The sequence below is a fragment of the Frankia sp. CgMI4 genome (assembly GCF_001756285.1).
Lineage (GTDB): Bacteria > Actinomycetota > Actinomycetes > Frankiales > Frankiaceae > Frankia > Frankia casuarinae.
Genome location: NZ_MAQZ01000048.1, coordinates 57,672 through 102,214, shown reverse-complemented (window position 1 = coordinate 102,214; position 44,543 = coordinate 57,672). Strand labels below are relative to the sequence as shown.

Annotated in this window: 42 protein-coding genes, 1 tRNA gene and 1 pseudogene (1 of these 44 only partly in view); 30 read left to right on the top strand and 14 right to left on the bottom strand. The window is 69.3% G+C overall.

The features are described from left to right. Positions 1 to 110: 110 nt before the first annotated feature. From Manayef4_RS06165 to ilvD, 9 genes are all read left to right on the top strand, one after another. Entirely contained in the window at positions 111 to 449 is a 339-nt protein-coding gene (locus Manayef4_RS06165; RefSeq protein ID WP_070130933.1) for a hypothetical protein, read from the top strand. A gap of 250 nt (positions 450 to 699) precedes the next feature. Further along, entirely contained in the window at positions 700 to 1,026 is a 327-nt protein-coding gene (gene rpsF / locus Manayef4_RS06160) for a 30S ribosomal protein S6 (protein ID WP_256388609.1), read from the top strand. A 63-nt stretch (positions 1,027 to 1,089) separates the two neighbouring features. After that, positions 1,090 to 1,647, top strand: a complete 558-nt coding sequence (locus Manayef4_RS06155; protein WP_023839971.1) for a single-stranded DNA-binding protein — start codon at positions 1,090 to 1,092, stop codon at positions 1,645 to 1,647. A gap of 50 nt (positions 1,648 to 1,697) precedes the next feature. Beyond that, positions 1,698 to 1,934, top strand: a complete 237-nt coding sequence (gene rpsR, locus Manayef4_RS06150; RefSeq protein WP_011438874.1) for a 30S ribosomal protein S18 — start codon at positions 1,698 to 1,700, stop codon at positions 1,932 to 1,934. A gap of 9 nt (positions 1,935 to 1,943) precedes the next feature. After that, the gene (gene rplI, locus Manayef4_RS06145; RefSeq protein WP_011438873.1) at positions 1,944 to 2,390 is read left to right on the top strand and encodes a 50S ribosomal protein L9; all 447 of its coding nucleotides are present in this window, start codon (positions 1,944 to 1,946) and stop codon (positions 2,388 to 2,390) included. A 610-nt stretch (positions 2,391 to 3,000) separates the two neighbouring features. Further along, positions 3,001 to 4,359: a replicative DNA helicase gene (gene dnaB, locus Manayef4_RS06140; RefSeq protein ID WP_011438872.1), complete on the top strand. Its 1,359-nt coding sequence runs from the start codon at positions 3,001 to 3,003 to the stop codon at positions 4,357 to 4,359. Positions 4,360 to 4,525: 166 nt separating this feature from the next. Further along, positions 4,526 to 4,873 (top strand): antibiotic biosynthesis monooxygenase family protein, encoded by a 348-nt coding sequence (locus Manayef4_RS06135; protein WP_070130932.1) that lies wholly within the window; start codon positions 4,526 to 4,528, stop codon positions 4,871 to 4,873. A 27-nt stretch (positions 4,874 to 4,900) separates the two neighbouring features. Beyond that, a complete protein-coding gene (locus Manayef4_RS06130; protein WP_070130931.1) occupies positions 4,901 to 5,740 on the top strand; it encodes a hypothetical protein in 840 nt (279 codons plus the stop codon). A 197-nt stretch (positions 5,741 to 5,937) separates the two neighbouring features. Next, positions 5,938 to 7,791 (top strand): dihydroxy-acid dehydratase, encoded by a 1,854-nt coding sequence (ilvD, locus tag Manayef4_RS06125; RefSeq protein WP_070130944.1) that lies wholly within the window; start codon positions 5,938 to 5,940, stop codon positions 7,789 to 7,791. Positions 7,792 to 7,849: 58 nt separating this feature from the next. Here ilvD and egtD read toward each other — a convergent pair whose 3' ends face one another. The 4 genes from egtD to egtA are packed head-to-tail and all read right to left on the bottom strand — an operon-like array spanning position 7,850 to position 12,694. After that, on the bottom strand, positions 7,850 to 8,929 hold the full coding sequence (egtD, locus tag Manayef4_RS06120; protein ID WP_139140019.1) for an L-histidine N(alpha)-methyltransferase: 1,080 nt from the start codon (positions 8,927 to 8,929) through the stop codon (positions 7,850 to 7,852). A gap of 43 nt (positions 8,930 to 8,972) precedes the next feature. Continuing rightward, a complete protein-coding gene (gene egtC / locus Manayef4_RS06115; RefSeq protein WP_011438867.1) occupies positions 8,973 to 9,710 on the bottom strand; it encodes an ergothioneine biosynthesis protein EgtC in 738 nt (245 codons plus the stop codon). A 30-nt stretch (positions 9,711 to 9,740) separates the two neighbouring features. Then, positions 9,741 to 11,204 (bottom strand): ergothioneine biosynthesis protein EgtB, encoded by a 1,464-nt coding sequence (gene egtB, locus Manayef4_RS06110; RefSeq protein ID WP_083282298.1) that lies wholly within the window; start codon positions 11,202 to 11,204, stop codon positions 9,741 to 9,743. Then, positions 11,186 to 12,694, bottom strand: coding sequence for an ergothioneine biosynthesis glutamate--cysteine ligase EgtA (gene egtA, locus Manayef4_RS06105; RefSeq protein ID WP_023839974.1), 1,509 nt, complete (start codon positions 12,692 to 12,694; stop codon positions 11,186 to 11,188). Before egtA ends, egtB begins: the two co-directional genes overlap by 19 nt. A gap of 386 nt (positions 12,695 to 13,080) precedes the next feature. On the opposite strand from egtA, the gene Manayef4_RS06100 reads away from it, so the two are divergent. Together Manayef4_RS06100 and Manayef4_RS06095 are read left to right on the top strand one after the other, a co-directional pair. Then, on the top strand, positions 13,081 to 13,872 hold the full coding sequence (locus tag Manayef4_RS06100) for a nuclease-related domain-containing protein (protein WP_070130930.1): 792 nt from the start codon (positions 13,081 to 13,083) through the stop codon (positions 13,870 to 13,872). Between the two features lie 101 nt (positions 13,873 to 13,973). Next, on the top strand, positions 13,974 to 14,120 hold the full coding sequence (locus Manayef4_RS06095) for a DLW-39 family protein (protein ID WP_035729042.1): 147 nt from the start codon (positions 13,974 to 13,976) through the stop codon (positions 14,118 to 14,120). A 79-nt stretch (positions 14,121 to 14,199) separates the two neighbouring features. On the opposite strand, the gene Manayef4_RS06090 is transcribed toward Manayef4_RS06095, so the two are convergent. Continuing rightward, positions 14,200 to 14,547, bottom strand: coding sequence for a hypothetical protein (locus Manayef4_RS06090; protein ID WP_011438863.1), 348 nt, complete (start codon positions 14,545 to 14,547; stop codon positions 14,200 to 14,202). A 224-nt stretch (positions 14,548 to 14,771) separates the two neighbouring features. On the opposite strand from Manayef4_RS06090, the gene Manayef4_RS06085 reads away from it, so the two are divergent. The 3 genes from Manayef4_RS06085 (at position 14,772) to Manayef4_RS06075 (ending at position 17,268) form a co-directional block, all read left to right on the top strand. Next, positions 14,772 to 15,626 carry a maleylpyruvate isomerase family mycothiol-dependent enzyme gene (locus tag Manayef4_RS06085; protein WP_070130929.1) on the top strand — a complete coding sequence of 285 codons (855 nt, stop codon included), beginning with the start codon at positions 14,772 to 14,774 and terminating at the stop codon, positions 15,624 to 15,626. Positions 15,627 to 15,813: 187 nt separating this feature from the next. Continuing rightward, the gene (locus tag Manayef4_RS06080) at positions 15,814 to 16,878 is read left to right on the top strand and encodes a ParA family protein (RefSeq protein WP_070130928.1); all 1,065 of its coding nucleotides are present in this window, start codon (positions 15,814 to 15,816) and stop codon (positions 16,876 to 16,878) included. Positions 16,879 to 17,195: 317 nt separating this feature from the next. Beyond that, a tRNA-Ala gene (locus tag Manayef4_RS06075) sits at positions 17,196 to 17,268 on the top strand. Between the two features lie 473 nt (positions 17,269 to 17,741). Here Manayef4_RS06075 and Manayef4_RS22495 read toward each other — a convergent pair. The 5 genes and pseudogenes from Manayef4_RS22495 to Manayef4_RS06055 all read right to left on the bottom strand — a co-directional run bounded on the left by Manayef4_RS22495 (position 17,742) and on the right by Manayef4_RS06055 (position 22,165). Further along, the gene (locus Manayef4_RS22495) at positions 17,742 to 18,002 is read right to left on the bottom strand and encodes a zinc ribbon domain-containing protein (RefSeq protein ID WP_349257427.1); all 261 of its coding nucleotides are present in this window, start codon (positions 18,000 to 18,002) and stop codon (positions 17,742 to 17,744) included. Beyond that, a pseudogene (locus tag Manayef4_RS23955) lies at positions 17,991 to 18,113 on the bottom strand (IS607 family transposase); the annotation flags it as partial. The pseudogene Manayef4_RS23955 and the gene Manayef4_RS22495, both read right to left, overlap by 12 nt. Positions 18,114 to 18,154: 41 nt before the next feature. After that, positions 18,155 to 18,457: a DUF6342 family protein gene (locus Manayef4_RS06065; protein ID WP_011438859.1), complete on the bottom strand. Its 303-nt coding sequence runs from the start codon at positions 18,455 to 18,457 to the stop codon at positions 18,155 to 18,157. 465 nt (positions 18,458 to 18,922) lie between these two features. Further along, the gene (locus tag Manayef4_RS06060) at positions 18,923 to 21,184 is read right to left on the bottom strand and encodes a UvrD-helicase domain-containing protein (protein WP_254665484.1); all 2,262 of its coding nucleotides are present in this window, start codon (positions 21,182 to 21,184) and stop codon (positions 18,923 to 18,925) included. Positions 21,185 to 21,571: 387 nt separating this feature from the next. Next, positions 21,572 to 22,165: a DoxX family protein gene (locus tag Manayef4_RS06055; RefSeq protein WP_070130926.1), complete on the bottom strand. Its 594-nt coding sequence runs from the start codon at positions 22,163 to 22,165 to the stop codon at positions 21,572 to 21,574. A gap of 632 nt (positions 22,166 to 22,797) precedes the next feature. On the opposite strand from Manayef4_RS06055, the gene Manayef4_RS06050 reads away from it, so the two are divergent. Next, entirely contained in the window at positions 22,798 to 23,508 is a 711-nt protein-coding gene (locus Manayef4_RS06050; RefSeq protein WP_070130925.1) for a DUF1918 domain-containing protein, read from the top strand. Positions 23,509 to 23,562: 54 nt separating this feature from the next. Here Manayef4_RS06050 and Manayef4_RS06045 read toward each other — a convergent pair whose 3' ends face one another. Beyond that, a complete protein-coding gene (locus Manayef4_RS06045) occupies positions 23,563 to 24,480 on the bottom strand; it encodes an NUDIX hydrolase (protein WP_035957976.1) in 918 nt (305 codons plus the stop codon). A 243-nt stretch (positions 24,481 to 24,723) separates the two neighbouring features. On the opposite strand from Manayef4_RS06045, the gene Manayef4_RS06040 reads away from it, so the two are divergent. The 6 genes from Manayef4_RS06040 to Manayef4_RS06015 are packed head-to-tail and all read left to right on the top strand — an operon-like array spanning position 24,724 to position 29,830. After that, positions 24,724 to 25,911: a 4Fe-4S dicluster domain-containing protein gene (locus tag Manayef4_RS06040; RefSeq protein WP_023839997.1), complete on the top strand. Its 1,188-nt coding sequence runs from the start codon at positions 24,724 to 24,726 to the stop codon at positions 25,909 to 25,911. After that, positions 25,898 to 26,365, top strand: coding sequence for a cyclic nucleotide-binding domain-containing protein (locus Manayef4_RS06035; RefSeq protein WP_011438853.1), 468 nt, complete (start codon positions 25,898 to 25,900; stop codon positions 26,363 to 26,365). The genes Manayef4_RS06040 and Manayef4_RS06035 overlap by 14 nt, the downstream gene beginning before the upstream one ends. After that, on the top strand, positions 26,337 to 27,224 hold the full coding sequence (locus Manayef4_RS06030; RefSeq protein WP_254665483.1) for an FAD/NAD(P)-binding protein: 888 nt from the start codon (positions 26,337 to 26,339) through the stop codon (positions 27,222 to 27,224). Before Manayef4_RS06035 ends, Manayef4_RS06030 begins: the two co-directional genes overlap by 29 nt. Positions 27,225 to 27,235: 11 nt before the next feature. Then, positions 27,236 to 28,060 carry an oxidoreductase gene (locus tag Manayef4_RS06025; RefSeq protein ID WP_070130941.1) on the top strand — a complete coding sequence of 275 codons (825 nt, stop codon included), beginning with the start codon at positions 27,236 to 27,238 and terminating at the stop codon, positions 28,058 to 28,060. Then, positions 28,047 to 29,339 carry a Ni/Fe hydrogenase subunit alpha gene (locus tag Manayef4_RS06020; protein ID WP_070130923.1) on the top strand — a complete coding sequence of 431 codons (1,293 nt, stop codon included), beginning with the start codon at positions 28,047 to 28,049 and terminating at the stop codon, positions 29,337 to 29,339. Before Manayef4_RS06025 ends, Manayef4_RS06020 begins: the two co-directional genes overlap by 14 nt. Continuing rightward, on the top strand, positions 29,297 to 29,830 hold the full coding sequence (locus Manayef4_RS06015; RefSeq protein WP_070130922.1) for a hydrogenase maturation protease: 534 nt from the start codon (positions 29,297 to 29,299) through the stop codon (positions 29,828 to 29,830). The genes Manayef4_RS06020 and Manayef4_RS06015 overlap by 43 nt, the downstream gene beginning before the upstream one ends. Before the next feature lie 49 nt (positions 29,831 to 29,879). Here Manayef4_RS06015 and Manayef4_RS06010 read toward each other — a convergent pair whose 3' ends face one another. Together Manayef4_RS06010 and Manayef4_RS06005 are read right to left on the bottom strand one after the other, a co-directional pair. Next, on the bottom strand, positions 29,880 to 31,025 hold the full coding sequence (locus Manayef4_RS06010; protein ID WP_023840000.1) for a site-2 protease family protein: 1,146 nt from the start codon (positions 31,023 to 31,025) through the stop codon (positions 29,880 to 29,882). Between the two features lie 78 nt (positions 31,026 to 31,103). After that, positions 31,104 to 31,526: a TOBE domain-containing protein gene (locus Manayef4_RS06005; protein WP_011438847.1), complete on the bottom strand. Its 423-nt coding sequence runs from the start codon at positions 31,524 to 31,526 to the stop codon at positions 31,104 to 31,106. A 2,273-nt stretch (positions 31,527 to 33,799) separates the two neighbouring features. Here Manayef4_RS06005 and Manayef4_RS23950 point away from each other — a divergent pair. Further along, complete coding sequence (locus tag Manayef4_RS23950; protein ID WP_041258067.1) at positions 33,800 to 34,027, top strand: hypothetical protein; 228 nt, start codon at positions 33,800 to 33,802, stop codon at positions 34,025 to 34,027. 128 nt (positions 34,028 to 34,155) lie between these two features. Here Manayef4_RS23950 and Manayef4_RS06000 read toward each other — a convergent pair whose 3' ends face one another. Then, a complete protein-coding gene (locus tag Manayef4_RS06000) occupies positions 34,156 to 34,593 on the bottom strand; it encodes a hypothetical protein (RefSeq protein WP_070130921.1) in 438 nt (145 codons plus the stop codon). Positions 34,594 to 35,335: 742 nt separating this feature from the next. On the opposite strand from Manayef4_RS06000, the gene nifV reads away from it, so the two are divergent. The 8 genes from nifV to Manayef4_RS05960 form a co-directional block, all read left to right on the top strand. Further along, positions 35,336 to 36,541 (top strand): homocitrate synthase, encoded by a 1,206-nt coding sequence (nifV, locus tag Manayef4_RS05995; protein ID WP_070130920.1) that lies wholly within the window; start codon positions 35,336 to 35,338, stop codon positions 36,539 to 36,541. Positions 36,542 to 36,742: 201 nt separating this feature from the next. Continuing rightward, positions 36,743 to 37,606: a nitrogenase iron protein gene (gene nifH, locus Manayef4_RS05990; protein ID WP_070130940.1), complete on the top strand. Its 864-nt coding sequence runs from the start codon at positions 36,743 to 36,745 to the stop codon at positions 37,604 to 37,606. Between the two features lie 43 nt (positions 37,607 to 37,649). Next, positions 37,650 to 39,110 carry a nitrogenase molybdenum-iron protein alpha chain gene (gene nifD / locus Manayef4_RS05985; protein WP_070130919.1) on the top strand — a complete coding sequence of 487 codons (1,461 nt, stop codon included), beginning with the start codon at positions 37,650 to 37,652 and terminating at the stop codon, positions 39,108 to 39,110. Between the two features lie 67 nt (positions 39,111 to 39,177). After that, on the top strand, positions 39,178 to 40,734 hold the full coding sequence (gene nifK / locus Manayef4_RS05980; RefSeq protein WP_070130918.1) for a nitrogenase molybdenum-iron protein subunit beta: 1,557 nt from the start codon (positions 39,178 to 39,180) through the stop codon (positions 40,732 to 40,734). Between the two features lie 208 nt (positions 40,735 to 40,942). Then, the gene (gene nifE / locus Manayef4_RS05975; RefSeq protein WP_070130917.1) at positions 40,943 to 42,313 is read left to right on the top strand and encodes a nitrogenase iron-molybdenum cofactor biosynthesis protein NifE; all 1,371 of its coding nucleotides are present in this window, start codon (positions 40,943 to 40,945) and stop codon (positions 42,311 to 42,313) included. Continuing rightward, positions 42,313 to 43,986, top strand: a complete 1,674-nt coding sequence (locus Manayef4_RS05970) for a nitrogenase component 1 (protein WP_070130916.1) — start codon at positions 42,313 to 42,315, stop codon at positions 43,984 to 43,986. Before nifE ends, Manayef4_RS05970 begins: the two co-directional genes overlap by 1 nt. Beyond that, positions 43,980 to 44,414: a nitrogen fixation protein NifX gene (nifX, locus tag Manayef4_RS05965; RefSeq protein ID WP_070130915.1), complete on the top strand. Its 435-nt coding sequence runs from the start codon at positions 43,980 to 43,982 to the stop codon at positions 44,412 to 44,414. The genes Manayef4_RS05970 and nifX overlap by 7 nt, the downstream gene beginning before the upstream one ends. Next, on the top strand, positions 44,411 to 44,543 hold the 5' portion of the coding sequence (locus tag Manayef4_RS05960; protein ID WP_011438836.1) for a NifX-associated nitrogen fixation protein. It continues 311 nt past the right edge of the window; only the first 133 of its 444 coding nucleotides appear in the window; the start codon lies at positions 44,411 to 44,413; its stop codon lies off the right edge, out of view. Before nifX ends, Manayef4_RS05960 begins: the two co-directional genes overlap by 4 nt.

Below are 44,543 nucleotides of genomic sequence, written 5' to 3'. Positions count from 1 at the left end.
TCGGGAGCCTTCGGGCGCCTTCGGCGCAATGCGGGGGCCCCTGGCATCGGGGGCCGTGCGGGGTTTCCGTCGCCTCGCCTTCGGCGTTTGGAACTACGGGAGGCAATGCTGTGGACAGGCAGGATACCCAGCCGGGTCAGCCCGAGCCCGGCACCGGGGACGTCGGCGGCGACCCGTCCGGGAGCGACCACGACTCTTCCCCGGGCAGCCACGGCGGTTCCGGGTCCGGGCGCGTCGGTCCGCAGCTGGCTGCCCGCATGCTCGCGGTGGTCGCGGTCGCCGCGGCGCTCGCGGTGCTCGTGTTCGCCCTCGCGGATCCCTCCCCCTCCCGGCACATGCGTGGCCTCCTGATCACGGTGAACCTCGTCTGCCTCGCCGGGGTGTTCACGGCATGGCTTCGCGTGGCTCTCGTGGTCGGGGCCGCCAGGGCCCCCGGGGGAATCGAGTAAGCTCGGCCGGACATGCCGTGCGCCGGCGTACGTGTGTCCATCCGCTGGTCCAGGCCGACCACTCGTCATGATTGGTCGGCGCGCCTCCGGGTGGCCCGCGTGCCCTGATGATCGTCCGGATGTGCTGACGGGCGGTTCCCTCTCAGATCCATCGCGTCGAGCACGTTCGAGACGGYACAGGTTCCGGTCGCGGTCCCTCCTGCCACGGAAGATCCGTGGCCGCCAGAGTCCACAGGAGGTGGGTTCAGCCTTGGCACGTCATTATGAGCTCATGGTGATCCTCGATGCTGACCTCGAGGAACGCACTGTCGCGCCCTCTCTCGACCAGTACCTCGGTGTCGTCCGTCAGGGCGGCGGCGTGGTGGAGAAGGTCGATGTCTGGGGGCGGCGCCGGCTCGCCTACGAGATCGCCAAGAGTCACGAAGGCATCTACGCCGTHATCGACCTTCATGCGGAGCCCGACGTCGTCGCCGAGCTCGACCGTCAGCTCGTCCTCAACGAGTCGGTCATGCGCACCAAGGTCATCCGGCTTCCAGAGCCGAAGAAGCCACGTCAGAGCCGCCGGGCGGYGGCATGATCCGGTCCGCGGCGACGGCAGTCCCCGTGCCGTCGTGGGCCGCCGATCTCCGGGAGAGTGCCCATGGCCGGTGAAACCGTCATCACCGTCGTCGGCAACCTAGCCAACGACCCCGAACTGAGGTTTACCCCGAACGGTGCCGCGGTCGCCAGCTTCACCGTCGCATCCACGCCGCGCACCCTCGACCGCCAGACCAACGAGTGGAAGGACGGCGAGGCGCTGTTCCTGCGCTGCTCCATCTGGCGCCAGGCGGCGGAGCACGTCGCCGAGTCGCTGCAGAAGGGCGCTCGGGTCATCGTCACCGGCCGCCTCAAGCAGCGGTCGTTCGAGACCCGCGAGGGTGAGAAGCGCACCGTGATCGAGCTCGACGTCGACGAGATCGGTCCGAGCCTGCGCTACGCCACCGCCAAGGTCGTCAAGGCCGCGCGTGGCGGTGGTGGCGGCGGTTACGGGGGCGGAGGCGGCTACGGCGCGCCTGCCGGCGCGCCCCCCGGCGCACCTGCCGGTGTTCCCGCGGGCGTTCCGGCCGGCGGCGGCTACGGCGGCGGTAGTGGTGGAGCACCCATCGATGACCCCTGGTCGCAACCGGCCGGCGGCTACTCCGACGAGCCACCGTTTTGAGCGGCCGGTCGTCGTCCTCGCGAACGACACAACGAGGTAGGAGCACACCCATGGCCAAGGCGGCCGTGCGCAAGCCCAAGAAGAAGGTTTGCGTTTTCTGCAAGGACAAGGTCGACTACATCGACTTCAAGGACACTTCGCTGCTGCGCAAGTACATCTCCGACCGGGGTAAGATCCGGGCCCGTCGGGTGAGCGGTAACTGCAGCCAGCACCAGCGCGACGTGGCGACGGCGGTGAAGAACAGCCGCGAGATGGCGCTGCTGCCCTACACCGCCTCGGCCCGGTAGGGGGTGGCAATGAAGCTCATCCTGACCCAGGAGGTCCCCGGTCTCGGCAGTCCGGGTGACATCGTGGAGGTCGCGAACGGGTACGGGCGTAACTACCTCGTGCCCCGCCGGTACGCGATCCTCGCGACCAAGGGCGCGGAGCGTCAGGTCGAGCAGATCAAGCGGGCCCGGTCGGCCCGCGCGGTTCGCGATCTCGGGCACGCTCAGGAGATCGCCGGTCAGCTCGGTGGCCTCAAGGTCGAGCTGACCAGCCGGGCGGGCAAGGAAGGCCGCCTGTTCGGTTCCGTGACGGCGGCCGATGTGGTGGAGGCGGTGACCGCCGCGGGTGGCCCCGAGCTCGACCGGCGCCGCGTCGAGCTCACCACGCCGATCAAGTCCCTGGGCGCCTACACCGTCGCCGTGCATCTGCATCCCGAGGTGACCGCGACCGTGAAGCTCCAGGTCACGCAGGCCTGATCAGGTCTGACCAGGGCAGGGCGGGCCTGATCGCGGCCGGATGGGCCCGAGGTCAGGCGGGTCTGACGGGGTGGCATCCGCCGTTTCTCCCGCTGTACCGCCGCGCTCGCTGTACGGGCTCCCCTGGCCGACCGTCTCAGGTGGTCGGCCAGGGGAGTTCGTTGTGTGTGGGGCAAGGGGCGACGACCAGATCCGAAACTTTTTCTCATCCACAGGGCACTCGGGATGCAGGCGCCTGCCAGCTAGGTTTCGTCGAGGTTGTGGTCTCGGGTGTCCACAGGTTTCCGATTTCCGTCCCGATGTCCTCCCCAGGTTTCGGCCGGTTGCCCACAGCTTTTCCACAAGGGCCTGTGGATAACTTTTTGGTGGGTGTGCCCGCCGGTCCGTAAGGTCGGACCCTCCAGGCCGAGGAAGGTACTTCTAGCCTGATCGGGCCAGGCCTCCTTCGGTGACGCGGGCGGCGCCCGGCGAGAGGCTCACCGGGCGCCGCCCGTTCGGTCCCTGCTGGAAGCCCCGGCCGGTCGGGGGCGGAGCGGTCGTTGACAGCGGTTCCGATCTGTACGAACATACGTTCGAATACGGGTCTACGGGAGTCCCGGGAGGGTGCGTCGTGAGCGTCACCGAGATCTCGCGTGGTTCCGGTGGGAGTGCAGAGTTCGACCGGACTCCCCCGCACGACCTGCCCGCTGAGCAGAGTGTGCTCGGCGGCATGCTGCTGTCGAAAGACGCCATCGCCGACGTCGTCGAGGTCCTGCGGACGGGTGACTTTTACCGTCCCGCGCACGGCCTCGTGTACGAGGTCATCGGCGATCTCTACGGCCGGGGGGAGCCTGCGGACGTCATCAGCGTCGCCGCCGAGCTCAGCCGCCGAGATCTGCTCGAACGGGTGGGCGGTCCGGCCTACATGCACACCCTCATCTCGAGCGTGCCCACTGCGGCCAACGCCGGGTACTACGCCCGTATCGTCGCGGAGAAGGCGGTCCTGCGCCGCCTCGCGGAGGCCGGCACCCGCATCGTGCAGCTCGCCTACGGCGCGGCTCCGGACGTCAGCGACGTCGTCGACCGCGCCCAGGCGGCCGTGTACGAGGTGACCGAGCGCCGGACGAACGAGGACTACCTGCCGCTGGGGGAGCTGCTCAACCCGGCGTTGGAGGAGATCGAGTCCATCCAGGGGCACGACGGTTCGCTGACCGGGGTGCCCACCGGTTTCGTCGACCTCGACGAGCTGACCAACGGCCTGCACGGCGGCCAGCTGTGGATCGTCGCGGCCAGGCCGGCCGTGGGCAAGTCGACCCTCGGCCTGGACTTCGCCCGGGCGGCGTCGATCAAGAACGGGATGGCGTCGGTCATCTTTTCGCTGGAGATGAGCCGCATGGAGATCACCATGCGGCTGTTGTCCGCCGAGGCGCGGGTGTCCCTGCAGAACATCCGCACGGGCCGGCTCACCGACGACGACTGGGGTCGCCTGGCCCGCCGGATAGGCGAGGTCGCGGAGGCCCCGCTGTTCATCGACGACAGCCCGCACCTGACGATGATGGAGGTCCGGGCGAAGGCCCGGCGGTTGAAGCAGCGTAACGAGCTGCGTCTGGTGATCCTCGACTACCTGCAGCTGATGTCGTCGCCCAAGAAGGTGGAGAACCGTCAGCAGGAGGTCAGCGAGATCTCGCGGTCGCTGAAGCTGCTCGCCAAGGAGCTCGACGTTCCGGTGGTCGCCATCTCCCAGCTCAACCGCGCCTCCGAGCAGCGGGCCGACAAGCGTCCCCAGGTCTCCGACCTGCGCGAGTCCGGAAGCCTGGAGCAGGACGCCGACGCGGTGATCCTGCTGTACCGGGAGGACACGGTCGAGAAGGAGTCGGCGCGCGCCGGCGAGGCGGACCTCATCATCGCCAAGCACCGCAACGGGCCGACTGGCACCGTCACCGTCGCCTTCCAGGGTCATTACTCACGGTTCGTCGACATGGCGAACTGAATTCTCGGCCCGGGAGCGGGACGAGGCCCACGGGTGGAGAGCGTCAGCGGCCCGCCAGCGGCCCGGGTGGGTGCCCGGGTGTGTTTGGCGTGGTCATGGTTCATGTTGGCGGACCGCAGATCTCCCGATGCTGCCAGACTGGGCGGTATGAGTTTCAGGATCATCCATGGCGAGTGAGAGGCGGGACGGCGGGCGGCCCGCCGGGGCGGTCCTCGAAGTTGCCCGGTTCGACATCAAACCGGGCAGCGAGGACGATTTCGTCGCCGCGTATCACGGGGTGCGTGCGGAGCTCGTCGGCACGCCGGGCTGTCGTTCCGCGCGGATGACCCGCGGGGTCGAGTCACCGTCGAGTTTCGTGCTGCTCGTCGAGTGGGACAGCCTGGACGCCCATCTGACGAACTTCCGGGAGTCGGAGCGGTTTGYCCGCTGGCGTGCCGCCCTCGGCCCGTACTTCGACGGCACCCCGACGGTGGCGCACAGCGCAGACGTCCCCGCCGCTCCCGGCCCGGCCTGACCCTCGACGACCGCCGGACCTCTGATCATGGCAGCGTTCCTCGGGTACCTGTTTTTCGCGCCGCTTACGGCGCTCTTCTTCGGTTTCCTCATCTGGCTGGTGCCGGCGATCCTGCTCCGGAACACGGATGTGGTGAGCCGGYTGAACCTGCGGCCCTTCGCGTTCTTCGTCACCGGCTACGTCTTCAGCGGGCTGATGGCCCTCTACCTGCTGGTGCTGGACGCCGGCCACGACGTCGCGCCGGCGGCCGGCGCCGTCGCATCCCTGGCCCTCCTCTGGGCTGTTCGGCGGCAGTGGCGCCGGCATCGGCCACTGGGCACGCGGCAGGTGGCGAGCAGGCGACGTGGCGGCCCGGTCCAGCCGGTCCAGCAGGGTTACCCTGGCCCGCCGGTGCAGCCGGGTTACCCCGGCCCGCCGGTGCAGCCGGGTTACCCCGGCCCGCCGGTGCAGCCGGGTTATCCGCATCAGCCCGGCCACCCGTACCCCCCCATGCCGCAGGCCGGGCCGGTCGCGAGAGGTCCATCCGGGTATCCCGAGACCGCCGGATATTCGCTTACGCAGCCGGATCAGCCCCGCCCGGGCGGGGGAGGAGACGGTCCGGGCGGGGGAGAAGACGGTCCGGGCGGGGGAGAAGACGGTCCGGGCGGGGGAGAAGACGACCCGGCAGGCGGGGCGGGTGATCCCGGTCAGCCGGGGTATCAGTCTGGGCCCGCGGGTCATCGGGCGKCACCGGACGGCGGTCGCGGGGCCGGTCGGCGGATCGCCGGCTACCCCTGGGCCGTTCCGCCCAGCGGGCCCAGACCGGGGGGCCTACCACCCGGCGCGCCCCCGTCCCCGCCACCGGCCGAGGCGGACCCTGATTCCTGATCACGGGTTCTTGATTTCTGGTCCGGTTCCTGGTCTCTGGCGCCTGATTCCGTCGCTCGTCGTTCGCCGCCCGGCGGGCCGGGCGGCGCGACACGGCAGGCTGGACCCGTCCGGGCGGTGGCGTACCGTCGTGTCATCGTCTGTCAGTGCCGGCGGTCCCCGCCAGCAGTGCCACTGAATTGATCTTCGAGGTCGAGATGCCCGCCCTGCGCTCCCGCACCACCACCCACGGCCGGAACATGGCCGGCGCCCGCGCCCTGTGGCGCGCGACCGGGATGACMGACGACGACTTTGGCAAGCCGATCGTCGCCGTGGCTAACAGCTTCACCGAGTTCGTCCCGGGGCATGTGCACTTGCGTAACCTTGGCTCGCTGGTGGCCGGGGCGGTGGCCGAGGCCGGTGGGGTGGCGCGCGAGTTCAACACCATTGCCGTGGACGACGGCATCGCGATGGGGCATGGCGGGATGCTCTACTCGCTGCCGTCCCGCGAGCTCATCGCCGACAGCGTCGAGTACATGGTGAACGCCCACTGCGCCGACGCCCTGGTCTGCATCTCCAACTGCGACAAGATCACCCCGGGGATGCTGCTCGCGGCACTGCGGCTGAACATCCCGACCGTGTTCGTCTCCGGCGGAGCGATGGAGTCGGGCAACGCGGTCATCTCCGGCGGCACGGYTCGGTCCAGGCTGGACCTCATCACCGCGATGTCGGCGGCGGTCAACCCGGACGTCTCGGACGGCGACCTGTCGACGATCGRGCGTTCGGCCTGCCCGACKTGTGGATCCTGCTCCGGCATGTTCACGGCGAACTCGATGAACTGCCTGACCGAGGCGATCGGGCTGTCCCTGCCCGGCAACGGGTCGACCCTGGCCACCGCCGCCGCCCGCCGTGAGCTGTTCGTCGAGGCCGGGCGCCTCGTGGTCGACCTGGCGCGGCGCTATTACGAGAAGGACGACGAGGCGGTCCTGCCCCGGTCGATCGCGACCGCCGCCRCCTTCCGTAACGCCTTCGCGGTCGAYGTGGCGATGGGCGGCTCGACGAACACCGTGCTGCATCTGTTGGCCGCCGCCGTCGAGGCCGGCGTTGACGTCACCCTCGCCGACATCGACCAGATCTCCCGCACCGTCCCCTGCCTGTGCAAGGTGGCGCCGAGCTCCACCCGTTACTACATGGAGGACGTCCACCGGGCGGGCGGCATCCCCGCGATCCTCGGCGAGCTCGACCGGGCCGGGCTGCTCGACCCGGACCCGCACACGGTGCACTCCGCGAGCCTGCGCGAGTTCCTCGACCGCTGGGACGTCCGCGGCCCGAGCCCCTCGCCGGACGCGATCGAGCTGTTCCACGCGGCGCCGGGTGGCGTGCGCACGATCGAGCCGTTCAGCTCCACCAATCGGTGGGACACCCTTGACACCGACGCCAGGGACGGTTGCATCCGTTCGGTCGARCACGCCTACTCCGCCGAGGGTGGGCTCGCGGTGCTGTTCGGCAACCTGGCCGTCGAGGGCGCCGTCGTGAAGACGGCCGGTGTGGACGAGGGCCAGTGGACCTTCCGCGGCCCGGCGCTCGTGGTCGAGAGCCAGGAAGAAGCGGTCGACGCCATCCTCACCGGGCGGGTCAAGGCCGGGAATGTGATCATCGTCCGCTACGAGGGCCCTCGCGGCGGTCCGGGGATGCAGGAGATGCTCTACCCCACCGCGTTCCTCAAGGGCCGCGGTCTCGGCCCGAAGTGCGCCCTGATCACCGACGGCCGGTTCTCCGGCGGGAGCTCCGGACTGTCGATCGGTCACGTCTCCCCGGAGGCGGCCCACGGCGGGACGATCGCCCTGGTCCGCGACGGGGACATCATCGAGATCGACATCCCGGCCCGCCGGCTGGAGCTCGTGGTCTCCGACGAGGAGCTGGCGAGCCGACGCGCGGCGCTGGAGGCGGCCGGCGGCTACCGTCCCACCGGGCGGGAACGGCCGGTGTCCATGGCGCTGCGGGCCTATGCGGCGATGGCGACCTCGGCCTCCACCGGTGCCGCGCGCGACGTCGGTCTGCTCGGCGGCTGATGAGGCGGCGTCCGGGCGGGCCTGGTTCGGACCGGGCCTGGTTCGGACCGGGACGGGTTCAGACCGGGACGGCGGCGGGGGCGGACGACGGCGTCGCGAGCGTCACGGCAAAATCCCCATCGGGATCCGTCCACTGCCGCGCCACCGCCCAGCCCGCCAGCGCAAGCTCCGAGGCGATGCCGTCCAGGGTGAACTTAGCGCTGATCTCGGTGAGGATCTCCTCCCCCGGTTGGAAGTCGACCGTAACGGCGAGGGTCGCGATCGAGACGCGCTGCTCCCGAACGGAACGTAGCCGCATCTCGATCCAGGAGTTCTCGGCGTTCCAGACCGCCACATGCGCGAATCCGCGGATGTCGAAGTCGCCCCCGAGTTCCCGGTTGATCACCGTCAGCACATTGYGGTTGAAAGCGGCGGTGACCCCGGCACCGTCGTCGTACGCGGCGACGAGGCGGTCGACGTCCTTGACGAGGTCCGTTCCCAGTAGTAGGGCGTCGGAGCTCTCGGCCTGCTCGCGCAGCGTACGGAGGAGGTTCTGCCGCTGCGCAGGGCGCAGATTGCCGACCGTGCCGCCGAGGAAGGCGAGCAACCGATGGCCACCTCGGGGCAACTGGTGCAGATGCCGTTCGAAGTCCCCGACCACGGCCGCCACGGAGAGCCCCGGGTAGGTGGTGAGGATTCCGCGACCTGCCCGCACCAGGGCCGCCTCGTCGACATCGAAGGGGATGAAACGGCGGAGGTTGCCGGCCGCCCGCAGCGCGTCGAGCAKCAGCCTGGTCTTGTCGGAGGTTCCCGATCCCAGCTCGACGAGGGTGTCGGCCGGACAGGCAGCCGCGATCTCGTCGGCGTAACTGACCAGGATGGCCCGTTCCCGCCGGGTCGGGTAGTACTCCGCCAACCGGGTGATCTTGTCGAACAGCATGCCGCCGGTGGTGTCGTAGAACCACTTCGGCGGCAGCTCGCGGGGGCTCGCGGTGAGGCCGGCGAGCACGTCGCGGGCYAGCGTGACGRCGCGATCCGACTCGTGYAGGTGGCGGTCGACGGMGAGGCCCGRGAACGGGATCTCCGCCGTGCCGTTCGCGCCCGTCCCCTCAGGGACGGCATCATCCGCTCGGGTGGTTGTCGGAGTCCTTGGTGTCATGGATGTACCCTCCATCAACGTGGTGCAACCCACGGTAACTGATCTAGGAGATCATGTTACGAAGAGTGACTTGATGTGTGTCGGCTACCAGGAGGTGATGGTCCGGAACGTCCACCCAGCCCGGTTCGTCATCGTCTGGTTCGCTTGCGACCAGGACTCCATCCTTCTCCCTCCGGTATGACAGGCTGTCCCGCCAGGCGGTCGCCACGATCTGGGTTCCATCCACCACCAGCAGGTTCAGCCGGGCCCGCTCGCCCGAACCCGCCGCGTCCAGCGACAGCACGACCTCGGCGACCGCCTCGGCGAGTGGACGCTTCCCGGCGTGCTCCCACACCAGCGCGGCGAGCAGCGCGGAGTCGCACGTCGAGTCCGGGACCGGAGCGTCGGGCCGGTCGCGCAGCATCCGCCGGACGGCCACCGGGTCGACCCGGCCGTTGTGGCTGAGCAGCCGGTGGCCGTCGGTGAAGGGAGCCGTCGCGCTTTCTTCGATCGGCATGCCGACGGTGGCGCTACGCACGGCCGCCAGCACGCAGCCGGAGGCGACCGCGCCGGCGATCGAGGCGTACGAGGCGTCCGTCCACATCGGCACGGCCCGGCGGAACCGGGCCGGCGCCGCCCGCAGCGCCGGGGCGTACCAGCCGACTCCGAACCCGTCGGCGTTCACCGTGCCGTGGCGCATCCGCCTCGGCGACCACGACTGGCGCAGCAGGCTGTACGGACGCTCCAAGGTCAGCCCCGCCAGGGTCCGTGGCGTTCCGATCCAGGCGAGGTGCCGGCACACCGAGGTCTCCTTCGCACGCGTGCTCGTTCGTCACCCGGCGTCGCGGGCCAGCCGGAATCCGGCGAAGATCTGCCGGCGGATCGGGTAGTCCCAGTTCCGGAACGTGGCGCGGACGGCGACGGCGTCCGTCGCCCAGCTGCCTCCGCGCAGGACGCGGAAGGACGACTCCCGCCCGGYCTTCGGAAAGAAGACCTCGCTGTACTCCCGGTAGGGGTAAGACACGAAGCCCGGGTACGGCGTGAACCCGCTCGCCGTCCATTCCCAGACGTCCCCGATCATCTGTTCGGCTCCGCAGGGACTCGCGCCCGCGGGATAGGCCCCCAGCGGGGCCGGGCCGCTCGTCCAGTTGCCCAGATTGGCACGCTCCGGAGTCGGATCGGTGTCCCCCCACGGATACCGCCGTGAACGTCCGGTGACCGGGTCGTAGGCGGCGGCCTTCTCCCACTCGGCCTCGGTCGGTAGCCGCCTGCCGGCCCAGCGGGCATGCGCCTCGGCCTCGTACCAGCACACGTGCTGGACCGGCTCGTCGAGGGGAACCGGCTCGACCCGGCCGAACCGGCGGCGCAGCCAGGTGCCGCCCTCGCGCCACCAGAACGCGGGCGCGCTCAGGCCCTCCGTCTGGCGCCATTCCCATCCCGCAGCCGACCAGAGCCGCTCGTCGTCGTATCCGCCGGCGTCGATGAAGGCGATCTGCGCCCGGTTGGAGACGGGGAGGGTGTCGATCCAGAACGCGGGGAGGTGGACGCGGTGGGCGGGACCCTCGTTGTCGAAGGCCCAGGGATGGATACTGGTGCCGAGGGTGAACTCGCCGCCCGGCACGAGGACCTCCGGCCGCGGCACCCGGCGGCCGGGCGGTGGCGCCGCGCCGGGAGCAAGTACCGGCGGTCCCTGGCGGAGCTGGTGCGTGGCGAGCATCGTTTCGTCGTGCATGTGCTCGTGCTGCACGACCATGCCGTAGACGAAGCCGTCGGCGAGCAGTCGTTCCCGCTCCGGTACGGCAGCGGTTTCCGCGCCGGCGCCAGCCATCGGTCCGAACCGGTCGGGTCCGAACCRGTCGAGGAGGTCGAGAGTGYGGCCGCGGACCTCGTGCAGGTACGCCCTGGTCTCGGCGGGGCCGAGCAGGGCCAGCCGGCTGCGGCTCGCGCGGCTGTGCCGGAACGCGTCGTAGATGTCGTCGAGCCCCGGCCGCGTCCCGGTGCCGCCGGCCAGCGCGCGCACCAGCCAGAGATCCTCGTAGTTGCCGACGTGGGCGAGGTCCCAGACCAGCGGGGACATCAGCGGCGAGTGCTGGCGGAGGAGATCCTCCGCGGCGATGTCGGTGTACGTGAGTGAACGCTGGCGTGCGGTCCGCAGGGCGTCGGCGACGGTGTCGGCGGTGATCGGCTTCGCCTCCCGGATCGGCTTCGCATCCTGGTCGGCGGCGGTCTCCCGGTCGGCCGGGGCGGCTGGGGATGCCAGGGATGCCGGGGACCGGGTCAGACGAGTGAGACGCACCGGTGKGCCTCCTCACGCAGCAGACCGGCCGGGCCGATCGCGAGAAGTCGTTCGGTCAGTTCGTCGGCCGGACATCGGCCGCGGTCGAGGTAGCGCCCGGCGAACGACTCGACCGTCTCGGCGAGATCGGTCGCGCCGCGGCGGCGCAGGGCGCTCACGGCCAGGTCGACGCAGCGCACCGCCGCGCGTCGCAGGGGCTCGTCGGCCATGCCGAGCATCGCCGCGGCCGGCCAGCGATGCGCGACGGCCAGGCACGCCTCGAACGCTCCGTCCGCGGCGACCGGGTCGTCAAGCAGTACCGTCGGCATCGCGACGGCAGCCTGCCAGCCGTCACCCGGTTGCGCGTCGAGGTAGCGCAGTTCCCACCAGCCACGCGGTCGGACCGGGGGGAACACCGTGGTCGCATGGTAGGAGAGATCCTCGCGGGTCGGGGGACGGGTGACCGGGCCGCGGCCGGCGAGCCAGTCCCCGAAGGTTGAGTCGTCCCGGACCGGGACGAAATGATGATCGTCTTCGGGGTTRCCGGCCCTGGCGGGATTCTCGACCATCATCAGCTTGGCGTCGAGCAGGTACCGCGCCCACAGGTCGACGAGATCGGGCTCGGTGTCCCCGGACCCCGGGGCCGTGAGAGCGGCCGCGACGGGCCGGGTTCGGCTCGCGTCGATGCCGTCCCACACCGCCTGGCGGGTCGACCGCCATCCGGTCCGGCGGCCGGCGTACGCGGGTGAGGCGGCGAACAGGGCGGTGAGGACCGGGCCGAGAGCGTGGACGAGTTGGAACCGCCGCGCCGCCTCGGCAGGCGAGCCGCCGAGGTCCAGGTTGACCTGGACGGAGGCGGTCGAGTACATCATCACCGTGCCGGACGCCCCGCCCCCGGTCCGGAAATGCTCCTCCATCGCCGCGTATCGGGACGCGGTGGTCTGCCGCATCCCGACGCGCAGGGGATCGACCCCCATGCCGACGAGGGCCAGGCCGTCGACCGCCAGGGCGGAGCGGACCAGGTTCAGATCGGCGGAGCTCGCCCGCACGGCCGCGGTGAGCTCGGCCGGCGGCCCGGACAGCTCCAGTTGGCCGCCGGGCTCGAAGGTGATGCGGCTGCCCCCGGGCAGGACCGGCCCGCCGGGACCCGGGGTGGTCCCGGGAATCCGGGCGAGGGACGCCAGCGTGCGGGCCGGCGGGATCAGACAGTGGACTGCCTGCGTGTCGACGATCAGCCACTCCGTCTCGATGCCGACGCATCCTCCCGGTACCGTCGGGCCACCGTTTCCCCGGGTGTCCTTGCGGTCGTTCCCCCGGATGCCCTTGCGGTCGTTCCCGCGGTCGTTCCCGTAGGCCGCCTCATCGCCTGTCCCGTGGACCGGCGTGACGCAGCCGGCCGCGAAGGCCCATACCTGGTCGGTGTCGATCGCCCGCCGCTGCGGCTGTGAGTGAGGGTGTGGTGGCTGCGGCTCGTCATTCCGGATCCCCTCGGGTGTCACGTGGCGTGGCATCCTGTGGCTCCTCTCCGGCACTGCAACTGTTCGACACCGCGCCCGACGGCGGCCTCCGGTGGGTTCTCCCCTGCGCCGCCGGCCCCCTACCCGGCCRCCGTACCCGGTGTCGCCTCGGCCGTCTCGCCGATGGGTGGTATAGATGTGTTTCCAACGTTCTTCTCCCTCGCATATTCCACGCCCTTGACCCTGTCGCTGTTGTGTATTCGATGGAATGGTGGCCGGGACGGACCGGGACGGACCGGGAGTCGGCAGCGCGCCGTGATTGGCTGACGGCGGAGCCGGTTCCGGACCCGGAGACAACGCCGAGCGCAACGGCGTCGTGACGGCGCCGGGAGGTGGTGACCGCGGACGTGTCCGATCGGCAGTCAGCGGGACGTTCGGCCATGGCCGAGTACCTGCGGCGCAAGCAGCTCTACGTCGCCGAGCGCAGCGATCATAAACGGCGGGCGATGGCCGTCGCCGGGGCCACGGCGGGTGCCGTCACCCTCGTCGTCGCCGTGGTCATCCTCCTGGCCGGGCTGCCCGCGCTCGTGGCCGTGCAGCTCGCGATCATCTCGGYCGTCGTGGTGGTCCTCGTCGCGGCGACYCGGTTTCTCCGGTCCCCGCCGGAGATCGAGGCCTGGCGCGAGGACGCGGAGGCCGAACGCAGCACCGCACGGGCGTTGGACCGTCTGGCCCGGGCCGGCTACACCGTCCTGCACGACCGTGCGCTGGCCGACTCGGCCGGCAATATCGACCATCTCGTCATCGGGCCATCCGGGGCCTGGGTGATCGAGACCGACGCCCATCCGGGACCGATCCGCCAGAACACCGCCGGGGTCTGGGCCGRCAAGGTTCCATTGCGGGCGATGCTGGGGCTGGTCGCGTGGATGGGCGAGGAGGCCACCGCGCAGCTCCTCGCGGAACTGCCGGCGGGCTGGCAGCTGGAGGTCCAGCCGGTCGTAGCCTTCGCCCGCGCGGATCTTCCCGCCGGCTTGGCCCTCGTCGAGGGCGTGCTGTTGCTGCCCACCACCGGGGTGGCCGACTACGTGCTCTCCGCCGGGGTCGTGCTTCGGCCCATCGACGTGGCGATGCTGGTCGACGTGGCCGGGCGGGTGTTCCCGGCCTATGCGGTGTCGGGACCCCCGCCGTCCTGGCCRGCCCGATCCCGGCTGCGTGGCCTGCTGCGGCGTTGATCGGTTCGCAGTGACGTTGATCAGGACGATGCGACCCGGTCCGACCACGGTGCCGGCGGGCGGGATACCGTTGGGTGAAGGTGGCCTACGAAGGAGACGAGATGGTTCGCAAGGTGACCGTGCTGGCTCTACTGGCGAGCGCCGGAGCCGCGCTGACCGCCGTCCGGCGCCGCGGCAGGGGCAAGGAGGAGATCGACCTCTGGCGGGAGGCGACCTCCGCGGCGGGCGCCCCGGCCGGCGGGCGCTGAGGTCCGCGGCAAGGCCGGGCTGCCACCCCGGCCCGAGGTGCCCGAGGTGTCAGCCCGTCAAAGCTTCCAGCTCAGGGCCTCAGAGCTCGACTAGGCCCACGTCGACGACCAGGGTGCCGACCAGCCCGGTCGGGGCGGCGAGGTGCAGCTCGATGTGCGTCTCCGGTACCAAATCCTCGACGACGCGCAGCGGCACGTGGATTGAACCCCGTGCTCCGATCGGGAAGAAGCGCATGGGAATCCCGTTCCGCAGGAGGATCGGGCAGATCAGCTCGTCCGTCGAGTTACCGCCCCGAAAGTAGAGCGGCTGGGCGGTGATGCCGGCTGGGACGACGTAGCTGAACGACGAGCCAAGCGAAATCGGAACATCCAGACCTTTGCCCTCGAAGGGGACAATGCCCTGCAGGAAGCGAGGAGTCGTGAACATCCGCTCATCCTTCCGTCGGGTATCCGTGTGCATGCTTTCCGTATCTTCCTCTGGGTATTTTCGCTCGGAGCTGTTTCCACCGCGTTACGTCGGCCATCGAGGGAGCGTCGGGCGCGGCGTGGATCTCGAGCGTGGAGTGTGCCGACTATAAGGAATCTGCGGGTAAAGACGCTGGCAGAAGGCTTGACCTGGCGTGTGGTGGCGTGGGGAGGCACCGTAGAACCATGACCACCCCGACCTCGTCTCGACCGTCCGACGCCCTCGTTCCCGGCGCGGGAGCTGATGCCGACCCCGGGGCGGGCGTGAGCATCGCTCAGGAGCCGAGCATCGACACGTCGCCGCCGTCCGGTCCCTCCTACCTCCCCTCGGTGGTTCCGCACGATCGGCTCGCCGGATGCGCGGCGGCCCATCGGCGTCTGCTGGAGGTGGCCGGCCGGCTGGACGACGTCGTCGTGCGCCGTCCGTTGGGCCTGCCGGGCTGGACGGTCGGTCATCTGCTCACCCACCTGGCCCGCAACGCGGACGGTCACACCGGCATGGTCGAAGCCGCCCGGGCCGGTGGGATCCGGGCCCAGTATCCCGKGGGCGCGCGGCAGCGGGAGGACGGCATCGCCGCCGGTCGCGATCTGCCCGCCGCGCACGTCCGCGACGACCTGGTGGCCGCGGTGACCCGGCTGGAGCGGGCCTGGGACGGCGTGCAGGTCGACGTCTGGCGCACGGGTCTCGGGCACACCGCCACCTATGGCCTGACGACCCTTGCCGATCTGGTCTTCCTCCGCTGGCGGGAGACCGAGATACACCTCGTCGACCTCGATCTTGCCGATCTCGGCGGTCCCGGCTGGGCGGACCTGAGCCCGGCCTACGTCCAGGCCGAATGGGAGTGGACCCTGCGCGGGCTGCCGGCCCGAGTACCCCCGGAGATCACCGTCGTGYTGGCGCCGGGGGACCGGCCGTCGACCGCCGTCGGTCGCGGGCAGCGGCGCGTGGTCGTCGACGCGCCTACCAGGCCGACGCTGCGCTGGCTCGCCGGCCGGGACCCGGGCCGGCCGGACTGGCCCACCCTCGCCCCCTGGGAATGACCGGCGCTTTCTCGGACTGACCGGCCGGCCGCTCGGTGTCCCGGGTCGGGGGCCGGCGGGACCCGCGACGGGGCGGGCTTCTTCTGAGGTTTCCGGCTAGCGCGACAATGTCTGCCGTGTTGGACAACAGGGACAACTGGGGTGAGGCGGCGCGCGGGCGACGTGGGGATCGCGGCCGGGGCTTTTCATGATCACGATGGCCTTGTTCAACAACAAGGGCGGCGTCGGTAAGACGACCCTCGCCTACCACCTGGCGCACATGCTGCAGCGCATGGGTCACCGGGTGCTCGCGGTCGATCTCGATCCGCAGGCGAACCTGACCRCCCAGTTCCTCGACGAGGACGAGCTGACCCAGCTGTGGGAGGAGCCGGAGGTCACCGCGTCGTCCGCGCCGAAGTCCATCATCGACCTCGACGTGCGCCCGGTTCGGATCGTCCCCGGTACGGGGACGATGGCGACGGCGATCGGGCCAATCATGGAGGGGGTCGGGGACGTCACGCTCTTCGATCCGGTGACGATCGAGGACGGTCTGTGGCTGCTGCCCGGCGACGTCGAGCTGAGCGTCTTCGAGGACCGGCTGTCGGCCGCCTGGCCGAACAGCTTCCTCGGCAAGGACATCGCGGCGCTGCGTACGACGACGGCTTTGCACCGGGTCATCGACCATGGTGCCCGCTCGGTCGGCGCCGAGATCGTGCTCATCGACGTGGGGCCCAATCTGGGGGCCATCAACCGGGCCGCGCTGCTGTCCGCCGACACCGTGCTCATGCCACTGACGGCGGACCTATTCTCGCTGCGAGGGCTGCGCAACCTCGGCCCCACACTGCGGGAGTGGCGTTCCACCTGGCAGGGCATGGTGCTGCCGAAGATTCCCGAGCGTATCTCGGCCCCGCGCGGGCTGATGATGCCGATCGGGTACATCGTGATGCAGCCGCCGACGCGGACCGACCGGCCGGCGAAGGCGCACGACCGGTGGCTCGACCGGATTCCCGAGGTGTTCGCGACCTCGGTGCTCACCAGCGGGAACCCCGGACCGTATGACCGTTCCTTCGAGATCGCCACCCTGGGGCACTACGCGAACCTGATCCCGCTGGCGCACGACGCCCGTAAGCCGATGTTCGAGCTGCGGGCCGGAGACGGCGCACTCGGCGGTACGCAGAGCGCGGTGCGGCGCTGCTACTCCGACTTCCGGGATCTCGCGGTTAAGGTGCGGGAGCGGCTGGCCTTCATCGATCCGACCCTGCGCCGGTCCTGACCGACGGGCCTCGCGGCCGGTGCCGGCACGGCCGTAGCCGTAGCCATCGCTGACGGCGGCGTCGGCGGGCCGGTTATCCACAGGGTGGCGATTGGGGGAGTCGCGGCCCGGTTATCCACAGGGCGCCCGCGGGGCCCGATGGTCGTAGGCGGGCACTGTGATCGCCGGAAGACCGGATCAACCCGAGCATCGGTGTCCCCCTATGGTTCCCGTGCCGGACCAACGTCCGAGGAGACCGTCATGCCGTACGCTTGTGAAGCGCTTCGCCGAGGTGGTCATCGTCGGGTGGTTCCGTCCCGGCCGGAGTGCGTCCCGCGGGGGGCGTAGCTCAATTGGCAGAGCACTGCCTTTGCAAGGCAGGGGTTAGGGGTTCGAGTCCCCTCGTCTCCACGCGCCGGCTTCGGCTGCTTGCCGATCTTTGATCGGCTGCGCCATCGGCCGTTATGCCTGCCCGGGGGGCGACCCCCGGACCCCCGAGTGTCGGGCTTCGCCCGACCTGGCGGGGGCTGGGTTGTTCGTTATGTAGCCACAGACGGACGGAGCATAATGATCTTGTCGGTTATGCTTCTGGATGAGCACCGCCACCTGGCTGGCCGATGGGCGGCGGGGCCGCGTCAGACGCGGAAGGGCCTCCTATCCGCCAGTCCCGGTGCTGGCGGGGCCGCCTCCTCGGTGCCCGGGGGCAGTCCTACCAGGTGTTCGGCCGTGTGTGGAGGCCGGACAACGCGGCCGACTCGACGAGCACGCGCCCTCACAGCATCGCGTCGGACCGGGACATCRCGGCGTGGACACAGGGGAGGGGACATAGGGGAGTGACGTGGGGATCGGAGTAACCGTTGCATAAGAGCGCCCGATAGCGGCGCTCATGCCGCCTCACCTTGCGGTGAGGCACTCCCGGTCTGACCGGCCGGAGCCGTGCCGGGTTCCCGTTTCCCAGCCGCCCGCCCCGCGGACGGGGTCTTACGGTCGGCTCCACGGGCGTTTACCGTCTCCGATGTACTGGCGGCGACGAGGTTGGACAGGTTGACCGCGGCGTTCAGGTCGCGGTCGCCTACCAGCCCGCAGGACTGGCAGGTGAACGTGAGTTCGGACAGTGTCAGGCTTGCGTGCGGCCGGGCGCACAGCGACGTCAGGATCTCGGTGACGTCGCGCACCAGGTCGTCGTCGACCTCGGCCGGGTCGACGACCAGCAGCCGCCGGCCCAGCGGGGCGAGCATGGCAGCGACGTCCGTGCCGGGGTGGGCGCGGCGGTGCCGGCCCACCCCGAGCTGTCGGGCTACTCGTAGGACAGGTTCGACTGCCCTTCGATCACGCGGCCAGCGATGTAGAGGTCTCCGTTGGAGTCCAGTATTGCGATGATCTTTTTCTGGTTGCCGTGGTGGGTCGTGAAGAAGATCTTGTCGGCTTCCTGGGAGGTGGAGTAGTTTGTGTTGACCGAGAGTTCGATGCTCACCGGTGAGCTGATGAGCACATCCTTCTTGGGCGAGTTCGGGTACTTCTGGTTCTGCCTCAACCTGATTCGGCCGTGGGTGTCGCCCTCATCCCAGTCCGTGGCCAATCCGAGGTCAATTTCCGCCATGGTCTGCTCCATTCTGGCTTGCGGGGGAAACCTCTCCTGGCTGGAGTAGGTTCGTATGGTTTCGAGAAAGACCTGRCCATCGGAAAACAGGAGTTAGCAGGAGGCATCTCTGCGTGTGCCGGCGTGGAGAGAACACCGCACGTTCCGGCCGGAATTTTCTCGACTGCCGGCTGCGCTCCTGGCCAATTTTTCTACCCGATCGGACCAGTAAACGGGTGCGTGGAAGTCTCAATAGACAGGAACGATCGCTTCCTTGATCTCCGTATTCCCTGTTCCGGATGGGGCCGTTCAACCATCCGAGTCACAGGCATGAGGGCCACAACACCTCTCCCCCCAGAGCTAGTGATGGAAGCGTATCTCGCGTACGTAGCGTCACATGTCGGAGACGGTGGCGCACGGATATTACCTAAATATATCAAACCAGTTAACCACTGTCCRCTTTTGGGGGRAATCGAACCAGAGTTCCTACCTGGAGCTGTGTCCGATCTCGGCGGGGATCGAGTGGTCCGAGTCGGGTACCTCGCGGATACCGGCCCACACGCTGTCTCGTGCCCTCGTGATGGCCACGTACATCTGTCGGCGTTCCAACTGGGTTCGCTCGCGAAACGCGTCGGCCGATTCRGACGGCCGCCGCGGCTTTGGGAAGAGGTTGCGGTCGGGAATACAGACATGGGCGAAGTCGAGGCTCTTGACCCGGTGGTACGTCCCGACCTTGACCGCCTCACAGCTGGTTCCGTCATACTCCTTGAGGGAAACCGCTGGAATGCCCCGCTCGGTGAGGACGCGCAGCCACCGCGCAGCCGCGGCGTTCGTCGGCACGAGCACCGCCATATCGCCGTAACGGACGTTCCGATTGTCATGGAATTCCACGAGGTGCTCGCAGAGCGCCRCATCCTGCGCCACGGTGCCCGACACCGTGACCTCGCGGATCTCGCCTCCCGRCCGGTCGACGTCGACCTCGCGCCGCCCGCGTTCCTGGACGCCGTCGAGGTCGTCGAAGCTGTCGTCGGCGACTACCGCCTGGGCGTAGCGCAGGATCTTCTCGCGATTACGGTAGTTTCTCCCGAGCACGGTGGAGCGTCCGACGACGGCGACGCCGGCCTCGGCGAGGGTGAAACCGCCGGGATAGATGGACTGCTGGCCATCGCCGACCACGAGCAGGCCGTCCGGCTTGTCRCCGACGAAGGCATGCAGCAGTTGCAGACCGACGCACGTCAGGTCCTGTACCTCGTCAACGATCACCGCGTCGTACCGGGTGTCGGAACTCTCGCGCACCAGGTCGCGAGCCAGGAGCAGCACGTCGTCGCGATCGAGGACGCCGCGCTCTGTCCGGAGCTGCTCGTACCGTTCGTACAGCTCCCACACCGCACGTCGGTGGGTCGGTTGCAAGGGAGTGCTGCGCCCGACGCGTRCCAGCTTGGCGTACTGCTCGAAGTCGGTCAGGCCTCGGCCCTTGACGACTGTCGCGATCTCGTCCTTCCAATATCCGGGAGCCAGGCCGAGCCCGGGCAGAACCGAGAACTGCCCGACCTGCCCCCAGGCGCGCCAGAAACAGGTGTCGGCGGCCTCCTGCTGGTGCCGGTCTGCCAAGCCGTGTTCGCGAAGACAACGTGTGGCGACGGCGTGGACGGTGGCGAACTCGATCCGGTCGACGTGCTCGGGGGCCATCCGGGTCAGCAGTGCGCGGTAGACCGGCCCCAGCGTACGCACCAGCGAGGTGAACAACACCCGTTCCCCGCGGGCGGCCAGATACTTGGCGCGGTGCAACGCGACAACCGTCTTGCCGGTACCGGCTGCGCCGCGGACGCGGGCCGGACCCGACCACTGCCGGCCGGCCAGGCGGGCCTGCGTCGGGTGCAGCCAGGTCATCCACGTCTCGATCGGCTCTCGGGCGGCGGCGTCGAGAAGTTCTTGCCACAGCTCCTCGCGGCTCAGCAGCGCATCCTGATCTGGTGGAACCGATTGCTCGGGCGGCGACAGCGGCTCGGAAGAAGTCGGACGCCCGGYCGGAGCCGGACAGTAGGCCTGAGTGGGACGCTCGATAGCGGCTGGGCTTTCGGTCGCGGCCGTACCGTTCGAAGAGGGACCTGCCCGGCGCGCGACCGGACGGCGGACAGACCGTGAGGTCGGCGCCTCGGCGACCGTGACGGTGGTGACGGCGGCGGCGCGGGGCATCGGCGGGCAACCGCGTGCCAGACGGTCCAGTAGTTGTTCAACGAGGTCCGGTGCCAGGCGTGCGCCACGACGCGCCAGGTCGCGGGTCAGRTCCTGCTCGCCGAGCACCGTCACCCGGTCGAGTTGTGCCCGGACGTTTTTCCGCCTGGCCAGAACCAGCAGCGGAACCACCTCGGTCGGTGGCAGACCTGCCTCTACCAGCACCTCCTCCACCGCTACGGTCTGATCCAGAAGTTTGCGGACGTCGTCGTCCGCGTCGGCGTCGCCACGCCATAACCGRCCGCGTTCGACGGTGATCTCTCGCCAGTTCTTCACGTCTACCACGAAGACTCCGCCAGGCCCCACCACGATCACGTCGATGTTGGCCCGGCGGGTGCCTGGCCACCGTYGGTCCGGCAGCACGTGCCACCCTGCGTCGTCCATACCGACCAGCACTCGGACCACACTCTGCTCGGCCCGGCCACCGGCTTCCCAGTGCTGGCGGTGGCGGCGTAACTGCTTCAGCACGTCGGTCAGGTGCTGGATCTGTCGCTGGACTCCGTCGWTCTCCATCCCGAGCAGGACGGCTTGACCGAGGGCCGACGGTTCTGGCAGCGGGTCGGCGTCTCGCGTCGACGAGGCGGTCGTCGGAGGATGRGCGGTCGACGTGCCGGCGGTCGACGTGCCGGCGGTCGACGCAGCGGTGGYGGGGATGCGCGCTGCCGGTCCATCCAAAAGCACGTCACTACTCCCTCACCTTATGTCACAGGTAAGAGTACGGTAATGAGCCATCGTTTGGCTACGTTTACGGGCAACGGTGGTCTGCAGGCCCTAGGGAAGAGCGGTTGTTCTTGTAAAGGTAAGTCCACTTTCGAACGCTGGTTCGAGCGTGCCGACTCGAACTCTTCGAACACTCTGGCCACGGCCGCTTTCGGCAGAGAAAGATCACGTAAGTTCGGTCTAGACCGCCAGCACGATGGCGGCGCTGATGCCGCCGAGGCCGAGGGCGAAGGCCGCCTCGGRCAGCCCGCCGTCGCGCCGCCGGAAGAGGCGGTCGAGCGCCAGCCGCCCGGCACCGACCGCAGCCACCGTGATCGCGACCACCGCGACGCACAGCGGGTACTCCATGCCGCCGTCGGTTTCCCACAGTCCGTTTGGTGCGGTCACGATCATTGCGTTGATCATCACACCGATCACGGCCGCGGCCGCCAACGGAGTCAGCAGGCCCACCGCCAGGCCGAGGCCGCCGAGGAACTCGGACGCGCCGGCCAGCCCGGCGAAGAAGGTGCCGGGATGGTAACCCAGCTGGGCGAATCCCTTGCCGGTCGCGGTGAGGCCGTGGCCGCCGAACATGCCGAAGAGCTTCTGCGCACCGTGCCCGGCGAGCAGCAGACCGAAGGTCATCCGAAGCAGCAGCAGCCCGAGGTCGGCTGYGGACACGGCCGTGTGGGACGGGCCCGTGCGGGACGGGCCCGGGTGGGAGGCGTCGGGCGGTGCGGGGGTGGCGGGTGCCAGGTGGAGGGATGCCCGGTGCCGCGTAGCGAGCAGTTTCATGTCGAAACCCTGATCCAGGCGAAAGCATACGGTGAAGCTTTGGTCACTACTGTGCCTGCCCGCTCTGCCGGGCAGATACCACCTCGGTCCTCCCCACGCCCGTGGGGGTGATCCGACCGGGGGCARCGCGCACCTGAGCGGATAGATGGCGATCATCGGCGTCCTRCCGAGATGGAGCGGCCGGGGCGAGCTAGCCCRTCGTGGGCCTGGATCTGGCCGGTCTGTGGTTCGGGCGAGCCAGGCGTGGGTAGAGACTGAAAGTGGTCAGAATGGACACACTGGGTGATGATCTGCATTCTTCTAGGGAGAAGAGAAGATTGTGACCTTACCCGCGCGACTCGGCGACCGTCTGGCGACGCTCATCCGGTGGCATCTGGGCCCGTCTACAACGGGCCGGCGGCGTCCGGCAGGCGGGCGTGTGTGGCGCAGGCTGGGCCGGGCAGCTGCCTGCCGCCAGGACGGAACAACCAGATGGCGAGCATGGAACGCCAGCGCCCTCGGCGGAACTGGTCCGATCTGTTGGGTCTGCCCAGGTCGCAGGCGCGGACGTCCGCGGCGGGGCTGYTCGGCCGGCGCGGGGCTGGGGCCAGGGGTCACTGCCCGGGGGCGAGCACCTTCCTGGAGGGGTAAGCATGGCCGACATTCGTAGCACGATCGTCCGGCTGCCGGTCACCGTGGAGCGGTCCACCACGGTTCGGGACGCGGCGGCGCAGATGGAACGGCAGGGCGTGGGCGCGCTCCTCGTCATGGAGAACGACCGCCTGGTCGGGATCGTCACCGACCGCGACATCGTGCTACGCGGCGTTGCCCGCGGTATCCCGACGGACAGCCGGATCGACGCCCTCATGACCACCGAGGTCATCACCGTACCGTCCGGCGTTGACCTCGAACGGGCCTACGAAATCTTCCGTGACCACGCGATCCGCCGGCTCCCGGTCGTCGACGGCCGCCGGCTCGTCGGCCTGCTGTCCGTCGACGATCTGCTCATCCGCACCGAGCACGAGATGGCCGAGCTGGTACACCCGCTCGCCGATGAGGTCTTTGCCCCCCACCGCGAGGCCCCACCGCTGGCTACCACCGGCGAGGAGCCCGTCGAGCTGGCGCTCGAACTGCCGCCCCGGCGTAGGGCGATGCGCGCCCATCCCGGCGACACCCTGGTTGTCCACCGTCCCACCGTCACGCAACCGGACCGCCTTGGGGAGATCCTTGAGGTGCGCTCGCCTGCCGGCGACCCACCGTTCACCGTCCGCTGGTCCGRCACCGGGCACGTCAGCTTCGTCTACCCGGGACCGGACGCCGAGGTCCGCCACCCTCCCGAGGAGGCCCGCAGCGGCACCGGCTGAAAAGGACGACGGGTTCAACCCTGCATGCGTGACAAACACGCACCGTCAGGCTAATCATGCTACGGGATCGTGACGTTCCGCTGCGACCAGCCTGCCGGGAGGGCAGTGCAGCAGCCAGAAGCCGCCCTCCCGTACCCCGAGCTGGTCCGGGACCGGCCAGCACCAGCCGTCCAGGAGCCGTCGGATCAGGTCGGCAACGATGGTGCGCTGGCTACAGATCGCCGTCGGAGTCCCGGACGCCGCGAGCCCCATCAAGGTAGCGACCACCCTCGCCTCCGATCCGGGATAGCCGGTGTCCGCCAGCGCCGGCTCCGGTTCGACGGCGAGCCCGGCCGCGCGCGCGTACGGGGCGAGCGTGGCGGTGCAGCAGGGCAGGTCGGCGCTGATCAACAGGCGAATCCCCAGGCTGGTCAGCAGCGGCACCAGTGCGTTCGCCTGGGCCCGGCCGCGCTCATCGAGCGGGCGTAGCCGGTCAGGCCCGTCCCAGCGCCGATGGTGGGCGGCCCGAGCGTGGCGGATGACGACGAGTGCGGCCGTCGGCGCCGGCAGCCGACCAAACTCGGCGAGGACGTGGCGGTCGGTGTCGTAGCTGACCCGGCGCGCCGCATCCCCCTTCGCCAGCCAGGCAAGCCTGTCCACCTCCCGGGTGGGGACGAACGTGCCGGAACGGGCCTGCATCGCCCAGTACCGGACCGTCTTCACCGTCCTGCCGCCGTCCGTCAGGTAGCGGTACTCGCCGAGCGGGGGCCCGAGCCAGGCCCGGTAACCAGTCTCCTCCTCGACCTCCCGCAACGCACCGAGCAACGGATGTTCCCGCCGACGCAGCTTGCCCTTGGGCAGGGACCAGTCGTCGTACCGCGGCCGGTGCACGACCGCGATCTGCCGCCCGTCCCGCGTGGGCCGCCACAGCACCCCACCGGCGGCACCTACGACCCGTACCGGCCTATCCCAGGGATCAGCCGACGACTTCATGCCGTCCAGTCTTCGGCTCCAGCCGCCGCGGCGCCAGGACGACGGGCACATCCCCGCAAGACCCGGTCCCGCAAGCCTCGGTCGACAACCCGCCGCCGGCGGCGCGGATCGCGGTCGGGCCGTCCGCGGCGTCCATCGCTACCAGGGCGGGGATCCCCACCTGAAGCGCATGTTCCCCGACGGCACCCAGGGGTATGGAACTCGCCACAGAAGGTTACCGCTGTCCGGGGAGTGGAGGGTGAGGTGACGGACGCAGGTGTGGCCGAGCTCGTCGTCGAGCCGGCGGTGCTCGGGACGCTCGTTGACGTGCTGCGTGCACGCGGGTATCAGGTCGTCGGCCCGACGGTGCGGGATGGCGCGATCGTGTACGACAAGATCAGTAGCGCGGCGCAGCTCCCGGTGGGGTGGACCGATGTCCAGGAGGCGGGTCGTTACCGGCTCGAGCGTCGTCGCGACGCGGCGCTGTTCGGTTACGCGGTGGGGCCGCATTCGTGGAAGCAGAACCTGCTGCCGCCCCGGCTGCGCCTGCTGACGACCCGCCGCGACGGCGATGGCGGCTTCGGCGATGGCGGCTTCGGGGACGGCGGCTTCGGGGACGGCGGCTTCGAGGTGGCGGAGGAACCGCTACCGCGGGCAGCGGTGGCATTCCTCGGCGTCCGTTCCTGTGAGCTGCAGGCCATCGCGACCCAGGACCGGATCCTGCTCGGGGGGCGCCACGCCGACCGCGACTACGCTGCTCGCCGCAGCGATGTGTTCATCGTCGCGGTGAACTGCCACGAGCCGGGTGGGACCTGCTTCTGCGTGTCGATGAACACGGGCCCGGCGGTGCGGGAGGGCTACGACTTGGTCCTCAGCGAAGTCCTGGCCGGTGACCACCGGCTGCTCGTCGAGGCGGGCACCCCTCGGGGTGTCGAGATACTGGGCGAGCTGGCGGGGCGCCCGGGCGAAGCCGCCGACCGGAGCGCGGCCCAGGCGGCCGTGGATGGGGCGGCCGACCGGATGGGACGCACCGTCGACGCGGCCGACCTGCGTGACCTGCTCGCGGACAACCTCGAACATCCACGGTGGGACGAGGTGGCGCAGCGGTGCCTGAGCTGCGGCAACTGCACGATGGTGTGCCCAACCTGCTTCTGCACCTCGGTGGAGGACGTCAGCGACCTCACCGGAAGTGAGGCGGAGCGCTGGCGCAGCTGGGAGTCCTGCTTCTCGCTGGACCACTCCTACCTCCACGGCGGCAACGTCCGTGCCTCCGGACGCTCCCGCTACCGCCAGTGGTTGACCCACAAGTTCGGCACCTGGCACGACCAGTTCGGAACGTCCGGATGCGTCGGCTGCGGACGGTGCATCACCTGGTGTCCCGTCGGCATCGACGTCACCGAGGAACTGACCGCCATTCGAGCGAACTCCGCGGCCGGCGATGACGTTGGTTGAGGCACCGCTCGGCGAGGTCGGCGTCTTCGCCGGTATGCACCCGGACCACCTCGCCCTCCTCGCCGGGTGTGCCCGGCACGCCATCTTCCGCCCGGGCGACGTACTCCTGCGGGAAGGCGACCCGGCCGACACCCTCTACGTCATCCGGCACGGCACGGTCGCGATCGAAACCTTCGTCCCGACCCGGGGTCTGGTCCCCATCGAGACCGTCGGAGCCGGCAATGTGGTGGGCTGGTCCTGGCTGTTCCCGCCGTACCGGCTCCATTTCGACGCCCGTGCCCTCTCGCTGGTCCGCGCCACCGCCATCGACGGTGCCTGCCTACGCGGGAAGTTCTCCCAGGACCCGGCGCTGGGCTACGACGTGCTGTCCCACCTTGCGCAGGTGCTCATCGAGCGCCTGCAGGCCACCCGGTTGCGGCTGCTCGATGTCTACGCAAACCCGGGCCAGGGCTGACGGCGCGGCCGGGGAGATGACCCCTCGGCCGTTCCGGGTGACCCGCCGCCACCAGGAGACGGGTGACACGTGGACCCTGGAACTCGCGCCGCTCTCCAACGCTCCGATCATCGCCGCACCCGGCCAGTTCACCATGGTCTACGCTTTCGGCGTCGGCGAGGTCCMCCTGTCCGTGACGGGCTGCGACCCGGCGATGGGCGACGACTCCGTGGCGGCTGGTACCGACAGCCCGCTTGTGYACACCGTCCGAGCGGTCGGCGCGGTGACGGAAGCGATCTGCGCGTCCCGCCCGGGCGACGTCCTCGGGGTGCGTGGCCCGTTCGGGCGAGGCTGGCCGGTAGGCGCCGCAGCCGGGCTGGACGTCGTCGTGGTCGCGGGCGGGCTCGGGCTGGCGCCGCTGCGGCCGGTCGTCCGGCAGATCCTGCGACGGCGCGCCGACTACGGCAACGTGGTCGTGCTCGTCGGCACCCGTACACCCGCGGACATCCTCTACCGCCGGGAGCTGGCCGGTTGGCAGGACCGCACCGACCTCCAAGCCCTGGTGACCGTCGACGGTGCGCGGCCCGGATGGGACGGCCGGGTCGGCGTCGTCACCACCCTCCTCCCGCACGTGCGTTTCGATCCGGCCAGAACCGTCGCGTTCACCTGCGGACCCGAGATCATGATGCGGCTGACCGCACGGGCCCTGGTCGACGCCGGCGTACTCGCCGACCGCATCCACCTGTCCATGGAACRCAACATGCACTGYGRCCTCGGTCACTGCGGCCGCTGCCAGCTCGGCCCGCTGATGCTCTGTCTGGACGGACCGGTCTGCGGCTACGACCGCCTGGAACCGTTGCTCGCCGTCCGGGAGCTGTGATGCCGATGCCGATGTCTACGCCGACGCCGACGCCGACCAGCCCAGCCAGGCCCCGGCTCGCCGTCTGGAAGTTCGCCTCCTGCGACGGCTGCCAGCTCACCCTGCTCGACTGCGAAGATGAGCTGCTCTCGCTCGCCGGCGAGATCGACGTCTCCTACTTCCTGGAGGCATCCAGCGCGACCGTCGACGGTCCCTACGACCTCTCCCTCGTCGAGGGCTCGGTCACCACCGAACAGGACGTGGAAYGCATCCACCAGGTCCGGGCCGCGTCCCGGCGTCTGGTCACAATCGGCGCCTGCGCGACCGCCGGCGGCATCCAGGCGCTCCGCAACTTCGCCGACGTCGGTGACTTCCTCGCGGCCGTCTACGCCACCCCGGCGTACGTCTCGACGTTGGCRACCTCCACCCCGATCTCCACGCACGTCCGGGTGGACTTCGAACTCCAGGGCTGCCCGATCAACCCTCGCCAGCTCCTCGAAGTCATCAGCGCGTTCCTCGCTCGCCGACGCCCGAACATCTCCTCGTCCGCCGTCTGCACCGAATGCAAACGGCGGGGGACGGTGTGCGTGATGGTCGCGCACGGCACGCCGTGCCTCGGCCCCGTCACGCATGCCGGATGYGGTGCGATCTGCCCGGCCTATCACCGCGGCTGTTACGGCTGTTTCGGCCCGATGGAGAGCCCCAACACCCCCGCGTTGATCCGCCAGCTACGGGTCCTCGGGATGAACGAGGACAACGTCGACCGAGTGTTCCGGACGTTCAACACCGCCGCGCCGGCATTCCGCGACGCCCCCGGCGAGGGTTCGGGAAGCGGTGAGACCGATGCGCGCGACTAGGACCATCGCACCTCCCCCACTCACCAGGGTCGAGGGCGAAGGAAGGCTGCTAATCAAGATCACCGACGGGCGGGTGGACGAGGCCCACCTGAAGATCTTCGAACCGCCGCGCTTCTTTGAGGCGTTCCTCCGCGGCCGGGCCTACACCGAGCCACCCGACATCRCCGCCCGGATCTGCGGCATCTGCCCGGTCGCCTACCAGATGAGCGCGCTGGCGGCCATCGAACAAATCTGCGACGTCACGGTCACCGGCCCACCCGCCGCCCTACGGCGGCTCATCTACTGCGGTGAATGGATCGAGAGTCACGCACTACACGTCTTCCTGCTGCACCTACCGGACTTCCTCGGCTACGACAGCGCACTGCATCTTGCCCAGGACCAGCCCGCCCTGGTCAAGCTGGGACTCACGCTGAAGAAGGCCGGCAACACGCTCATGACGGTCATCGGCGGCCGCGCGATCCACCCCGTCAACGCGCGGGTCGGCGGCTGGTACCGGGCACCACGCCGGCGTGACCTGACCGAGCTTGTCGGGCAACYGGAACAGGCGCGAGACATCGCCCGGGACACGGCCCGATTCACCGCCGCCCTGGACTTCCCCGAAGACGAACTCCACCAGACCTTCGTCGCGCTCCACCAACCTGGCGAATACCCCGTTGAGCGCGGCCGGATCGCCTCCACCGCTGGCCTCGACATCGCCCCGGCCGACTACGACCGGCACTTCACCGAAGAACAGGTGCCCTGGTCGAACGCCCTGCACTCGACCCTGGCCGCGGGCGGCTCCTACCTCACCGGACCGCTGGCTCGCTTCGCGCTGGGCGCGGAGCGGCTGGCGCCCGCCGCCCGCGAGACCGCCGCCGAGATCGGCCTGCGCCCACCGGAGCGCAACCCCTACCGCAGCATCATCGTGCGCTGCATCGAGATGGTCCACGCCGCCGACGAGGCGCTGCGGATCATCGCGGACTACACCGAGCCCGACCCCTCCGCGCTGGAGGCCCCGCCCCGGGCGGGAACCGGATACGGGGTCACGGAGGCACCCCGCGGCCTGCTCTACCACCGCTACACGATCGACCACAACGGCACCATCCTCGACGCAAAGATCGTGCCACCAACCGCCCAGAACCAACGTCCGATCGAAGAAGACCTGCGCGGTGTGGTGGAACGCTTCATGAACCTGCCGGAGCCCGAACTCGCCCTGCGCTGCGAACGGGCCATCCGCAACTACGACCCCTGCATCTCATGTGCGACCCACTTCCTGACTCTCCACATCGAACACGGCTGACCGTCATCGGGATCGGCAATCCCTACCGACACGACGACGCCGTCGGCCTGGCAGTCGCGCGGCAGCTACGCTGCACGCTCCCAGCCGGCGTCGACGTACTCGAAGGCGCCGGCGAGCCGACAGGGCYGTTCGCCGCCTGGGAAGGGGCCGACGCCGTCTGGATCATCGACGCCGCCCATTCCGCGGCCCCGCCCGGAACTGTGCACCGCATACCGGCCAACGAGCGCACACTACCGGCGGATCTCGTCGGGCCATCGACCCACGCGCTCGGCCTCGCGGACACCATCGAGATCAGCCGAACACTCGGCTGGCTTCCCCGGCATCTCGTCATCTACGCAATCTGCGGCCATACCTTCTCCGCAGGCCTCGGACTTGACCCCGAGGTCGCGGCGGCGGCCCGAAACGTGGCCGCCGCCATCCGCGCCGAAACAGCGATCTATGCCGCCAGGGAACCTGACGATGCCGCCAGGGAACCCCACGATCTCCGCTGACCGCCGCCAACCGCGGTAGCCGAAGGCCCGCGTTGGCGGTGGGGTTCGGTCACGGGACTTCGCGCGGCCCGGGGGCGGCGTTCATCAGCCACGTCACCGTGCGGCTGATGTCCGACAGGGACAGGATCCCGACGAGTCTGCCTTGATCCATCACCAGGACGCGGTGCTCGGCGCCGGGCTCCATGCGCGGCAGCAGATCCGCCAGCGGGTCGTCGGGACCCGCGATGGTGGTCCGCGACAGTGGCACCATCACCTCGCTTACCGTTACCGTGCCGCTCTTCTCCGGCGGCACCTGCTTGGCGCCGTCCAGGGTCACCAGCCCGACCGGGACTCCGTTCTCGCCGGTCACCGGGAACGCCGAGTGCCGGTACCGGTACAGCGGGCCGGCCAGCAGGTCCGCGACGGTCAGGGCCGCGGGCACCGTGAGCGGTTTCGTCGTCATGGCGTCATGTACCGGGACGCCGGCGAGCACACCGCGCAACTGCGCCTGCCGTCCCTCGGCGGTGGCGGCCGCGATGAGGAACGAGCCGATCAGGGCCAGCCAGAGCCAGCCGAATCCGCCGCCTCTCATGAACACGAGGAGTCCCAGAACGACGAGCAGCCAGCCGAGGACGCGTCCGGCCGCGGTGGCCCCGGCGGTCGCCCGCAGCCGATCTCCCGTACGCCACCACAGGAAGGCGCGCAGCAGCCGCCCACCGTCGAGCGGAGCGGCCGGAAAGGCGTTGAAGACGGCGAGCAGCAGGTTGATGCCCGCCAGCCAGGCCACCACCTCGACCAGGAGTTCGGGCGCGGACGCCAGGGCGAGCAGCCAGGCGCCCAGCACGAGGAGCCCGCCCAGCAAGAGGCTGACGAGTGGGCCGACACCCGCGATCCGCAGCTCCGCTGCCGGGCTCGACGCCTCCGACTTCAGCCGGGCCACCCCGCCCAGCAGCCACAACACGATGTCGTCCACGGCCACCCCGTTGCGCCGGGCCACCACGGCRTGCGCCACCTCGTGGGCGAGCAGCGAGGCGAAGAAAACCACTGCGGCGGCAAGAGCCGCCACCCAGTACACCACCAGGGCATGGCCCGGGTAGGCCTGTGGGAGGCGGCCCTGCGCGAGGCCGAACGCGATGATGCCGAAGATGAGCAGCACGCTCCAGTGGACCCCGATCCGGACTCCAGCGATCCGTCCCACCACGAAGGTCGCCCGCACAGCGTCTCTCCCCTGTTCGAACGTGCCCCGGGACCAAGACCCGGCTCGACTCCGCGGTTAAGCGCGCAGCCGGCCCCGTCAGGCTGTCGCGAGGGCCACCTCCGTCGACTTGACCAGGGCAGTCACCGAGGAACCCGCGGCCAGRGCGAGGTCGGTCGCGGCGGCCAGGGTGATCGCCGCGGTGAGCACGCCGCCACCGTCGAGGGCGATGTGCACGACGGCCATGGCACCGCCGGTCTCCAGGCTGGATACCGTGCCGCGCAGCCGGTTACGGATGCTCAGACCGTCYACGCCGCCCGTGGCCAGCGCCACCTCGGTGGACTTGATCAGAATCTCGACGGTGGCCCCCACCGAGAGGCCGAGATCCTTGATCGCATCAAGGGTCACCGCGGCGGTGACGGTCTGCCCGCCGGAAAGATCGACGGTCACGGTGCTCATCACCGCACCTTCGGTGATGTCGGTGACGGTTCCGGTCAGTCGGTTGCGGATGCTCAGGCTCATCGGTCCACCTTGTCCTCTCGGGTGCCGCCAGGTGCCGTCAGTCAACTCCTACCCGTCCGTCCGTGCCGCGTACATGCCTCACCTGCAGAAGAGTCGTGCGGAACAGTCGTGCGGAAGGGTCCTGCGGACGAGTGATGTCCGACAGGCGGTCGCGCCTGATCGGTCCGTGCGGGTCGCACCGCCCGCGTCGGGGGGAGCGGGCAGTGCGGTGCCACCGGTTCGCCTACCCCGAACAGGTCGATGTCGACCACCGACCCCGAGAGTCCGGCCTCCCGCACGCAGGCGCCCCGCACCGACAGAACACTGCCTTGACACAACGGATAGGCAGGAAATGTCGCCAGAAGCTCTACTGTTACCCACTGTCATGTCAGACAACACACCTACCTCGCCGCCAGCATGGGCGCCAGGTCACCCGCGCCTGATCCACCCACGTCTGCGACCCAAAGAAATCCCGGCCTCCCTCGGCGGCAGCCCCGCCGATCATCCGACTGGCGTCCACCCCCGCAACAACAGATCATCGTCGTATGACATCGGGCAATCGTGCTGAAGCAACGAAAGCGCACAACATTAAACAACGGCAACTCTCGGCGGACCGTCCGAGCGGCTGCCCCGGGTAGCCGACCGGGTAGCCGAGCCGCGGAGAATCACGATGGCCGATGGCCGATGGCCGGCGGCCGATGGCAACGGCTGCCGACGGTGGAACCGGCGCCTAGGCCGGACTACCCCCAGACTAACCCCCGAGCCAACCTCCGGACTAACCCCGTAGGGGGCTTGCGGAGGGCCTCGTAGGGCTGTTTTCGCTGTACCCGGCTGTCCCCGTCATCCGTATTCCCGACACGCCTGCGGGGAACGGTGTTCAGGGAAGCCGAGAATGTTCCGGGCCATGGCCTACCTCCCGATGAGGGGGCCAGAAGGGGTACCCCCGCTTCCGGTGTCGGAYTACCTCGTAGGGGTGCGCATCCCTCGCGCTGGAACCGCCGCTGGAGTGCTCCGGAACGGGCRTCGGTCAACGACGTTGAGGGGACCGTTCCTCCTCGGCACCGCGTTCATGGTCGGCCGGATGTCTGGATGTGCGGCTGGCTGTGCATTGTGATCGGTGCGGCGCGGTCGCCCGATCCGCTCGTCGCGCGGCGGTGGTATCACTGGACCGGTCCGACGAGACGGACTGACCTTCGATAAGCCGGACGAGAAGTGGTCGAGCGGTGATTGCCGTGCTAGCTGATACGCTTTCAACAGTTAGCGCCCGCCTGCTAGCTCGGCTGCCGGCTGGAGTTAGCGCAAGTGCGCGCTCACTCATCACTTGCTATAGCGGCACGCCTGCGCCGGTCGCGGCGCTTGGTCGGTTGGGGGCATGGTTGCGGTATGGAAAAAGGCTTCTCGGTTTCCTGCGGAGCCTTTCACGTACGCGTGGTGTTGGCGGCGTTGCGTCGCGCGACCATCGATCCGGGGTTCGGAGCGTTCCTGTGGGTGGTGCCGCGGACCCCCGTCAGCAGTCGTCGGCTCTCGGCCGGCGATCCGCGGCGGCCGACATCTCTCGGCTGATCGGGGTCAGCCAACCGGGACCTGCGTCGAAGCCCGTGACGGGGCCCGTGACGGGACCTGCGTCGAAGCCCGTGACGGGGCCCGTGACGGGGCCTACGTCGAAGCCCGTGACGAGGCCCGTGACGCGGCCTACGTCGAAGCCTGTGACGCGGTCTGGGCCGAATCCTGCGGCTCCCAGCGGGTGCTCGGATACGCCCGACGCAGTTCGGGGGGCGACGCAGTTCGGGGGGCGACGTCGGCGGCGAACCACTCAAGCTGCTCGCGCTGCCAGTCCACCGGCAGTGAGTCGACGCCGATACCGGTGAGCTGCTGGCCGTACAGTTCCCGGTAGTGGTCATCGATAACAGTCGAACCACCGGATTGCCGGCGTCGAATCCCGCCCGCCTGCCTCCGTCGACGGGGCCGGCCGGAACAACCGGCACCGCGGCCTGACTCCACCCCTGACGCCACGGATACGGGACGCCGGACCGGGCGGCCACCGAAGGCATCCACGTCTGTTCCGGGCGCTCAATGCAAGTGCAGCGGCGTCCGGCGAATGCGAGTGCAGCGGCGTCCGGCGAATGCGAGTGCAGCGGCGTCCGGCGAATGCGAGTGCTCAACAACAATGCGGGGCGCCGGGTAAATACGGGGGCAGGCCGACAGCGCAGGTGCGTTCCGGCAAATGCAAGTGCGCTCCGCGAATGCGGGGGCCGTCCCGGCGATGCGGGATTCGATCGACGGTGCATTGTCTCATGGCGTTCAACGCCAAGCTCAACGGCGAGTTCAATGCCGAAGACGGCGGGTGGCGTTGGAAAACGCCGCCCGCCGTCCCGGTCCGTGCCGCCAACCATGACGGTCAGCCACGATATGGCCACTTCCACTGGGCGATGGCGTGGGCGGAGCGGGACAGCGCCGTCGCCACGATGACGCTTTGTCGCCGTCGTTCCCACGCCGTGGTTCGCGGCCATGATCAAACATAGGCGTGACGAACACGAAGCTGCCGGATTTCCCCCGGTTGACCTGGCGGTCCACCGCCTCCGGCAGCCACGACCAGACACCTCCGTCGCCGACCGTCAGGCCGGCGACGGAGGTGACGGCCACCGGTCGCTTAATGCAGCGGGCGCATGCAGTCCCGGCAGCGGTCGTTCAGAATCGAGAGGAGCTCGACAGCCTTGAGTGAGGCGTCGCGCACCTTCGCGATGTCCTGCGAGGAGTTCAGCCTGACCAGCGCGGATTCAGCTCCGTCGGAGGCGCCCTCCCGGACCGCCTCGACGATCTCTGCCGCCGGTGTGCCGAACTGGAAGAGCAGAACCTCTTTGTCCTGGTAGGACGGTAGTTCCGTGGGCAGGTGCCCGAGACCGATGCCGGCGAGGTTCCGGCTCAGGATCTGCCGCACGTTGGTACCCAATCGGYCATAGCCGCCGATCTCCCGCAGTGTCCCCATGTTGATCCGGAAGACACCGTTGTTGCCTACTACGGTCGCACGCAGGTCCTCCCACGTTCCCGGCGGGTCGGACGGCACGCCGACCATCTGCGTGTCCGTCATCTCTACCATCCCGACTGGCAACCCAAGTACTCCACGTATGCGCGAACCGACACGCCCAGCTCCTTCCGCTCTCCATAGGAAAGCACTGCGTGCTGCCAGGTCGGCGTCGCCCGGCGTCGCCCGGCGGAAAATAACTGTTATCCATAAGATAACCGACTCCTCGGGCGAGGTCCACTCACGACGGACCTTGTCGGTTTCGGAAAAGTTAATCCTGGTGATCGGGATCGCGCGGCGGTCGGGAAGCTGCCAACATGAATGTGAGTCATCTTGTTCATCCGCCGTGACCAGCATCGATAGCGCCGACATCTCTACGTAACATGGCAGGTACCTCGCTGAAACTCTTGTTCGAATGTTCCGATAACATCTCATCTGCACGGGGCGTTTGCTACTGTCATCTACATCGCGCCGACGGAGCTGGGGGATCCCCGTAATCGGGCGATCTTCCTGGCGTACCGTGTGCTCCGGACCACTTCGGCGGCGCGCCCGGGGCTATGTGGGCGGCGCCACGGGGGAAAGTTTCCAGGAAAATTTTAATTAAAGATTTTTCCTTGAGAATATCCTTCGAGGTATCTTTMGGGAGAAGCTTCCAGTCATCCCGACGGAATACCTGTTAACGCCGAAGTTACCGGGGCTTGCAGGGCTGAAATAAACGGCTCCTAGTGTTCTTCGTGTCGCCACCGGACAAACGAAGAACCACTGTTCGGGGGCGATCCCATGGCCTTCTGTTCTCGATCGACGGCTGGTGATGACAGTGCCCGGTCCCCGTTTTCCCAGCTCATCCGCGCCTACGGTCGAGCCGGCCGCGCCGGTCAGGTTTTGCGACACCACCCTGCGCGACGGCGAGCAGGCGCCTGGAGTGGCATTCACCGCAGCCGAGAAACTTGCCATCGCCGCTGCTCTGGACGCCATCGGCGTACACCAGATCGAGGCCGGAATACCTGCCATGGGACCCGCCGAACGGGATGTCCTGCGGGAGATCCTCGCGACGCAACCCCAGGCCGGCGTGGTGGCGTGGTGCCGGGCCGACCGCCGCGACATCGATGCCGCGGTGTCCTGCGGAATTGTCACCGCGCACCTCACCATTCCCGTCTCCGACCTGCATCTGAAGAGCAAGCTGGGCCGGGACCGGGGATGGGCGCGGCGCCGCATCCGCGACTGCGTCTTCGACGCGGCCGACCGCGGGCTGCGATTCAGCGTCGGCCTGGAGGACGCCTCCCGCGCGGACGACAACTTCGTCATCGAGCTGGCCGGCGAGCTGCGCGAGTGGGGCGCCACCCGGATCCGCTGGRCCGACACGGTCGGTCTGCTGGACCCGGTCGGCGCCTACACCCGGCTCGGCCGGCTGGTCCAGGCGGTCCCGGGGGAGTGGGAGATCCACGCCCACGACGACTTCGGTCTGGCGACCGCAAACACCCTCGCCGCGGTTCAGGCCGGATTCACCTGGGTTAGCACCACGGTGCTGGGTCTGGGGGAACGGGCCGGCAACGCCCCGCTCGAGGAGGTGGCGATGGCCCTGCGGCACCTGTTGAAGGTGCCGGTGGACTTGGACACCACCTCGTTCCGCAGGCTCGCGCGGATGGTGGCCCGGGCCGCCTGCCGCCCGCTGCCGGTAGGCAAGGCGGTGGTCGGTGAGTCGGTGTTCGCGCACGAGTCGGGGATCCACGTCCACGGCGTGCTGCGACACCCGTCGACCTACGAGCCGTTCGACCCCGCCGAAGTCGGYGGGCAACGGCGGCTCGCGTTCGGGAAGCATAGTGGCCGGGCCTCGGTGCGTTACGCGCTGGCCCAGTACGGCATCACCGCCGACGACAGCGAGATCGAGCCGCTGCTTGAGCGGGTCCGGACCACGGCGACCCAGACGAAGCGCGGCCTGCACGGCCGTGACTTCCAGGAGCTTCTCGGGCGGGCCGAAGTGCCGGCCCCCCGAGTGGAGGCCCCGCCGTCCTAGGCCGGGTCCGGCAGGACCCGGACCCGGCTGACAGACGCAACGGGGTAGATCAACAACTAACGGTTGTGCCGATGTCCCGGCCAAACCCGGCCGGCGGCACGACTCCAGCCCAGGGGCTCTCGCGGCCCGACCTGCCCGATCGGCGTGGTCGTGGCACCGGTGCCCCCTGCGCTGGGCAACCGTTCCGAGGAGGAACACCGCATGCGCCAGATCGCATTCTATGGCAAGGGTGGTATCGGCAAGTCCACCACCCAGCAGAACACCATGGCGGCGATGGCCGAGATGGGCAAGAAGGTCATGATCGTCGGCTGCGACCCCAAGGCCGACTCGACCCGGCTCATCCTGCATTCCAAGGCCCAGACCTCCGTCATCCAGCTGGCTGCCGAGAAGGGCTCGGTCGAGGACCTGGAGCTCGACGAGGTCCTGGTAGAGGGCCAGTGGGGCATCAAGTGCGTCGAGTCCGGTGGCCCGGAGCCCGGTGTGGGCTGTGCCGGCCGCGGTGTCATCACTTCCATCAGCTACCTGGAGGAGGCCGGYGCCTACGAGGACCTCGACTTCGTCACCTACGACGTCCTCGGTGACGTCGTCTGCGGCGGGTTCGCGATGCCGATCCGCCAGGGCAAGGCGCAGGAGATCTACATCGTCACCTCCGGCGAGATGATGGCGATGTACGCGGCGAACAACATCGCCCGAGGCATCCYCAAGTACGCGCACTCCGGTGGTGTCCGGCTCGGCGGGCTCATCTGCAACAGCCGCAACACCGACCGCGAGGACGAGCTGATCATTGAGCTCGCCCGCCGGCTCAACACCCAGATGATCCACTTCATCCCGCGCAACAACGTCGTGCAGCACGCCGAGCTGCGCCGGATGACGGTCATCGAGTACGACCCGAAGAACGAGCAGGCCGACCAGTACCGGCAGCTCRCCAAGAAGATCGTCGACAACGACATGAAGACCATCCCGACGCCGATCACCATGGACGAGCTCGAGGAGCTCCTCATCGAGTTCGGGATCATGGAGCAGGAGGACGAGAGCATCATCGGCAAGGCCGCCGCTGTCGCCTGACCCTGTCACCTGCTCCGACTCCGTCGAGGATGAGGTCCCGACCATGACGACGACRCCGGCACCTATCAAGGCCGAGACCGAGGCGATGATCGCCGAGGTGCTGTCTAACTACCCTGCGAAGACGRCCAAGTTCCGGGCCAAGCACCTCAAGGCCAACGACCCCGATGGGTCGAAGGAGTGCGAGGTCAAGTCCAACATCAAATCCCGCCCGGGGGTCATGACGATCCGCGGCTGCGCCTACGCCGGTTCCAAGGGTGTGGTGTGGGGCCCGGTCAAGGACATCGTCAACATCAGCCACGGCCCGGTCGGCTGTGGCCAGTACTCCTGGGCCACCCGGCGCAACTACGCCCGCGGCCCCTGGGGCGTGAATAACTTCGCCGCGATGCAGTTCACGACCGACTTCCAGGAGAAGGACATCRTCTTCGGCGGTGACCCGAAGCTGGAGACGGTCTGCGACGAGATCGTCGAGCTGTTCCCGCTGGCCAAGGGGATCTCGGTCCAGTCCGAGTGCCCGATCGGTCTGATCGGCGATGACATCGAGGCGGTTTCCCGCAAGGCCTCGAAGAAGCTCGAGCTGCCGGTCGTCCCRGTGCGCTGCGAGGGGTTCCGCGGGGTCAGCCAGTCCCTCGGCCACCACATCGCCAACGACGCGGTCCGCGACCACGTGCTGGGTACCGGCGGGAACACCTTCAAGCAGAYGCCGTATGACGTCGCGCTCATCGGCGACTACAACATCGGCGGCGACGCCTGGGCCTCCCGGAAGATCCTGGAGGAGATGGGCCTGCGGGTCATCGCCCAGTGGTCCGGTGACGGCACGATCAACGAGATGGCCTCGACGCACCTGTCGAAGCTGAACTTGATCCACTGCTACCGGTCGATGAACTACATCTGCACGACCATGGAGGAGCGCTACGGCACTCCGTGGACCGAGTTCAACTTCTTCGGTCCTACCAAGATCGTCGATTCGATGCGGAAGATCGCGGCTTTCTTCGACGACGAGATCAAGCAGAAGACCGAGGCTGCGATCGCCCGCTACCAGGTCCGGTTCGACGAGATCACGAACGCCTTCCGGCCGCGCCTGGAAGGCAAGCGGGTCATGCTCGCGGTCGGCGGACTGCGGCCCCGRCACACCATCGGTGCCTACGAGGACCTCGGCATGGAGGTCGTCGGCACCGGCTACGAGTTCGCGCACAAGGACGACTACACCCGTACTTACCCCGCTCTCGCGGAGGGCGTGGTCCTCTACGACGACCCGACGGCCTTCGAGCTGGAGGAGTTCGCCAAGCGGCTCAAGCCGGACCTGATGGGCGCGGGCGTCAAGGAGAAGTACGTCTTCCACAAGATGGGCGTCCCCTTCCGCCAGATGCACTCCTGGGACTACTCYGGGCCATACCACGGCGTGGRCGGCTTCGCGGTCTTCGCCCGTGAYATGGACATCGCGATCAACAGCCCGACCTGGGACCTCATGGAGACCCCCTGGTCGAAGGCCGGAGAGGTGTTCTGACCGGCCGGTCCGGCCCCCGCCGGCGGTAGCCGGCAGTCATCAGCCACGGTAGAAGGGAGGATGTCCGGTGACGACGACTCCGGAAACAAACAGTTCCGTCCCGCTGCGGGTCCTCGACCACAGCGAGCTGTTCAAGGACGAGGTCTACCAGAAGCAGTTCGAGGGCAAGYGCGAGTTCGAGAACGGCAGCGACGCCGCCGAGGTCGCCCGGGTCCTGGAGTGGACCCGCGGCTGGGAGTACCGGGAGAAGAACTTCGCCCGGGAGGCGCTGACCGTCAACCCGGCCAAGGCGTGCCAGCCGCTCGGCGCGGTCCTGGCGGGCCTCGGCTTCGAGGGCACCATGCCCCTGGTGCACGGCTCGCAGGGCTGCGTCGCCTACTTCCGCAGCCACTTCGCCCGGYACTTCAAGGAGCCCGTCCCGGCGGCATCCTCGTCGATGACCGAAGACGCCGCCGTCTTCGGCGGGCTGAACAACCTGGTCGAGGCGCTCGAGAACGCGACCACCCTGTACAAGCCCAAGATGGTCGCGGTCAGCACCACCTGCATGGCCGAGGTGATCGGGGAGGACCTGTTCGCCTACATCGGCGCGGCGCGGGACAAGGGCGCGATCTCCGCCGACTACCCGGTGCCGTACGCGCACACGCCGAGCTTCGTGGGCTCGCACCTCACCGGCTACGACAGCATGCTCAAGGGCATCCTGGAGCTCCTGAGCAGGACAGCGGACGCCGACAAGGTCGAGTCCCCCGGGAAGCCCCGGCTGAACATCGTGCCCGGCTTCGAGACCTACGTCGGCAACCACCGCGAGTACCGCCGCATCCTCGAGCTGATGGGTGTCGACCCCCTGATCCTGGGCGACCACAGCAGCTCCCTGGACTCGCCGGCGACGGGTGAGTACGAGCTCTACCCAGGTGGTACCCCGCTCGCCGAGGCCGCCACGGCTCGGTTCAGCCGCGCTACCGTGATGCTTCAGGAGACCACCACCCGCAAGACGACGGAGTTCGTCCGGGACGGGTGGAAGCAGGAGACGGTGGTGCTCGAGACCCCTATCGGGGTGAAGAACACCGACCGCTTCCTGACTGAGGTGGCCCGCCTGGCGGAGGTCGAGATCCCGGCCGAGCTCACCGCCGAGCGTGGCCGCCTGGTGGACGCGCTCACCGACTCGCATGCCTATCTGCACGGCAAGCGGGTCGCCATCGCGGGTGACCCTGACCTCGTCATCGCGATGACCGGCTTCGCCCTCGAACTCGGGATGATCCCGGTCCACCTGCTGAGCACGAACGCCGACAACTCCTTCGCGCCCAGGCTGGAGAAGGTCCTCTCGACTAGCAAGTTCGGYGAGGCGGCGACCGTCTGRCCGGGCAAGGACCTCTGGCACCTGCGGTCGCTGGTCTTCACCGAGCCGGTCGACCTGCTCATTGGGAGCTCGTACCTGAAGTACATCTCCCGGGAGGCGAACGTGCCGCTGGTCCGGGTCGGTTTCCCGATCTTCGACCGGCACCACCTGCACCGCTTCCCGATCGTCGGCTACACCGGCGGTCTGCACCTGCTCACCCAGCTCGTCAACACGGTGCTCGACGAGTTGGACCGCACCAGCCCCGACCACAGCTTCGACGTCGTCCGCTGAGCGTCCGACCGGGCACAGCTGTGGCCGGTCCGGCTCCCGGCCGGATCTGAACGTGGTCGGCCGGCCGCACCCACCGCGCTCCCTGCGACCGGCCGACCACCCCGCCGTGGGGTCGATCGATCACCTCCCGGATCGATCGACCCCTCGCCCCCGTCTCACCTCTTTCAAGAACCGTGCCCGTAGAACCGCGTCCTTCCGAGGATGGCCCATGGCAGCCACAGAACGCGTCGCGCTGTTCACCGAACCGGCCTGTAACCACAACAACGCCAAGAGCACCAAGGCCCGCAAGGCGGGTTGTCCCAAACCCAAGMCCGGGGGCACTTCCGGAGGCTGCGCCTTCGACGGAGCCATGATCACCCTCGTCCCGATCGCCGACTGCGCTCATGTGGTCCACGGCCCGATCGGCTGCGCGGGCAACTCGTGGGACGGCCGAGGCAGCCTGTCGTCCGGGCCGGTGCTCTACCGGCACGGCTTCACCACCGACATGGCCGAGAACGACGTGGTGCTCGGGGGGGAACAGCGCCTGTTCGACACCATCCTGGAGGTCGTCGAGCGGCACTCGCCGCCAGCGGTCTTCGTCTATTCGACCTGCGTCACCGCGATGATCGGAGACGATCTCGACGCGGTGTGCGCGGCTGCCGCCGCCGAGTCCGGGGTGCCGGTGATCCCGATCCACTCGCCCGGGTTCGTCGGCAGCAAGAACCTCGGCAACCGGCTCGCCGGCCAGGCCCTGCTCGACCACGTGATCGGCACCGTTGAGCCGGAGCTCACCACCGACCGGGACGTCAACCTGATCGGTGAGTACAACATCGCCGGGGAGTTGTGGGACGTCCTGCCGCTGCTGTCCCGGCTGGGCCTTCGGGTGCAGGCGTGCATCAGCGGTGATGCCCGCTACCGTGACGTCGCCGCGGCCCATCGGGCCAGGGCGACGATGGTGGTCTGCTCGCRCGCGCTGCTCGGACTCGCCCGTGGCCTGCAGGAACGCTACGGGATCCCGTGGTTCGAGGGCAGCTTCTACGGCACCCGGGCGATGGGCGACACCCTGCGCGGCTTCGCCCGCCTGCTCGAGGACGACGAGCTCTCCCGCCGCACGGAGGAGCTCATCGCTGTCGAGGAGGCGGCCGTCGCCGTCGCACTTGAGCCGTACCGGYGCAGGCTCGCCGGGCGTAAGGCGGTGCTATACACCGGCGGGGTCAAGAGCTGGTCGATCGTGTCCGCGCTGCAGGACCTCGGCATCGAGGTGGTCGGCAGCGGCATTACCAAGAGCTCCGACGGCGACGTGGACAAGATCCGCGAGCTGCTCGGCGACGCAAAAATGATCAAAGAGGGCAGTCCGCGCGAGCTGCTGCGGGTCGCCGAACAGACCGGGGCGGACATCCTCGTCGCCGGCGGCCGCAACCAGTACACCGCGCTGAAGGGCCGGCTGCCGTTCCTCGATATCAACCAGGAGCGGCACATCCCTTACGCCGGCTACACCGGGATRGTCGAGCTCGCCCGGCGCCTCGACCTGGCGATCGCGAGCCCGGTCTGGGAGCAGGTCAGCCGGCCCGCTCCCTGGGACCTGGTCGGAGCCCGCTGATGGCCGAGATCGTGACCGGAGAGCGGCAGGCGACGATCGACCCGCTCAAGCACAGCCAGCCGCTCGGGGGTGCGCTGGTCTTCCTGGGCCTCGCCGGYTCGCTGCCGATCATGCATGGTGCGCAGGGGTGCGCGTCATTCRCCAAGGCCCTGCTCACCCGGCATTTCAACGAGCCGATCCCGCTGCAGACCACCGCGATCACCGAGGTGACCGCGGTCCTCGGCAGTGGTGAGGCGATGGTGGAGACGCTCGATGCCATCCGGAAGAAGCAGCGGCCGGAGATCATCGGCCTGCTCACCACGGGGGTCACCGAGGTCAGCGGCGAGGACGTCGGCGGCCAGCTGCGCAAGTACCTCTCGGCCTGGAACGAGACCGACTCGAGCGGGCCGGAGGCGGGCGCGAACGGCTCCGCCCCCGGCAGGGCCCCGCTGATCGTCGGGGTCTCCACCCCGGACTTCATCGGGGGGCTGTCCGACGGCTGGTCGGCCGCGTTGGAGGCGCTGGTCCGAGCGGTGGTGCCGGCAGAGCATTCCGAAACGGAGCCTTCCGAAGCGGGGTATTTTACCGGGCGCACCGCCTTCATCGCGGCCAGCGCTCCCGTAACGCATCTCACTACCCCCGGGTCCGCCGGGTCCGCCGGGTCCGCCGAGGCTGCCAGGTCCACCAGGTCCGCCAGGTCCCTGGGGTCCGCCGCCCGACGGGTGGCGGCGGCGGACGGTGGTGCTCTGGACCCGCGCCAGCTCGCCGTCCTGGTCGGCCCGTCCCTGACGGCGGCCGACCTCGACGAGCTCGGTGAGTTGATTCGCGCGTTCGGGCTCGACCCGGTACTCGTCCCCGACCTGTCCGGATCGGTGGACGGGMACCTGGCCCCCGCCTGGCAGCCCACGACGACCGGCGGCACCKGGCTCGCGCGGCTGCGGGCGCTCGGTCGGTCGCGGGCCGTGCTCGTCGCGGGTGCGACCGCGGCGGCGGCCGGTGACCTGCTCGCAGCCCGGACCGGCGCCCGGATCCTCCGCCACCGTCATCTCAGCGGGCTGACGGAGATGGACACCTTGGTCACCGAGCTGATCGAACTCACCGGAGCGTCCGCGCCGGCCCGGGTCCGGCAGGCCCGGGCCCGGCTCGCCGACGGTCTGCTCGACACGCACTTCGTCCTCGGTGGCGCCCGGGTCGCGCTGGCAATGGAGCCGGAGACCCTGGTCGCCGTCGGTTCCCTGCTGCACGACGTCGGGGCCGAGGTCGTGGCGGCGGTGTCCCCGACCGCCGCGCCGGTCCTCGCGGACGCGCCCTGGGACGAGGTCGTCGTCGGTGATCTGACCGACCTCGCCGAACGGGCTCGGRCGGGTGGTGCGCACCTCGTCCTCGGTTCCAGCCACGCCCGCGAGGTCGCCGACCGGATTGGCGCCGCGCACCTGCCCGTCGGCTTCCCGATCTTCGATCGGCTCGGCGCGGCGCTGGCCGGTACCGCCGGGTACGCCGGAAGCCTGCGCCTGCTCATCGACGCCGCGAATCGTCTGCTCGATCACGAGCACGTGCACCGCCGTTCCGGGCGGAGGTTCTCCGTGTCCGGCGCGGATGGACAGCCCGCCCACCGGACCGAGATCCCCACCCAACCCGGCTCCGCGGGTGAATCCGATCAACTCGACAACCTGTTCCAGGAGTCTCCGTGTTGAAGATCGCCTTCGCGACCAGCGACGGCACCGCTGTGGATCAGCATTTCGGGTGGTGCCAACGGTTMGACGTGTACGAGGTCGGCCCCGAGGGGGCCAGGTTCCTGGAGACCCGCGCGCTCGACGCGGCGCCGACGGACGAACAGGACAAGATCGAATCCAGGCTCGCCGCGGTCTCGGACTGCGCGATTCTCAACATCAGTGATATCGGCGGGACGGCCGCGGCGAAGGTGGTGAAGGCCCGGGTTCACCCGGTGAAGGTGGTCAAGGGCACCGCCATCCCCGAGCTGCTCCGCCGCTACACCTCGACGCTGGCCGGCAATCCTCCGCCCTGGCTGCGCAAGGTGCTGCGGTCCCACGAGCCGCAGCCGGCGGCGACCTGGACCCGCGGCGGTGCTACGGCTCTGAAGCCCAAGGGGGACGCGGCATGACCGCGAAGACCGGTTTCCTCGGCGACCTGGTCGACCAGCTGCGCGCCGGGGACACCTACGGCCAACTGGAACGGTTCTCCGACGAGGACCTGCTCCGCCCGTTCATCGTCACGCGGGAGCAGCGCCGCG

Excerpts from the sequence above, each read along its gene's own strand:
- Manayef4_RS06155 (WP_023839971.1), top strand. The coding sequence starts at position 1,090 with ATGGCCGGTGAAACCGTCATCACCGTCGTCGGCAACCTAGCCAACGAC.
- rpsR (WP_011438874.1), top strand. The coding sequence starts at position 1,698 with ATGGCCAAGGCGGCCGTGCGCAAGCCCAAGAAGAAGGTTTGCGTTTTC.
- rplI (WP_011438873.1), top strand. The coding sequence starts at position 1,944 with ATGAAGCTCATCCTGACCCAGGAGGTCCCCGGTCTCGGCAGTCCGGGT.
- Manayef4_RS06095 (WP_035729042.1), top strand. The coding sequence starts at position 13,974 with ATGGTTCGCAAGGTGACCGTGCTGGCTCTACTGGCGAGCGCCGGAGCC.
- Manayef4_RS06090 (WP_011438863.1), bottom strand. The coding sequence starts at position 14,547 with ATGTTCACGACTCCTCGCTTCCTGCAGGGCATTGTCCCCTTCGAGGGC.
- Manayef4_RS06065 (WP_011438859.1), bottom strand. The coding sequence starts at position 18,457 with ATGGCGGAAATTGACCTCGGATTGGCCACGGACTGGGATGAGGGCGAC.
- Manayef4_RS06045 (WP_035957976.1), bottom strand. The coding sequence starts at position 24,480 with ATGAAGTCGTCGGCTGATCCCTGGGATAGGCCGGTACGGGTCGTAGGT.
- Manayef4_RS06035 (WP_011438853.1), top strand. The coding sequence starts at position 25,898 with ATGACGTTGGTTGAGGCACCGCTCGGCGAGGTCGGCGTCTTCGCCGGT.
- Manayef4_RS23950 (WP_041258067.1), top strand. The coding sequence starts at position 33,800 with ATGGCGTTCAACGCCAAGCTCAACGGCGAGTTCAATGCCGAAGACGGC.